Source organism: Actinomycetota bacterium, assembly GCA_019347675.1.
GTDB lineage: Bacteria > Actinomycetota > Nitriliruptoria > Nitriliruptorales > JAHWKO01 > JAHWKW01.
Map to the genome: position 1 here is coordinate 1 of JAHWKW010000010.1, position 57671 is coordinate 57671.

52 protein-coding genes and 1 tRNA gene are annotated in these 57671 nt (G+C 71.5%); 36 read left to right on the forward strand and 17 right to left on the reverse strand.

Translation table 11 applies throughout. The features are described 5' to 3' along the window. A partial coding sequence (locus KY462_07990) for an HNH endonuclease (protein MBW3577662.1) occupies positions 1-509 on the forward strand: 509 nt, incomplete at its 5' end. Between the two features lie 150 nt (positions 510-659). Here KY462_07990 and KY462_07995 read toward each other — a convergent pair. Next, positions 660-1823, reverse strand: a complete 1164-nt coding sequence (locus KY462_07995; GenBank protein MBW3577663.1) for an AI-2E family transporter — start codon at positions 1821-1823, stop codon at positions 660-662. 130 nt (positions 1824-1953) lie between these two features. On the opposite strand from KY462_07995, the gene KY462_08000 reads away from it, so the two are divergent. From KY462_08000 to KY462_08035, 8 genes are all read left to right on the forward strand, one after another. Beyond that, positions 1954-2883: an ABC transporter ATP-binding protein gene (locus tag KY462_08000; protein MBW3577664.1), complete on the forward strand. Its 930-nt coding sequence runs from the start codon at positions 1954-1956 to the stop codon at positions 2881-2883. 74 nt (positions 2884-2957) lie between these two features. Next, positions 2958-3662, forward strand: coding sequence for an ABC transporter permease (locus tag KY462_08005; protein ID MBW3577665.1), 705 nt, complete (start codon positions 2958-2960; stop codon positions 3660-3662). A gap of 144 nt (positions 3663-3806) precedes the next feature. Next, complete coding sequence (gene coxB, locus KY462_08010) at positions 3807-5051, forward strand: cytochrome c oxidase subunit II (protein MBW3577666.1); 1245 nt, start codon at positions 3807-3809, stop codon at positions 5049-5051. Positions 5052-5074: 23 nt separating this feature from the next. Then, a complete protein-coding gene (gene ctaD / locus KY462_08015) occupies positions 5075-7003 on the forward strand; it encodes a cytochrome c oxidase subunit I (protein ID MBW3577667.1) in 1929 nt (642 codons plus the stop codon). Between the two features lie 98 nt (positions 7004-7101). Further along, complete coding sequence (locus KY462_08020; GenBank protein MBW3577668.1) at positions 7102-7632, forward strand: cytochrome c oxidase subunit 3; 531 nt, start codon at positions 7102-7104, stop codon at positions 7630-7632. 30 nt (positions 7633-7662) lie between these two features. Next, entirely contained in the window at positions 7663-8001 is a 339-nt protein-coding gene (locus tag KY462_08025) for a cytochrome C oxidase subunit IV family protein (GenBank protein ID MBW3577669.1), read from the forward strand. Continuing rightward, complete coding sequence (locus tag KY462_08030) at positions 8001-8852, forward strand: cytochrome c oxidase assembly protein (protein ID MBW3577670.1); 852 nt, start codon at positions 8001-8003, stop codon at positions 8850-8852. The genes KY462_08025 and KY462_08030 overlap by 1 nt, the downstream gene beginning before the upstream one ends. A gap of 4 nt (positions 8853-8856) precedes the next feature. Continuing rightward, a complete protein-coding gene (locus tag KY462_08035) occupies positions 8857-9498 on the forward strand; it encodes a cupredoxin domain-containing protein (GenBank protein ID MBW3577671.1) in 642 nt (213 codons plus the stop codon). Positions 9499-9501: 3 nt separating this feature from the next. Here the strand turns inward: KY462_08035 and KY462_08040 are convergent, their stop codons facing one another. Continuing rightward, a complete protein-coding gene (locus tag KY462_08040; GenBank protein MBW3577672.1) occupies positions 9502-11160 on the reverse strand; it encodes a heme o synthase in 1659 nt (552 codons plus the stop codon). 187 nt (positions 11161-11347) lie between these two features. Further along, positions 11348-11605: a hypothetical protein gene (locus KY462_08045; protein ID MBW3577673.1), complete on the reverse strand. Its 258-nt coding sequence runs from the start codon at positions 11603-11605 to the stop codon at positions 11348-11350. A gap of 149 nt (positions 11606-11754) precedes the next feature. On the opposite strand from KY462_08045, the gene KY462_08050 reads away from it, so the two are divergent. Continuing rightward, on the forward strand, positions 11755-12519 hold the full coding sequence (locus tag KY462_08050) for an LLM class F420-dependent oxidoreductase (protein ID MBW3577674.1): 765 nt from the start codon (positions 11755-11757) through the stop codon (positions 12517-12519). Positions 12520-12553: 34 nt separating this feature from the next. Here the strand turns inward: KY462_08050 and KY462_08055 are convergent, their stop codons facing one another. Beyond that, on the reverse strand, positions 12554-13276 hold the full coding sequence (locus KY462_08055) for a lytic transglycosylase domain-containing protein (GenBank protein MBW3577675.1): 723 nt from the start codon (positions 13274-13276) through the stop codon (positions 12554-12556). A gap of 453 nt (positions 13277-13729) precedes the next feature. Between KY462_08055 and KY462_08060 the strand changes: the two genes are divergently transcribed. The 8 genes from KY462_08060 (at position 13730) to KY462_08095 (ending at position 21318) form a co-directional block, all read left to right on the forward strand. Next, complete coding sequence (locus KY462_08060; GenBank protein ID MBW3577676.1) at positions 13730-14038, forward strand: DUF4870 domain-containing protein; 309 nt, start codon at positions 13730-13732, stop codon at positions 14036-14038. A 64-nt stretch (positions 14039-14102) separates the two neighbouring features. Beyond that, the gene (locus KY462_08065) at positions 14103-14531 is read left to right on the forward strand and encodes a hypothetical protein (protein MBW3577677.1); all 429 of its coding nucleotides are present in this window, start codon (positions 14103-14105) and stop codon (positions 14529-14531) included. 63 nt (positions 14532-14594) lie between these two features. Then, positions 14595-15137, forward strand: coding sequence for a bacterial proteasome activator family protein (locus KY462_08070; protein MBW3577678.1), 543 nt, complete (start codon positions 14595-14597; stop codon positions 15135-15137). 53 nt (positions 15138-15190) lie between these two features. After that, on the forward strand, positions 15191-15643 hold the full coding sequence (locus tag KY462_08075) for a hypothetical protein (GenBank protein MBW3577679.1): 453 nt from the start codon (positions 15191-15193) through the stop codon (positions 15641-15643). Next, on the forward strand, positions 15610-16473 hold the full coding sequence (locus KY462_08080) for a DUF389 domain-containing protein (GenBank protein MBW3577680.1): 864 nt from the start codon (positions 15610-15612) through the stop codon (positions 16471-16473). The genes KY462_08075 and KY462_08080 overlap by 34 nt, the downstream gene beginning before the upstream one ends. A 789-nt stretch (positions 16474-17262) precedes the next feature. Then, the gene (locus tag KY462_08085; GenBank protein ID MBW3577681.1) at positions 17263-17589 is read left to right on the forward strand and encodes a hypothetical protein; all 327 of its coding nucleotides are present in this window, start codon (positions 17263-17265) and stop codon (positions 17587-17589) included. Further along, entirely contained in the window at positions 17589-19070 is a 1482-nt protein-coding gene (locus KY462_08090) for a hypothetical protein (protein MBW3577682.1), read from the forward strand. Before KY462_08085 ends, KY462_08090 begins: the two co-directional genes overlap by 1 nt. Positions 19071-19623: 553 nt before the next feature. Continuing rightward, a complete protein-coding gene (locus KY462_08095) occupies positions 19624-21318 on the forward strand; it encodes a hypothetical protein (protein ID MBW3577683.1) in 1695 nt (564 codons plus the stop codon). 806 nt (positions 21319-22124) lie between these two features. Here KY462_08095 and KY462_08100 read toward each other — a convergent pair. Continuing rightward, complete coding sequence (locus tag KY462_08100; GenBank protein ID MBW3577684.1) at positions 22125-24284, reverse strand: zinc carboxypeptidase; 2160 nt, start codon at positions 24282-24284, stop codon at positions 22125-22127. A gap of 292 nt (positions 24285-24576) precedes the next feature. On the opposite strand from KY462_08100, the gene KY462_08105 reads away from it, so the two are divergent. Beyond that, entirely contained in the window at positions 24577-24909 is a 333-nt protein-coding gene (locus KY462_08105) for a hypothetical protein (protein ID MBW3577685.1), read from the forward strand. A gap of 302 nt (positions 24910-25211) precedes the next feature. On the opposite strand, the gene KY462_08110 is transcribed toward KY462_08105, so the two are convergent. From KY462_08110 to KY462_08125, 4 genes are all read right to left on the reverse strand, one after another. Continuing rightward, positions 25212-27347 carry a hypothetical protein gene (locus tag KY462_08110; GenBank protein MBW3577686.1) on the reverse strand — a complete coding sequence of 712 codons (2136 nt, stop codon included), beginning with the start codon at positions 27345-27347 and terminating at the stop codon, positions 25212-25214. A gap of 897 nt (positions 27348-28244) precedes the next feature. Further along, positions 28245-28814: a nucleoside phosphorylase gene (locus tag KY462_08115; GenBank protein ID MBW3577687.1), complete on the reverse strand. Its 570-nt coding sequence runs from the start codon at positions 28812-28814 to the stop codon at positions 28245-28247. Between the two features lie 38 nt (positions 28815-28852). Further along, positions 28853-28946, reverse strand: a tRNA-Sec gene (locus KY462_08120). A gap of 97 nt (positions 28947-29043) precedes the next feature. Next, positions 29044-30438 carry a M20/M25/M40 family metallo-hydrolase gene (locus tag KY462_08125; GenBank protein ID MBW3577688.1) on the reverse strand — a complete coding sequence of 465 codons (1395 nt, stop codon included), beginning with the start codon at positions 30436-30438 and terminating at the stop codon, positions 29044-29046. 460 nt (positions 30439-30898) lie between these two features. Here KY462_08125 and KY462_08130 point away from each other — a divergent pair, with 460 nt between their 5' ends. Beyond that, on the forward strand, positions 30899-31249 hold the full coding sequence (locus tag KY462_08130; GenBank protein ID MBW3577689.1) for a nuclear transport factor 2 family protein: 351 nt from the start codon (positions 30899-30901) through the stop codon (positions 31247-31249). 27 nt (positions 31250-31276) lie between these two features. Beyond that, positions 31277-31870 carry a pyridoxamine 5'-phosphate oxidase gene (gene pdxH, locus KY462_08135; protein ID MBW3577690.1) on the forward strand — a complete coding sequence of 198 codons (594 nt, stop codon included), beginning with the start codon at positions 31277-31279 and terminating at the stop codon, positions 31868-31870. Between the two features lie 11 nt (positions 31871-31881). On the opposite strand, the gene KY462_08140 is transcribed toward pdxH, so the two are convergent. Next, positions 31882-32880, reverse strand: a complete 999-nt coding sequence (locus KY462_08140; protein ID MBW3577691.1) for an HAD-IB family hydrolase — start codon at positions 32878-32880, stop codon at positions 31882-31884. 338 nt (positions 32881-33218) lie between these two features. On the opposite strand from KY462_08140, the gene KY462_08145 reads away from it, so the two are divergent. The 13 genes from KY462_08145 (at position 33219) to KY462_08205 (ending at position 44022) form a co-directional block, all read left to right on the forward strand. Beyond that, the gene (locus KY462_08145) at positions 33219-34061 is read left to right on the forward strand and encodes a hypothetical protein (protein MBW3577692.1); all 843 of its coding nucleotides are present in this window, start codon (positions 33219-33221) and stop codon (positions 34059-34061) included. Further along, positions 34058-35203 (forward strand): Flp pilus assembly complex ATPase component TadA, encoded by a 1146-nt coding sequence (tadA, locus tag KY462_08150; GenBank protein ID MBW3577693.1) that lies wholly within the window; start codon positions 34058-34060, stop codon positions 35201-35203. The genes KY462_08145 and tadA overlap by 4 nt, the downstream gene beginning before the upstream one ends. Beyond that, the gene (locus KY462_08155) at positions 35200-36069 is read left to right on the forward strand and encodes a hypothetical protein (protein ID MBW3577694.1); all 870 of its coding nucleotides are present in this window, start codon (positions 35200-35202) and stop codon (positions 36067-36069) included. The genes tadA and KY462_08155 overlap by 4 nt, the downstream gene beginning before the upstream one ends. A 17-nt stretch (positions 36070-36086) precedes the next feature. After that, entirely contained in the window at positions 36087-36314 is a 228-nt protein-coding gene (locus KY462_08160) for a hypothetical protein (protein MBW3577695.1), read from the forward strand. Positions 36315-36340: 26 nt separating this feature from the next. Then, the gene (locus KY462_08165) at positions 36341-36673 is read left to right on the forward strand and encodes a hypothetical protein (GenBank protein MBW3577696.1); all 333 of its coding nucleotides are present in this window, start codon (positions 36341-36343) and stop codon (positions 36671-36673) included. Further along, complete coding sequence (locus KY462_08170) at positions 36670-37143, forward strand: hypothetical protein (GenBank protein ID MBW3577697.1); 474 nt, start codon at positions 36670-36672, stop codon at positions 37141-37143. The genes KY462_08165 and KY462_08170 overlap by 4 nt, the downstream gene beginning before the upstream one ends. Positions 37144-37215: 72 nt before the next feature. Further along, on the forward strand, positions 37216-37986 hold the full coding sequence (locus tag KY462_08175) for a class E sortase (protein MBW3577698.1): 771 nt from the start codon (positions 37216-37218) through the stop codon (positions 37984-37986). Between the two features lie 45 nt (positions 37987-38031). Then, complete coding sequence (locus tag KY462_08180; protein MBW3577699.1) at positions 38032-39360, forward strand: ABC transporter substrate-binding protein; 1329 nt, start codon at positions 38032-38034, stop codon at positions 39358-39360. Next, positions 39357-40235 carry a hypothetical protein gene (locus KY462_08185; protein ID MBW3577700.1) on the forward strand — a complete coding sequence of 293 codons (879 nt, stop codon included), beginning with the start codon at positions 39357-39359 and terminating at the stop codon, positions 40233-40235. The genes KY462_08180 and KY462_08185 overlap by 4 nt, the downstream gene beginning before the upstream one ends. Continuing rightward, entirely contained in the window at positions 40232-41725 is a 1494-nt protein-coding gene (locus KY462_08190) for an ATP-binding cassette domain-containing protein (protein ID MBW3577701.1), read from the forward strand. Before KY462_08185 ends, KY462_08190 begins: the two co-directional genes overlap by 4 nt. After that, positions 41722-42312: a hypothetical protein gene (locus tag KY462_08195; GenBank protein MBW3577702.1), complete on the forward strand. Its 591-nt coding sequence runs from the start codon at positions 41722-41724 to the stop codon at positions 42310-42312. Before KY462_08190 ends, KY462_08195 begins: the two co-directional genes overlap by 4 nt. Before the next feature lie 97 nt (positions 42313-42409). Further along, positions 42410-43657 (forward strand): fibronectin type III domain-containing protein, encoded by a 1248-nt coding sequence (locus KY462_08200; GenBank protein MBW3577703.1) that lies wholly within the window; start codon positions 42410-42412, stop codon positions 43655-43657. Positions 43658-43686: 29 nt separating this feature from the next. Then, on the forward strand, positions 43687-44022 hold the full coding sequence (locus KY462_08205) for a hypothetical protein (GenBank protein ID MBW3577704.1): 336 nt from the start codon (positions 43687-43689) through the stop codon (positions 44020-44022). 142 nt (positions 44023-44164) lie between these two features. On the opposite strand, the gene KY462_08210 is transcribed toward KY462_08205, so the two are convergent. The 6 genes from KY462_08210 to ppsA form a co-directional block, all read right to left on the reverse strand. Next, on the reverse strand, positions 44165-46426 hold the full coding sequence (locus KY462_08210; GenBank protein ID MBW3577705.1) for a DEAD/DEAH box helicase: 2262 nt from the start codon (positions 46424-46426) through the stop codon (positions 44165-44167). Positions 46427-46480: 54 nt separating this feature from the next. Continuing rightward, a complete protein-coding gene (locus KY462_08215) occupies positions 46481-47356 on the reverse strand; it encodes an LCP family protein (protein ID MBW3577706.1) in 876 nt (291 codons plus the stop codon). Beyond that, positions 47353-47949, reverse strand: coding sequence for a hypothetical protein (locus tag KY462_08220; protein MBW3577707.1), 597 nt, complete (start codon positions 47947-47949; stop codon positions 47353-47355). The genes KY462_08215 and KY462_08220 overlap by 4 nt, the downstream gene beginning before the upstream one ends. A 63-nt stretch (positions 47950-48012) precedes the next feature. Further along, on the reverse strand, positions 48013-48888 hold the full coding sequence (locus KY462_08225) for an LCP family protein (protein MBW3577708.1): 876 nt from the start codon (positions 48886-48888) through the stop codon (positions 48013-48015). Further along, positions 48885-49472, reverse strand: a complete 588-nt coding sequence (locus KY462_08230) for a hypothetical protein (protein ID MBW3577709.1) — start codon at positions 49470-49472, stop codon at positions 48885-48887. Before KY462_08230 ends, KY462_08225 begins: the two co-directional genes overlap by 4 nt. A 98-nt stretch (positions 49473-49570) precedes the next feature. Continuing rightward, on the reverse strand, positions 49571-51904 hold the full coding sequence (gene ppsA / locus KY462_08235; GenBank protein MBW3577710.1) for a phosphoenolpyruvate synthase: 2334 nt from the start codon (positions 51902-51904) through the stop codon (positions 49571-49573). Between the two features lie 136 nt (positions 51905-52040). Between ppsA and KY462_08240 the strand changes: the two genes are divergently transcribed. Continuing rightward, a complete protein-coding gene (locus KY462_08240) occupies positions 52041-52661 on the forward strand; it encodes a class I SAM-dependent methyltransferase (protein MBW3577711.1) in 621 nt (206 codons plus the stop codon). 25 nt (positions 52662-52686) lie between these two features. Here the strand turns inward: KY462_08240 and KY462_08245 are convergent, their stop codons facing one another. Further along, positions 52687-54783 carry a sodium-translocating pyrophosphatase gene (locus KY462_08245; protein MBW3577712.1) on the reverse strand — a complete coding sequence of 699 codons (2097 nt, stop codon included), beginning with the start codon at positions 54781-54783 and terminating at the stop codon, positions 52687-52689. Between the two features lie 311 nt (positions 54784-55094). Here KY462_08245 and topA point away from each other — a divergent pair, with 311 nt between their 5' ends. Next, on the forward strand, positions 55095-57650 hold the full coding sequence (topA, locus tag KY462_08250; GenBank protein MBW3577713.1) for a type I DNA topoisomerase: 2556 nt from the start codon (positions 55095-55097) through the stop codon (positions 57648-57650). Positions 57651-57671 lie beyond the last annotated feature (21 nt).

Consider the following 57671-nt stretch of genomic DNA (forward strand, 5'->3'; position numbering starts at 1 on the left):
TCGCCCGACGCGCCATCACCACCGACGTCGTGCCCGACACGGCGGGGCGCCCCGCACGCGTGATCGTCACCACCGACGTGGCCACCCTGCACAAGGCCGTCGACGCCGACGCCAGCGCCCGCCTGGGCCACACCGGCCCGATCTGCGCCGAGACCGCCCGCCGGCTGGCCTGCCACGCCAACATCGTCCCGGTCGTGGTCAACGGCGCGTCCGTCCCGATCGATGTTGGGCGCACCACCCGCGCCCCGAGCGTCGGCCAGCGCGACTGCCTGCTCGTGCGCGACAAGGCCTGCCGCGGCTGCGGGGCGCCAGCCCACATCTGTGTCCCCCACCACTGCGTGCACTGGACCGATCTGGGCCCCACCGACCTCAACAACCTCGTGCTGCTGTGCGACCACTGTCACCAGCTGGTCCACGAAGGCGGCTGGAACGTGCGGTGGAACCCCGACAACACCGTCACCTTCACCACCCCCGACCAGCGACACCTCGTCCGAGACCCACCCACCTGACCCCCGGGTCTGCCCACCGCCCAGCCCCCGCCCGGCGCGGACGGGCCGTCCCCAACGTGGCCGGCCCGCTGGCTGCCGGCCTCGCGGCTGTCGCGGTCGCGCGCTGGCTGGGAACGAGAAGCGGTCATCGCGTGCCACCGACGACGACCGTCAGCGGCGGGACACGCCATGCGCCTCGACGAGGTCGTGCTCCATCACCTCGTGGCGTGCCCCAGCCGCGCTCACCAGCGCCGCGATGATCGCCGCCGCTGGGAGCGCCAGGAGCGCCCCGGCCGCGCCCAGGAGGGCCGCACCGCCCAGCACGGCCAGGAACGCGACCGCTGGGTGAAGTGCCAGCGTGTGGGCGGTGACACGCGGCTGCACCAGGTAGTTCTCGAACTGCTGGTAGACCACCACGGCCAGCAGGACCCACAGGGCACCGATCGGGTCACGGGCCAGCGCCACCGCCAGCGGGAGTGATCCGGCGAGGTAGGTGCCCACGACGGGGATGAGGCTGCTGATCACCCCGACCCACGCGCCCAACGCCAACGCGTAGGGGACGTCGATCATGATGAAGGCGGTGGCGTGGAAAGCGGCCGACGCCACCGCGATCAGCAGGCGACTGTAGACGTACCCGCCGGTCTTCTCGATGGCCAAGTCCCAGATCGCCAGGAAGTTGGCCTGCCGGTCGGCTCGCAGCCGCGATGACAGCGTGCGGCGCAGGCGTGGCCCATCCGCGACCAGGTAGAAGGTCACCAGCAGGATGGTCAGCGTCTGGATCACTCCTCCCAGGACGGTGGTGCCGAAGCCCAGGATCCCGCCGCCGAGGCGCTGCATGGCCGGCGACGCTCGGGCACCGGCGAGCGGGGCGCCTTCGAGGTAGTCGGCGATGCTGTCGCCCAACCCCGCAGGCAGGCGTCGCGCCTGGTCGGCCAGGCCCGACAGCACCTCGGGGCCCTGCCCGATCAGCGTGCGCACCTGGCTCACCACCAGCGGGGCCATCGCCGCGATGAACCCGATCAGCGCCACCCCCGCAGCCAGGAACGTCAGCGCCGTCGCCAACCCCCGGCGCATGCCACGACGGGACAGCCACTGCACCGCCGGTTCCATCGCGAAACTCAGGAACAGGCTGACGACCACCGCGACCAGGAGATCCTGTAGCCGCGAGAAGACGAACTGCACCACTCCCGTCAGCAGCAGCCCACCGGCCACGCCCAGCGTGATGGTCGCCGCGAGACCGCCGTCTGCCCGCGCATGGTCACTCCAGCGTCGGCCCCGCGACCGGCGCCGCTCGGCCGGCGCCCCGTCGAGCCCGGATCCGTCGCGCACGTTCACGGGGCGAGCCTACGGGGCGGGAGGTGGGTGGACCGGAGCGTTGCACGCGACAAGTCACACGTACGGGGTGGTGCGACGGCGCCGGTAGCCTGACCAGGCGGCGCCCTGCGCCCCAACACCCGGAGACCGCGTGCCCGCCATCGACGTCCGCGGCCTCGTCAAGCGCTACGGCGAGACGGTGGCCGTCGCCGGGCTCGACCTGACGGTCGAGCGGGGCGAGACGTTCGCGATCCTCGGACCCAACGGCGCCGGCAAGACCACCACCATCGAGTGCTGCGAGGGCTACCGGCGCCCCGACGCCGGCACGGTGCGTGTGCTCGGCCTGGACCCGATCGCCGATCCCGACCGCCTCCGTCCCCGGCTGGGACTGATGTTGCAGGAGGGCGGGGTCTACCCGACCGCCCGGCCGCTCGAGGTCCTGCACCTGTTCGCAGCCTTCCACGCCGACGCGCTCGACCCCGACGCGCTCCTCGAACACGTCGGTCTGGCCGACACGCGCCGGATCGCCTTCCGTGACCTATCGGGGGGGCAGAAGCAGCGACTCAAGCTCGCGATCGCTCTGGTGGGCCGACCGGAGCTGGTCTTCCTCGACGAGCCGACCGCCGGCCTGGACCCGGCGGCGCGGCGGCTGACGTGGGACATCCTGCGCGACCTGCGGCGAACCGGCGTGACGGTGGCGCTCACGACCCACCTGCTCGACGAGGCCGAGGAGCTGGCCGACCGGGTCGCGATCATCGACCGGGGGGTGCTCGTCGCCCTCGGATCGCCCGACGAGCTGACCCGCGAAGCCGGCTTGCCCGAGGTGCGGTTCACCGCCCCGCCGGCTTTGGACAGCGCCGCGTTGTCCGTCGCGATCGACGCCAAGGTCGAGGAGGAACGCCCCGGCCGGTACGTCGTGCACGCCCCGGGCACCCCGGAGCTGATCGCGCGGCTGACCGCCTGGCTGCACGCCCACGATCTGCCGCTGGGTGATCTGCAGGCGGGACGCCGCACCTTGGAGGACGTCTTCCTCCGCCTCACCGCCGAACCGTTGCCCAGAGACGAGGACCCAGCGCCGTGAGCCTCCTCGCCGCCCCGCCCCCCTCCGGTGTCCGCCGGACGCCGGTGCTGCGGGCGGTCGTGGCGCAGGCACGGATGGAGCTGCGCCTGCTGCTGCGCTCCGGCGAGAGCCTGCTCGTGACCGTGGGGATCCCGCTGGGGCTGCTGGTGTTCTTCTCGATCGTCGAGGACGTCCTGCCCACCGGCGGCAGCGACGCGGTGGACTTCCTGGTCCCTGGGGTGCTGGCGATCTCGGTGATGTCCACCGGGCTTGTGTCGCTGGCGATCGCCACGGCCTTCGAACGCAAGTACGGGGTGCTCAAGCTCCTCGGTGGCTCGCCGCTGCCCCGAGGCGGGCTGTTGGCCGCCAAAGCTCTGGCTGTGCTCGCGGTGCTCGCTGCGCAGGCCACCCTGGTGCTGGTCGTGGCCGCCGCCGGACTCGGCTGGGAGCCCGGCGGCGGGGTGCTCGCCGTGATGGTCGCCCTGGTGGCCGGGACGGCGACGTTCAGCGCCATCGGGCTGCTGGTGGCCGGGACGCTCCGCGCGGAAGGGACCCTGGCCGTGGTCAACGCGCTGTTCCTCGTCCTGCTGCTGATCAGTGGGCTGGCGTTCGATGCCGACGCGCTCCCCGGCCCGCTCGCTGCGCTGGGCAGGGCGCTCCCGTCCGGGGCGCTGGGTGAGGCGCTGCGGGCCGCCCTCGACGACCCGGGCCGGTTGGTGGTCCGACCGTTGGCGGTCCTGCTGGCCTGGGGAGCGGTGGCGGCGGCGGTGGCCTCCCGCACGTTCCGGTGGGAGCCGTGACACCCGGCGCCCGGGAGGTGTCCGCCGGGAGGCCGGCGCCCGGTTTCGGACCACTCGGAGGCCACTGGTAATGTCCCGACCCGGCCCGCAGCGAACTGTTGGCGTCGGGCCGGTTCAGCGACACCCGTGTGAGGAGGCCAGACGGTGCGCAGCCGCCCGGGTGCGGGTCCGAACCAGCTGAGCAGGAGATCGACCTCACCGCGTGCCGCCGTCCACCAGCCCAGGGCCTGGCGTGTCGTGCGGCCCCGGGTCGCGGCGGGGATCGGGCTGCTGGCGCTGGCGCTGATCGGCTGCGCCGAGAACGCGGAGCAGACCGAGATAGAAGAACCGCTCCGTGTGATGGACTACCTGGAACCCGTCGGTCGGTACGCCATCGTCGCCGACCGGTTGTGGGACCTCACACTGTGGGTGGCGATCGCGATCTTCGTCTTCGTCCAGGGGATGATCGTCGTCGCGCTGCTGAGGTTCCGGGAACGCGACGACGGCGGCCCCTCACCCAAGCAGATCCACGGCAACCCGCGGCTGGAAGCACTGTGGACGGTGGTGCCGGCGCTGATCCTGGCTGGGGTGGCGTTCCCGACCGTGCGGACCATCTTCTATCTCGCTCGCCCCGTCGAGGGCGCGCTCGAGATCAACGTGACCGGCCACCAGTGGTGGTGGGAGTACGAGTACCTGCAGCACGAGGGGCTCACGACCGCCAACATCATGCACATCCCCACCGGTCAGGAGGTCGTCCTGCGGATGACCTCCGCGGACGTCATCCACTCGTTCTGGGTCCCCAAGCTCGCTGGGAAGCAGGACGTGATCCCCGGCCGGACCACCATGCTGAAGCTGTACACCGACGAGCCCGGCGAGTACTACGGGGCGTGCGGCGAGTTCTGCGGGCTGTCCCACGCCAACATGCGGCTGCACGTGATCGCCCACGACCCGGCCGAGTTCACCCGGTGGGCCCAGGCGCACGCCGAACCGGTCGACACCGCCGCGGTGACCGGCCAGGTCGCCGCCGGCAAGGCGCTGTTCGTCACCAAGGAGTGCGTCGGATGCCACACGATCCGTGGCTTCCAACTGTCCGGTGACGACCCCGAGGACGTCTCGGCGCTGCGTCGGCTGGGCGAGGATCAGGAGAGCATCGACCAGCTCCTCGAGGGTGGACCCATCGAGGCGACCGCGACGGTCGGCCCCGACCTGACCTACTTCTCGGACCGGGGATGGTTCGCCGGAGCGATCTTCGCCAACACCGACGAGAACCTGCGCGACTGGCTGGAGGACCCACCTGCCATGAAGCCGATGGATTGGGAACAGGGCCGCGGCATGCCGCCCCTGGGCCTCCAACCCGACGAGATCGACGCGCTGGTCGCGTTCCTTCGCACCTTGACCGTCCAGCGCTAGCGCGAACGGGAGGACGACGTCCGATGGCAACCACCTCGATCGAGCGCAGCGCCACGTTGCGACGGCCCAGCTCCAAGACCGGGCTGGTCGGGTGGCTGACGACGGTCGACCACAAGAAGATCGGGATCCTCTACGGCATGACGGCGTTCGCCTTCTTCATCGTCGGCGGGATCGAAGCGCTGCTGATCCGGATGCAGCTGGCCGGCCCCAACGGGGACGTGCTCACCGCCGAGGTGTACAACCAGCTGTTCACGATGCACGGCGTCACGATGATCTTCCTCGTGATCATGCCGATGACCGCGGCGTTCATGAACTACGTCATGCCGATCCAGATCGGCGCCCGGGACATGGCCTTCCCGCGGCTGAACGCGATGAGCTACTGGCTGTTCCTCCTCGGCGGGCTGTTCCTCAACTCCAGCTTCTTGTTCGGGCAGGCGCCCTCGGGCGGCTGGTTCGGGTACGCCCCCAACTCGCTGTTCGCGTACAACCCCGGGCCGGGGATGGACTTCTACGCGGTCGGGCTCCAGATCCTGGGGATCGCGTCGCTGGCGTCGGCGGTGAACTTCATCGTCACCATCCTCAACCTGCGCGCGCCCGGCATGACGCTGCTACGCATGCCGGTGTTCTCCTGGATGACGTTTGTGACCGCCTTCCTGCTGCTGTTCGCCCTCCCCGTCCTGGCGGTCGGCCTGTTCGAGCTCACCGCCGACCGGATCCTCGGCACGAACTTCTTCGACGTCGGCAAGGGCGCCGACCCGATCCTGTGGCAGCACCTGTTCTGGGTGTTCGGCCATCCCGAGGTCTACATCATGATCCTGCCCTCGTTCGGGATCGTGTCCGAGGTCCTGCCGGTCTTCAGTCGGAAACCCCTGTTCGGCTACGCCGCCGTGGTCTTCGCCGGTGCCGCGATCGCGTTCATCGGCTTCGGCGTGTGGGCCCACCACATGTTCGCCGCAGGGCTCGGACCGATCGCCAACACGGGGTTCGCGTTGTCGTCGATGGTCATCGCGGTGCCAACGGGGATCAAGATCTTCAACTGGGTTGCGACGATGTGGGGCGGCCGGATCCGACTGACCGCACCGATGCTGTTCGCGATCGGACTCGTGGCGCAGTTCACCATCGGTGGCCTGTCGGGGGTGACCCACGCGATCGCGCCACACGACTACCAGCAGACCGACACCTACTACATCGTCGCGCACTTCCACTACGTGCTGTTCGGCGGTGGCATGTTCGGCATCTTCGCCGGGCTGTACTACTGGTGGCCGAAGATCTTCGGCCGGATGCTCAACGAAACTCTCGGCAAGCTCAACTTCTGGACGATGTTCGTCGGGTTCAACCTGGCCTTCTTCCCGATGCACATGAGCGGGTTGTGGGGCATGCCGCGACGCACCTACATCTTCCCGCCCGGGATGGGATGGGACCTGATGAACCTGCTGTCGACCATCGGGGCGTTCACCATCGCGTTCGCGGTGCTGGTTTTCATCGTCAACGCCGTGAGGTCGCACCGGGTCGGTGAGGAAGCCACCGGAGACCCGTGGGACGGTCGGACGCTGGAGTGGTCGGTGGAGTCACCCACGCCCGAGCACAACTTCCACGAGACGCCGATCGTGCACTCCCGCGACGACTGGTGGAACACCAAGTACGAGGAGGACACCCAAGGCCGCCCCGTCCGCGTGCCCGCCGGCGCTGCCGACGACGGCGAGCAGCTGGATGTCGGCGCCCGCGAGCGTGGCATCCACCTGCCCGACCCGTCGTACTGGCCGCTGGTGGTGGCGATCGGGATCACCGTGATCGGCTACGGGATCGTGTTCCTCCGCCCACAGGGCCCGGCGTCGAACCAGTGGAGCGCCGGGGGGATCCTGTTCATCGTCCTCGGCGTGGTGACGCTCCTCAGCGGGTACTTCGGTTGGGTGCTCGAACCGCTGGAGGAACCCGGCGGCGACGATCACTGACCAACGGAGGCGAACGAGTGGCTGAGGCGCACGCCGAGGCGGCCCACGCGGCCGGGCATCCCGACACCACGCTCGGGCTCGATCACCGCAAGCTGGGGATCTGGGTGTTCCTGGCCTCCGAAGCGATGTTCTTCGGGTCGCTGATCACGACCTACATGCTCTACAAGGACCGCACCGCCAACGGGCCTGGCCCCACAGACATCTTCGACATCCCGTTTACGTCGGTGAGCTCGTTCGTGCTGTTGATGAGCTCGCTGACGATGGTGCTGGCCCACGACGGGGCGGTGAAGCGCGACGAGGGCCGCATGCGCTTGTGGCTGCTTGCCACCGCCATGCTCGGGACGGTGTTCATCGGCGGACAGGTCTTCGAGTTCACCAGCTTCGTGAGCGAGGGCATGACGATCACGACCAGCCCGTTCTCGTCCAGCTTCTACCTCCTGACCAGCTTCCACGGCATCCACGTGACGGTGGGGATCCTGTTCCTCCTCGGCCTGTACACCCTGAGCCGGCTGGGGCGACTACCCATGGAGGACGACATCCGCGTGGACATGATCGCCCTGTACTGGCACTTCGTGGACATCGTCTGGATCGTGATCTTCACGTTCGTGTACCTGATCCCCGTCGGCTGACTGCGCCGCAGCCACCGGAAGGACGCATCGATGGCGACCGAGGTCACCCACACGCCCGCCGAGCAACACGTCGCGGCGCACCCCACGCCGCGCGACTACGTCAACATCGCGATCGTCCTGGCGATCATCACCGCCGCGGAGGTGATGACCTACTTCTTCCGGTTGCCGGGCTGGGCGCTGTGGGGAGGACTGACCGGCATGGCGATCGCGAAGTTCACGTTGGTGGTCGGCTTCTACATGCACCTGAGGTACGACAGCCGGATGTTCCGCCGGGTGTTCCTGTTCGGGCTGATCCTCGCCACGACGGTGTTCCTCCTGGTGCTGGGTGTCTTCGCCGTCGGTCCGGAAGGTGGAGGTGCCGGGAACTGATGGTCGAGTCGCCGTGGACCTTCCATCTGCACCCCGAGGTGGTCGCGGTGGTGGTCGCCGCTCTGGTCGCCTACGGCTACGCCGTCCGCCGCTGGGGCCGGCTGTTCCACCCGTCGCCGGCCGAGCAGCCGGCCACACCCCGCCAGAAGGTCGCGTTCGTCCTCGGGGTCGTGTCGTTGTGGGTGGCGCTGGGTTGGCCCGTCCACGACCTCGGGGAGCGCTACCTGTACGCGGCGCACATGGTGCAGCACCTGATCCTCGGCTTCGTCGTCCCGCCGCTGATCCTGCTCGGGACGCCGCGGTGGCTGGGGGAGCTGGTCCTCGGCCGTGGTGCGGTGGGCCGCACCTACCGCAGCCTCACCCGGCCGCTGATCGCCGCGGTCGCGTTCAACGTCGCATTGGCGTTCATCCACTGGCCGGCGGTGGTGGACATCATGGTGGCGTCCGAGCCGGCGCACGCCGCGATCCACTGGGCGTTTCTGGCTGCGGCGTTCCTGATGTGGTCGGTGCTGTACAGCCCGCTCCCGGACGTCGCGGGGCGCCTGGGGCCCCCCGGCAAGATGCTGTTCCTGTTCGTCCAGACGATCCTGCCGACGGTCCCGGCGTCGTTCCTGACCTTCGGGGACCGGACCCTGTACCGCTTCTACGAGACGACGCCGCGGCTGTGGCAGCTGACACCACGTGACGACATGCAGCTCGCCGGGCTGATCATGAAGGTCGGCGGCGGCCTGCTGCTGTGGAGCATCCTGACCGTGATGTTCTTCCGGTGGGCCAACGCCGAGGAACGTGCCGACCGTGCACGCCTGCACGCCGGCGACGCCGACCCGCGCCCGTCCAACAGCTGGAGCTGACCAGATGAAGCCCGACGTCCGCGACCGGTTGGTGCTGCCGCTGCTGGTCCCCCTGGGGCTGTTGGCGCTGGTCGCGATCACCGCCGTGCTCTTCGGGATGATCCTGTTCTTCAACCCCGTCGAGGTGTCGCTGACCATCGCGACCGTGGTGGCTGCCGGGATCCTGGCTGCGTTCGGGATCGCCAACGCGCGACGTGAGGAGCTCACCCGCGCCAAGCGCATGGTGATCGTCTTCGCGGGCGTGCTCCCGCTGCTGGTCGGGGGGCTGGTCGCGGTCGGGGCCATCCCGCTCGCTGAGGGTGTGGTGCGGGTCGCTGACCGAGAGTGCCACTTCTGCATCCCCGAGGACGCCGTGGAGGTCGTGGCGGAGGGGATCGAGTTCGAGCAGGACGAGATCACCCTCCCGGCCGACGACGAGGAGGTGGCGATCCTCTTCATCAACAACGACCAGAACATCCCCCACAACGTCTACATCTACCCGATCCACCAGGAGGAGCCGCTGATCGACGAGCCGATATTCGAGGGGGAGACCTTCAACGGCGTCGACCAGCGCGTCTACGAGTTCCCACCGCCCGAGCCCGGCACCTACTACTTCAACTGCAGCGTGCACCCGCAGCAGATGACGGGGACCGTCGTCTTCGAGTAGCGCTCACACCAGCGCGTCGACGGCGGCGACCGTGAACACCAGCGCGAGGTACGCGGTCGAGTAGTGGAACAGGCGCATGGCGTTGGGGATCGATGGGTCACGCCGCAGCCGGTGGGCGAGCACCAGCCAGCCCGCGTCCAGCACCGCGATCCCGCCCAGGTACACCAGGCCGGCTTGCGCGATCGGGTAGTACGCCAGGGTCACCGCCAGCAGCAGGTAGGAGTACAGCAGCACGTGGCGGCTGGTCTCACGGTTGCCGTGGGTCACCGGGAGCATCGGGACGCCCGCAGCGGCGTAGTCATCGTGGTACTTCATCGCCAGCGTCCAGAAGTGGGGTGGCGTCCAGTAGAAGATGATGGCGAACAGCGCCCAGGCGGGGGCGTGCAGCGTCCCGGTCACCGCCGCCCAGCCGGTCAGGACCGGCACGCATCCCGCCGCTCCGCCGATCACGACCGCCTGGTTGGTCCGCCGCTTCATGCCGATCGTGTACACGAACACGTAGAAGACGATCGCGGCGGTCGCGAGCGCGGCCGCTAGCAGGTTCACGAGGACGGCCAGCCACACGGCCCCGACGATCCCGAGGGCCACGCCGTAGGTCAGTGCCGCCCGGGGGGTGATCGCCTGCTGCGACAGCGGCCGCGAGCGGGTGCGTGACATCAGCTGGTCGATGTCGCGGTCGAGGTAGTTGTTGATCGTGTTCGCGCTGGCCGCGCACAGGGTCCCGCCGACCAGCGTCGCGACCACCAGCCACGTCCCCGGCCATCCGCCGGCGGCCACGATCATCGACGGGACAGTGGTGACCAGCAACAGCTCGATGATCCGCGGCTTGGTCAGCGCCACGTACGCCGAGACGATGGTACGCCGCCTTCGTGGTGCCGTCCGGGGCAGCTGCAGGGGGTCCGCGCGGCTGGTCACGCCGGGGCCTCGACCGGCTCGACGGCCAGGCTGGTCGCAGCGACACGGGCGTTGGACCGGCGCGCCACCGTGGCCGCTGCCACCATGCTGCACCACGCGAGGCTGGCGACCAGCAGGTGGGCCACCACCAGCCCGGTCGAGCTGACCTGCGTGAACACGTGAGCGGCGCCGAGCGCCGTGTTGACCACGAACAACCCCAGCGCTGTGTGAACCAGACGGACCTCGGCCCGCGGCCGCCGACGCCGCAGCACCTCGACGGCGAGGACCGCGAGCAACGCCAGCACGATCACGACCGCGCCACGATGGGCGGTGTGCACGGCCACCACCGGGTCGGTGAGGTCGGGGACGAGCCGGCCGTCGACGAGCGGGTAGCCCCCGACGTACTCGTCGTGGACCAGGGAGCCCAGCATGATCACCGCGTACACCGACGCGGCCGCAACGGTCAGCATCCGCCGCCAGCCGGGATCGGGGACGCCGCTGCGCACGGGCTGCGTCCCGCCAGCGAAGGCGGCCTCCACGACGACGACGGCCAGGAGCCCCAGGAGGACCATCCCGACGGCCAGGTGCAGCGAGACGGTGTCGGCGTTGAGGTCGTTCATGACCACCACCGCACCCAAGCCGGCCTGGACCACGATCGCGGCGAGCGCCGCGGTGGCGGCCCAGCGAACGGCACGGTCGCGGCGGTGGTGGCGCCAGGCGTACACGGTCGTGGTGGCCACCAACACCACCGCGATCGACGCGAACCATCGGTGCGTCCACTCGACCACCATGTGGAACTCCGGGCGGGGCAGCAGTCCGCCGAGGAGTCCGTCGTGACACAACGGCCAACGGTCCTTGCAGCCGTAGCCGCTCCCGCTGCCACGAGTGAACCCGCCGATCGCGACGAGCAGGACGGTGACCGCGAACGTCGACGTGGCCAGCTTCTGCAGGCGGGTCACCGTCGGTCTCCTCGGGCCTCCTGGCGCATCCGCCAGCCGACCACCGCCAGCGCAGCCGCGAACCCCAACGACACCGCGATCAGGATGCCGTGGACGATCCTGAAGCGGCCGGTGTTCTGCCCGTCGAGGACCAGTCCCAGTCGCGTCAGCCACACGTAGGCGTTCCACCCGGCGGCAGCCAGCAGCAGCCAGGAGCGATGCCGGTGACGCTCGGTCGACGTGGCGACGGGGCGCTCGCCGAGGTCGGTGGACACGGTGACTCCGTGCGCGACGGGTGAGATGCCCCGAAGGCTACGCAACGCCCATCGGCCGGGCGAACCGAGCGACGCGGCCGCCCCCAGAGGGCGGCGTCGAGGTGGTCGTGCCTAGGCTCGCTCGAAGACGCGTCCAGGAGCAAGGCCACGTGGCGAGGTTCGCGGTCGGTGCGCAGCTGTGGCCCCAGCACACCACCATCGAGCAGCTGACGGACGCCTGGCGGCGCGCCGAGGAGGTCGGGGTGGACAGCCTGTGGACCTGGGACCACTTCTTCCCGATCACCGGCGACCCCGACGGCCCGAACTTCGAAGGGTGGTCGCTGCTGGCCGCCAAGGCGGTCGTGACCAGCCGCCCACGCATCGGCGTCCTGGTCACGTCCGCCGCGTACCGCAACCCCAACCTGCTGGCCGACATGGCCCGCACCATCGACCACCTGTCGGGGGGTCGCGTGGTGCTGGCACTGGGTGCCGGGTGGGCGCAGCGCGACTACGTCGAGTACGGCTACGGCTTCCCCGACGCACGCACCCGCCTCGACCACCTCGCCACGACACTCGAGACGGTCCGTGACCGCCTGCACCGGCTCAACCCCCCTTCCAAAGGCGATCTGCCGATCATGGTGGGCGGCGGCGGTGAACAGGTGACCCTGCGTCTGGTGGCCGCCCACGCCGACTGGTGGAACGCCTTCGGACCAGCCGAGCGGTACGCGCGGAAGAGCGGGATCCTCGACGAGCGTTGTCGTGAGATCGGCCGCGATCCCGCAGACGTCGTCCGCACCGCTCTCCTCCAGCCTCACGAGATCGACGACGTGGGGGCCTTTCTCGACGCCGGCGCACGGCACGTGATCGTCAGCCTCGCCCCGCCCTACGACCTCGAGCCGGTCGAGCGGTTGATCGCGCTCGCCGCGGCCGGCTGAGCGACACGCGCGGCGTCCAGCGGCGACCTCGACCTCAGCTGGGCACCCCGTAGCCCTCCTCGAGGATGAGGTCGCCGTTCACGGTGATGTAGTACACCCGCCAGTTGTAGTAGATGCGGTAGTAGTGCGGGTACTCGCGCATCACCCGGGCGTGGTCCTCGATCGCGTCGACGTACAGCTCGCTGCGGTTGTAGGCGTACAGCGCCCGGCGCATGTTCCCGGGCGCACCGTGCGCCACCAGGTACCGGGCTGCCGCGCGGATCGCGTCGCGAGGATCGTCGATGTCGCCCTCCCCGTACGCTTCCCAGGTCGCGGGCATGAACTGCATCGGACCGCGGGCTCCGGCGGTGCTGGTCCCACGGATACGGCCCATGCGCGACTCGACGAAATGGATCGCGGCCAGGTACGACCAGTCGACGCCGAACTCCGCCGCCGCCGCGTCGTAGTGAGCCCGCAGCTCGTCGACCGGCGGGGCGGGGACGATCCGCCAGTCAGGGAGCTCCTCGCGGGGCTTGGTGAGCTTGCGCAGCTGGGTGCCGGCGTGGACGTTCAGGTCGAACGCGGTGTGGAACTCGGGGGGAAGTGCCCCCTTCGCGGTCGGTCGCCACTCGGTGTTGACGACCAGGTCGCGGTACGCCTGCTGCTGGAGCCACGCCCACGCCCGGGTCGCCTCGTCGGACGCATCGGGCGACGCAAGAGCGGTCTCGGCCGTGGCCAGGGCCTCGGCGAGCTCGTCCGGGTGGGTGAACGGCGACACGTCCGATGGTGGTATCGGGCCGGTCGGGGTCGGGGTCGGCGACGGTTCCGGGGATCCGGTCGCCGCGGGGGAGGTCGTCTCGGCCGCGAGTGGCGAGGGCGGGCCGGCGCGGTCGCTTGGCCCCGGCGAGCACGCCACGACAGCGGCGCAGACCATGGCGAGGGCGGCGGGGCGGAACATGGCGGCGAGACTACGGGGGGCCGGGGCGCGCAGCGACCGACCGGCCGCGGTGTCGTCTGGGTGTGGTGTCGTGTGGTGTTGGCGGGCGGGGCGGCAACTACGCTGGTCGCCATGGACCGCACCTGCCCCGCCTGTGGCACGCTCGTGGCCGCGCCCGACGGGCAGCACTGTCACGCGTGCGGGGCGCAACTGCCGTCGGAAGGGTCGCCGTCTGCCGGCTCCAACCCGGCCGGGCGCCCGTCGGACCTGTCCAGCGAGGTTCGCAACTGGGCGATGGCCGCGCACCTCAGCGCCTTCCTCGGCGCTTGGGTGGCGCTGGCGTTGCTCGGCCCGCTGGTGGTGTGGCTGATCAAGCGCGACGACCATCCGTTCATCCGGGCGCACGCCACGGAGGCGCTCAACTTCAACATCTCCGTCCTGATCTACCTTGCGATCGGGGTGATCCTGGCGTTCGTCTTGATCGGGATTCCGCTCCTCGTCGCGCTGGGGATCGCCTGGCTGGTGTTGACGATCGTCGCGGCTGTCCGCGCCGCCAACGGCGAGGACTACCGCTACCCGTTGACCATCCGGTTCGTGTCGTGACGCCGCGACGTCGTGGGCTGGCGGCGCTCACAGCCCACCGGTGCGAACGACAGGACGGCGAGCGATGACCGCGCCCGCGCCGCACGAGACACCCAAGGCCGATCGCGACCTGGAGTGGGACTGGTCGTCCAAGGCCACCGACTACACCAACGAACTCCTCGACGAGGGCGGCTGGGACGCGATGGCTGCGGCGCATGCCTGGTACGACACGTCGTCGGACAACCAGGACCCACCACACAAGAAGCAGGCCTACAAGCTGCCTCACCACCGTGTCATCGATGGCCAGTTCCGGGTCGTGCTCGAAGGGGTCCGCAGCGCCATGAACATTCTGGCGGCGACCCGCTTCCAGCCGCAGGACTACCGCGTCGATCTTCCCGCCGATGACGTCGCCGGCGTCTACGAACATCTGGCCGCCCACCTCCGCCAGTTCGACGAGGAGCCCCCCGACATCCTCAAGGGCTGGTCGCCCGACGACGGGTGGCCTCCCGGCTGACTCGGAAGTTGACGGCATCGCCCGCGCGCCGTTGCCTGTACAGGCCGCAGGAGGTGACAGGTCGTGGGCGAAGGCAGCGAGCTGGAACGTGCCGCCCGGGCGGTCAACGAGGCGCGGCAAGAGGGTGACGACGACAGCGGCCTCGTGGTGGTCCCCTTCGACGACGAGGGCGACCAGCGCCACTCCGACGAGGAGATCGAGCATCCCGCCAAGCTGATCCGGATCGCCACGATGATCCAGCGGTTGCTCGTCGAACTGCGCGAGGTCGAGCTGGACGAGGCCAGCCGGCGTCGGCTCGTCGAGATCTACAACCGCTCGATCGAAGGTCTCCGCGATGTGCTGTCCGACGACCTCCGCAACGAGCTGTCCCAGATGGTGATCCACCGCCTGGCGGCCGAGGATCCACCGACGCCCTCGGAGCTGCGGATCATCCACGCCCAGCTCGTGGGTTGGCTCGATGGCCTGTTCGAGGCTGTCCAGGCGTCCATCGCGAGCCAGCAACTGGCGGCGGCGCAGCAGCAGCTCGCTCGCGTCCGGCAGCAGCCGGCGCTGCGACCAGGTCGGGCTGATGCGCCAGAGCAGGGAGCGTCCGGCCAGTACCTGTAACGGCGGCGCGCCCGAGCTCGCTCCATGAGGGCCGGACCCAACCGGAGGCCGACATGCGTGAGGTATCCCTGCACGTGCCGCCGGGTCGAGGTGCCGAGGTGGTCCGCGCCGCCGCCCAACGCGGCGGGGTGGCGATCAGCCGGGCGCTGGCGCACGACGCGGACGGCGACGAGGTCGAGGTGGTCACGGCCACCGTGCCCAACTTCGTCGTCGAGGAGCTGATCGGAGTCGCCGAGCGAACCGGGCCGCTCGAGGCGACGGTCCCGTCGACCTCGGTCTTCGCGGTCGAGCCGCCGGCGGACAAGCCATCGGAGGTGCTGCTCGACGTCACACCGCGGAGCGCGATCGAGATCGTGCTGGCCGGACAGGAGAGTGCCGGGTCGTGGCGCGGGTTCCTCAGCTTCGCGATCACCGCTGGGGTCGTGGTGTGGACCGGCCTCTACACCGAGGTCGTCTACCTGCTGACCGCACGATGTTGCTGGCGCCCTTCGCCGGGCCGGCCATGAACACCGCGCTGGCGCTCGCGAGCGGGCACCCGACCCTGCTCCGCCATGCGGTCACACGGTACGCAGCGGGCATCGCCGCGACCGCAATGGCGTCCGGCGTGCTGACGGCGGTCACGCAGCAACAGCGGATCACCGACCTCGCGACGGACGTGCTGACGGTGTCGAACGTGGCGGTGCTGCTTCCGCTCGCCGCCGGGGTGGCGGGCGCCACCTACCTGGTGCAGTCGGAGCACAGCTCGCTGGTTTCGGGCGCCGCCGTCGGCATGCTCGTCGCCGCGTCGCTGGCGCCCCCGGCGGGCGGCATCGGCATGGCAGCAGTTCTCGGCCGGACCGACCTGCTGGCCAGTGCGGTGTTCGTGGTCGCCCTGCAGCTGGTCGGGATCACGTTGACCGCGGCACTGGTGTTCCGGTGGTACGGGGTCACGCCAGCCAGCCGTCGCGCCGCAGACGTCCGTGAGGGGTACCTGACGCGGGGACTGCCGATTGTTGCCTTGGTCGTCGCCGCCCTGCTCGCCGTGCAGTTCGTCTCTGGACAGGCGTTCCAGCGCTTCTCGCTCACACGCGATGTATCGGTGACGGTGGAATCGCTGCTCGAGGGCCGTGGGGACGTCGACCTGGTCGGCGTCGACACCACCGTCCCCACGCAGCGGATCGCGGGTGGCCAACGGCTGCTGGTCGATGTCGACCTCGAGCGGGCCGCGACCGACCGGTCCACCGACCAGCTCGAGCAGGCCTACGCCGACCTGATCCGCACGCACGTCGCGGGGCGGTTCGCCGACACCGTGCCGCTGGTGGACGTGACCGTGCACGCGCCGCCTGGCGCTGGTTGAGCGCCGCTGATCCGCGTCTGCGGGCCGAACAGGTCGCCGCGATCGGGGCCGGGCTGGTGAGCGCCAGCCGAGGACCTGGCTGCCGACGCGGCCAGCACGCCGAGCCCGACGCCGACGAGCTTGGACCCTCCCGCGGCGATGGGTTCGCCGCCCACGCCGAGGATCCACACCCCAACCAGGACCGGAACCAGCGCGCCCCAGAAAGCGGCGTGCGGTCGTTCGCCGAAGGCGAAGATCGCGATGATGCTGACGAACACGACCTGGACGTTCGGCAGCATCGTGCCGAGGCCGGCCCCGATGATCGCGATGGACTCGTGCAGGCGATGAAGTCCATGCCGAGGAACACACCGGCGATGGCGGCGAACGGCACGATCCGGCTGATCAGCACCACGCCGGTCCAGGTGCGTCGGAGCGGATGGCGTGGCCAGCGCAGGCGGTGTGTGGCCTCGGGACGCCGGCTGCGCGAGATCCTCCTTCGCGGCGCCGCCCGTGGTGCGCCACCGCTGACGGACCTGGCGTCTCGGGGAGACGGTCACGGTGTCGCTGGGGCTGACCGACGCGTGGTTCCCGACACGGATCGCGTCGTTCCGGTCACCCGGTACTGGCGTGCCTGCACGGCGCGCATGCTCGGTGACCTCGGCCGTCGTTGGCTTCAGGAAGACGCATGGCGTCGCGGTCGGTGCTCTGTTGACCGCCCCACATCGGACAGGAGCATGGGCCGTTCCCGGTTGACGCCGAGCGCGGCCCGAGGATGTACTCGGGGCACGTCGTTGAGGCGAGGAGGAGGCCATGAACGCCGGTTCGCGAGAGACCGAAGCCCAACACGCCGCGCCGAATCTGCGCCTGGAGGCCACCGTCCATCCCGGGGACAACCAGCTTGCGCTCGAGGACGTGGCCGATTTCGACCTCGACCGCATCCCGGATCCTGAGGGCGGCGTCCGGGTACTCATTACCGCCGACGAGGCCGTCCGGTTGGTCGCGCGTGGCTACGAGGTCCACCTCGTGAGAGCGTTGACGGTGGCCCCGTTGGATCCCGCGCTCGTCATGGATGACGACAGCGTGAGGGCGTGGCTGGAGGATCAGGTCGAGGGCATCGAGCGGCGAGAGGGGTCTTGATGTACCGGACGATCGCCCAACTGGACTTCCTCACCGGGCTCTTGGCTGATTGGTTTCCCCAGTTCTTCACCAGGCTCCAGCTCCCGGAGCCGTCGGTCGAGGGGCGCCCCGTCCACGCCCTGCGGATGCGCGCCGGCGATGGGGAGGATCGCCGCGGCGTCCTCCTGGTCGGAGGTACCCATGCCCGAGAACTGATGAATCCCGATGCGATCGTCGAGCTCGCGGTCGATCTCCTGGTGAGCTACGCCCTCGGCACCGACATCGTCTACGGCGGACGGACCTGGACCGCGAACGACGTCCAGATCATCCTCGAAACGCTAGACCTCTGGTTGTTGCCCTGCTCCAACCCCGACGGCCGTCACCACGTCATGACCGTTGACGATCTCTGGCGCAAGAACCGGCGGGACAATCCGGGCACGCCTTGCGACGGTGTCGATCTAAACCGAAACCTCGACATGCTTTGGGGAGTCACTCAGGGTCAGACCTCCTGCTCGCCCTGTAGCGACGTCTACGTGGGACCTGCGGCCTTCAGCGAGCCCGAGACGCGCAACGTGAAGCACCTACTCGATACGCGTCGCATCGACTGCTTCGCCGACGTGCACTCATTCTCCGAGCTCATCCTGTACCCGTGGGGGCATGCGGTAACGCAGACCGTCGATTCGACCAAGCGGTTCACTGGCCTGCCCAGCAGTACGTGCGCGCCGATCGGCCAGGTCGGGTACCAGGAGTACATGACCCCGCGGGACCTCCTGAGGTTCCAGACGGTCGGACAGCGGATCGTCGACGCCATCGCCGCGGTGCGGGGGCGGGTCTACACCAACCAGCCGAGCGTCGCTCTTTACCCCACGACCGGAACGCACAGCGATTACGCCTACAGCCGCCACATCGCCGACCCCAGCCTCCGCAAGACCTACTCCTACACGTTCGAGACCGGGCCTTGGGCGAGGGACGTGCGGGGCTCGTTGGACGTGCGGGAATCGTTCCATCCGGCCGACCCCACGCTGATCAAAAGGGACGCCAAGTCGGGAATGCTGGCTCTGATGCAGCAATGCATCTGTGCCATCGAGCTGATCGGAACGCGGTTTCTCGGGGGTGAGGCGGAGGTCTCCGCGCTGAGGCATGTGCGGGACGACCTCCTCGCAACGACCGCCGCGGGACGCCGGTGGATCGCCCTGTTCGAACGCGTGCAGCTTCCGCTGGTTGGCGTTGTGCTCGGCGATGAACGACTCTCCGAGGAAGCAGCTGTCCTCATCGAGCGCGCCGGCCGGCTGGTTCGAGAAGAGAAGGCCACTGTCACCGATGAGGACGTCGAGCGCGGCCTGTCCCTGATCCGGATCCTGGCCGAGCTGTCGGAGTCCGAGGACGTCAGAGCAGACCTCGAAGCAATCGGCGCCGAAATCTCGGGCCTCGCGGGGCTCACCACGGGCGACGTGATGGAGCGGCTCATGCGGTCGGGGCCGGCCAACCGACCCCAGAAGTGACCCGGCGTGCCCGCAGAAGGTAACGGAAGCGCTTGCGGCGAGCAGCTCAGGGCCGACTGGCGGCACGCTCGGACGAAGGCGGTCGCATCGAGGCACAGCTGCACGGCGCGGGGAAGCGTCGCGTCGGCGCGCGGAGCTGGTGGAGTCCGGCGGCGTCGGAGCCCAACGCGGGCGCCCGGGTGGGCCACGCGTCTGTCAGCGACTCGGGCGCACCCCGTAGACCTTGGCCGGGTGGGTCGCCAGCGTCGCAATCTGCGCGGCCTCTGCCGACGACTCGCCCCGCTCGGTCCGTCCCGGGGTGAGCGCTCTACCCGACGCCAACTCAAGAATCGCGGCGATGCGCGCAAAGGAATACAGAGGTCGAGCGACGTTCGTCGCAGCATCATGCGACGAGACGCCGCCCACCGCTGGAGACGCTTCCCCAGACCGGCGTCGGCTGAGGGCGCAACACCCCCCAGGCCGCGTGGCTAGCATCATTCTCCGTGATTGCCAGGATCCTTACCATTTTCGCAACCACCGCAGGGACCAGCCGAGGGCTATCCGGGTTGGCTGGATGTCGCTGCGCGGGCGGGTCAGCCAGCGTCAGCCGCCTGGGTCATCTCGCGTAGGAGATCGTGCAGTGATTGTTGGATCGGAACCGCGCATCCCGGCAGAGACCGATGTCGTTGCGTTGCTCGATGAGGCCAAGGCCGCCTTCTACCACGATCCTAACGTCATCGGCGTCGGCATTGGGAGCAAGCGAAAGGGGGGCGTCCCCCACACTGACGAGCCGGCCCTCATCGTATACGTGAAGCAAAAGCTGCCAAAGAACGAGGTGTCACAGAAGAACCTCATCCCGCCGACGTTCAAGAGCGTGACCACTGACATCTGGCAACCCTTTGGACCGGATGCCCCACGCGAGCCCCAAGGATTCGTCGAGGGACATCGCCACGCCGACGACATGATGTTCGTCGACTGGGCTCGGCTTCACGAACAATGGACGGCAGAAGCAGAGGCACAGCCAGACGTTCAGTTACACGGCGGCGGCGTCCAGGAGTTCGGTGATGTCGCCGTGATTCAGGACGATGGAACCCTGATCAGAACGATCAATGGGCAGCAGCAGGTCGACTGGGTCCGCGCCTACAAGCTATTACGGACCGTTCAGCCGGACATCTACGACTTCGTCACCTTCTTCACCGACTCCGCGCACGGCATGCCTCCTCAGGGTGGCTCCTCGTGGTACTCGTTCGTCTTCAACGACACGCAGGGGATCGGCCTAGGGGCGTTCAACAACCGCGCCGCTTACGGGTCGAACGTACTCCAGGGAATCATGTTCTTGAATCAGGGACACTTTTCACTGTGGCGATATGTGATGCTGCAAGAGCAAGGACACCGCTGGAGTGCCTTTGCGCGCTATCGCGACGCTGCAAGCGGGCCGCTTATGAACGACCACATGCTTGGAGGATGGGCTCACTGGGACTACGCCTTCGATGACGACCGATCCCCGATGGACTACGATATCTACGACTGGGTTGCCCAAAACGGCAACTTCGACCGCGTCACGCTAACGAGCGCCGAACGTAGCTACTGCAACCTTGACCTTTACCTCATGGGTCTGCTGGGGCCGGAAGACGTCGGTGACTTCAGTCTGCTTTCGAACATCTCCCAAGTCTCGGGAAATACGTATTCGGCGACGACGAAGCGCCTGACGGCGCAGAACATCGTATGGGCCGAGGGCACGCGCGTGCCGGAGGTCGCGACCTCACCTAAGTTGTTCAAGAACGCTTTTGTCGTTCTCACGGGCGACATGAGCAGAGTCCATGACCTGGTCGACCGAGTGGACTTCCTACGCCTCGCTTTCGAGCGAGATTTCCATGAAGCGACGAAGGCACTCGGGCGTGTCGACACCACCTTGGGGCCGCTGCGTGTCGACCTCACCCCGTCGCAGGTCCGCGCGCTGACAGGTGGCGGCTATGCGAACCTCCACCGGCATTTCATCCGAACCAGCGACCTGAGGATCTCGGGAACCCAATTCTCCGGTACCCTTAGCCCAGGCCAGACGCAGCTCTGGTTCACCCACAGTTGGCCGGTCGACTTGAACGTGGACTGGACGGTGCGTCCAACGACCGTGAGTGGCGGGGGACCGAAGATCACGTGGACGGTCGAGACCGAACGCCCCAGCGCTGGGTTCATCACCTATTGGATCAGGATTAGGAACATGAGCTCGGAAACTCTCAGCTTCGAGGCCCGGTACTCGACATTTCGCTAGCCCAGAGGAGTGGAGAGGTGGACGAACGCTTTCTGAACGTGGATCCGGAGGGCAGGCCGCTGCAAGACGTCTATGGTGGCCTCTCTGCGACGGCTCGCTCGCCCGAGCGCGAGCCGCCCCCGGGAATGCCGGCGGCGGCTTCCAGTGGGGAGGTGCACAACGGAGGGCCGAGCCCGGTCGTCGGTGAGGCGCGCGAGCAGGGGATGGAGCAGCCGGCGCGGTCGATCGATCAACCTGCGTACGACGGAGGGGCTGCACCGACCGATTTACTCTAGCGTGGATGGACGCACGTGGTTCGTGTGCTGAGTGCGCCGTCGCGTAAATCCTTCACGTTTCGGCTGACGAGTAGCGACGTCTCCGCCGCGCCGTGGTCGGTCAAGCACGTCAAACGCTCGGAGAAAGCCGTCCTGGCCCACGACGTGCGTCGTTCCTGTCACCTACCCGCGCCGTTTTGCCACTGTCCACCGACAGCGTCGATCAGGTGGAACCGCTTGCGAGCTGCTCCACCTGGGCAGGTGGTAGCAGAGGCGTGACGGTGCAGGGTTCGCAGCGCTCGTTGGCCGCCATCGCGACATGGCGGCTGAAAAGGCGATCTCGCCGGTTCGATCTCGGCGATCCGCACCCAGACGGCGCTGAAGCTTGTGAGCACCACGCCGGTCCAGGTACGTCGGAGCGGATGGCGTGGCCAGCGCAGGCGGTGGCGGCCGCGGGACGCCGGCTGCGCGACATCCTCCTCCACGGCGCCGCACCCTGTGGTGCGCCACCGCTGACGGACCTGGCGTCTCCCTGACGGTCGGGACCCGCAGCTACCTCCTGTTGCCTCGGTGTTTGCCGTTGCCCGTCTTCCCGCAGGGATCGACCTTGGCCTGCTCGCTGCGGTCGATGACGACCGTGGTGCGGTGCACGACCTCGCCATCGATCTCACACGAGAGGGTGTACGCCTCGATCAGGCTGGGCGTGCTCTTGGTGTGGGTCTCGAAGTGGGAGACGGTCACGGTGTAGCTGGGGCTGACCGACGCGTAGTTCACGACACGGATGACGTAGTCCCCGCCCTCCGCGTCGGAGACCAGCACTCGCTCCTTGTCCAAGAAGCTCGTGCTGCTGCCGACCTGCTCAAGGCCATCGGTGGTGCCGCGGAAGACGTACAGGTCCATGTCGTCCGGCGTCGGCCAGTCGAGCTTCACCTCGAGCAGGTCCACGTCCTGGTCCAGGATGTAGTCGTAGTCGTTGTGGTGGATGTCGTCGTCGCGGCCACCGCCTGGTGGGGGGGACGTCGCCGTGGACGACTCCGTGGAGGTCGGTTCCTCGGAGGTCACCCGGTACTGGCGTGCCTGCACGATCGGGCGCGTCGAGGGGTTCACGTGCCACTCGAACCGTCCGCTCGAGCCGACGACCATCGACGTGTCGATGGTGTCCATGATCGCCCCTGTCCAGGTGGGGGTGGCGGAGGTGCGCTGCAGCCGCAAGGTCGCGCCGGCGGGCGCCGTACCGGCGAGCACCGAGTGGTGGGCGGTGTCGATGGTGTTGTCCAGCGCGACGAGGTACGCCTCGCGGTTGCCGCCCTTGTCCTCGTATTCGGCGTACGGGTTGTCCTCGCCCTCGAACTTCACCCCCGTGCCGGTGTACTCGCTGACGACGTACTCGAAGGGCGGGTGGAACTCGTCGGGACCGATCTCGAACGTGTAGCCGTACCCGCCCGTGGTGTTGTACGACCAGTCCTCGGTCGTGCCGGTCGTGTCGTACAGCTCCCACCCGTGGATGTTCGCGTAGCCGTTGTGCGCGGCCATGCGGGCGCCGAGCTCACGCAGCGCGTCCTCGTCAGGTGCGTAACCGACGGGATAGCCGTCGGGACCGACCGTGTCCGGCGCGACGCCGTTTGGTCGCAGGATCAGGTCCGAGTACGTGTGGTTGGTCACCAGCGTCGTGACGTGGCGCTCGCTCAGCAGCTCACGCACCGCCTGCGTCTCCGGCTCCGAGAACGGACCGGCGCCCCGGTAGGCGGGGTGAGCCAACACGTCCGACGCACCCGGCCCGCCCCACAGGCCGCCGTAGTTGCGGTTGAGGTCCACGCCAGTGCCGAACCCGCCCGGGCTCGCCGACGCGTCGCACGCACCCGGCGGTGTGGGCTCGACCCCGTCCGCGACACGGCAGTTCTTGCGCTTGTAGGCGTTGCCCGGCGTGGCCAGGATCGAAACCAGGCCGCCCTCGTCGACCTCGCGCAGGTCCACGACCAGCCCCTGCTCGACCGACTGGCGGAACCCGTCAGGGTTGACGACGGGCACGACGATCACCCGCGCCGAGTCGAGGATCTCCGTGATGCGCTCGTCGGTGCCGTAATTCTGGAGCAGGTCGTAGGCGAACTCGATGGTGTGCTCGCCCGACGGCCACTCGCGGGCGTGGTGCAGCCCGAACATCGCGAACACCGGACGGCCGCTCTCCTCCTCGTGGACGTCCGAGCCGATCTCGAGCACGTCGATGTCACGGCCCTCCAGGCTCCGCCGGTCCAACGTGTCGTGCTTGGCCAGCTGCGGGTACTCGGCCGCGAGCTGCTGCAGCTCGGACTCGTAGTCTTCGAGCCTGCGGTACGTCGTGCGCCCGGACGGCAGCTCCGAACGCTCGGTCTGTGCGGCGTACGCGGAGTTGGCGGCCACGATCTCCGCCTCGCGCCTGACCAGGTCGGTGATGCGCACGTCCCAGGCGAAGCCCGCCGCTGCCAGGACCTGGGCGTCCGCTGCAGTGTGCAGCACCGCCTCGACGTAGTCGTGGCCGGCGTGCTCGGTGAGGTCCAGACCGAGTTGCGTCAGCCGGCCCTTGTCGGCACGGGTCGGCGTGTGGACGGTGATCAACTGCGGCGCGAAGGCGTCCGCCGGCGTCTTCTCGGTGGACGTCGGCGCGAAGCCGAACGTCGACGCGGCGAGCGCAACGAGAGCCAGCGCACGGAAGCGCCAGTCGAGCGATGTCCGCACAGGTCTTCCTTGTCGCTCGTGTCGGGCACGCCACGCCAGCGAGGATCTGCTGCCTCCTGATCTTCGATGTGCACCGCGCCGAGTCCTGCCTATCGGCAGATTTGCCCTCGCCCAGTCAACGCGGTGACGTGGCGTGGCTTTGATGGCCCAGGACGAACTCGCCACCAGCGTGAAACGTCAGGTGAACCTGACGCGATCCTACTCGGCCCGTGGAACCGAACGCCGACGGGTGCCGTCGAACACCAGGTCCGTGGTCGACTGGCGCCGGCGCGGCGCCGATGGAAAGCGGGTCATGGTCCAAGTGCGTAGAGCCGTTTTGGCCGCGGTGATGACGCTGATCGGTGCGGCCCTCCTGGTGGTCGTGGCCCCGGCTCCGGCTTTCGCAGACTGCGCAGGCGAACCCGCAGACCTGATCGCCGACATGGAAACCGTGTTCGTGGCCACCGCTGTCGAGCAGGGCCCGCGCTTCGCTCGCCTGGACGTGGACGAGGTCTGGCGCGGTCCCGATCCGGCACCGTCGGTGTCCGTCCAGACGGCATCCGGCGACGCCGCATGGTGGCCGCTGCGCCTGGTCGTGCGGAAGCGCACGTCCGTCGATGCCCAACGCGTGCCGGGGACGCGCTAGGTGATCGCCACGGACCACGGCGGGTTCCGGACCAACACCTGCCTGGTGGCGCGAGCGTCGGAGCCCTTCGTGGATCGGCTGGCTCCCCAGGACACGCGAGAACCTGTCGAGACCGGACGGGGGGCGTGGGGCCAAGCGTCCTCGACGGGCCCGTCGGAGTTGCGCTCGCACTCGCGATCCTCGTCCTCCTGCCAATGGGTGGCTTACTGGCGTCCCGGCGGCGGCGCGCGGCCGCGAGCACAAGTGCGGAGTGACGCCAATCCGGCCTCCAGCAGCGCCGCCAGAGGGCCGCCCGACGGCGGCTAGGGGCAGATCTCCTCGGCGAAATTGGCGATGCCCCACCGCCAATGGTGCGTGTTGATGTCGAAGGCCGTCCCGGGTGGGCAGTGCATGCTGCCCGTGTTCGTCCCTGAGCAGTAGATAGCGCCACACGACACGATCGAGTCCCGGTCCTGTGCCCACATCGCCGGGCTCACGTTCGGGAAGCGGAGGTCGTACTCGACGGTGCCGCCCACCAGCTTGCGGATGCGCCCGTGCGTGGCGTTGCCGTCGGTGTCGAGGAACATGCGGAACCCGTCGTCGCGCTGGTCGACACCCACGACGAACTTCCGGAACGTCAGGTCGACGGAGCTGAAGTCCACCCAGCAGGAACCGTTCACCAGCCGGTCGCAGTCGTGCACCTGGAGCCGCGTCGTCTCGCTCGCCACCAGCGACGTCGTCCCCTTGTCCGCCGGTGACAGCCTTCGCTCGCAGGCGTTGCCCGCCGAGTCGGTGCAGACGTCGAGCGTGCGGGGCACGGGGGTCAGGCTGAGCGTGAGGAGATGGCGGCTGCCGCTGTCCGTGTCGAACTTGAGCTGGCCGGCGGTGCTCGAGGCCTTGTAGCCCAGCCGGTTGATCCCGCTGTCCCACTCCGCGCCGGTGTCCTCGTGCTTGTAGATTCGCCGCGTCGAGCGGGGCGTCACCTCCGACGGCATCGACGACATGGTGAGGAGGGCGAACTCCGAGCCGTCAGGCTCGTTGGGTGCGGTCTTCACGACGTCCACCCGCAGTGGCCGGCCTCCGGTCGTGCGGAGCGTCGCCTCCTTCACGTGATCGATCACCAGGAACGACCCCAACAACGGGATGGTGGTGCGACCGACGGTCGTGCGCGTGTCGCTGTAGGCGAAGCGCTTCAGGCCGGTGACCCGGGCGAACACCACGTACCGGTCGGCGAGGTCGCGGACGAGGACGCCGTCGGTCGAGGATGCCAGACGCTCGTCGGGCCCGCTGGTGAACAGCGCCTCGACGAGGCCGATCGTGGCGCCGTTGGCGTCGAGAACAAGCGAGCTGCCCGAGGGACCGAGCGTGAGGTTGACCGACGTCGGGAGCTGGCGGACGAGCAGCTTGGCCGCCGTGACCCGCTCGAACAGCGGCGCCGCCCGATGCAGCGACGCCCGAAGCTCCGCGATCGGGGCGGAGCCCGAGTACGCCACCGAGCGTCCGGTGGGCGAGAAGCTGAGGTTGGCCGTGGCCGGGAGGTCGGCGACGGTGGCGTCGATGGTGAGCCCGTCGACGATCCCAGCCACCACGAACGTCCCCGGGTCGCGCGTCACGCTGACGCGGACGGGGTCACCCCAGCCGACGTCGGCCTTGGTCACACCGCGCAGGCGGACCCGTGCCGCTGTCTTGGCGCCTTCCTTGCGGACGGCGAGGTGGTCGGCCGTGAGCACGGACGGCGGGGCCGCGATCGGCCCTCCCGCCGTGAACACGGCGTCGACCTCGCCGATGCGGCCTGCATCGAGCATTGCGCCGGTGGGCCCCGTCCTCCGCAGCGTCACGCGGGTAGGCAGACCGGTCAGGTTCACAACGAGCCTGTCGCGGTCTCGGGCGAGATCGACGCGCGCCTTCTGAACAGGTGCCGAGGCCGTGTAGTTCAGGCGGGAGGCACTCGCCTCGATGGTGGCCGCCCCGGGGAACCGGTCGAGGGTGATGTCTGCCTGCGACGCCCCGTCGGTGTAGCGCAAGCCCAGCTTGGTCGGTACGGCGGTGGCCAACGTGGCGGTGACGCCCGTCTGGGTGGTAGAGGCGTTCACGGTGACGGTTGCGGGGACGGGCGTCACCGAGGCCCGCAGGTCCTTCGACCCGGCCCGTCCCACGTACACGAGGCTCGAGCCGGCTCCGGCGGTCTCCACCTTCAGCGACACGTTCGTGTCCGAGGCGCTCGCGGTGGCCTTGAACGACTGGGGGGCCGTCGAGTCCGGGGCGCACCCGTCGTAGCCGAAGTCCACCCCGCTGGCCGAGACGGTGACGGCCAGGCGAAGGGGCTCCAGGGTCAGCCGCGTGATATCGAGTGTCACCACGCCGCTCCCGACGGGCGGTGGCACCGCGCTGAGATGGACGAGCAGCTCAGGGGCCGGGGTGCCGCCGGCGTCGACCGGGACGGGGACGCCAGCAGGCACCGTTGTCGTGCGCGTGACGGTGCAGGGCCCAGAGCCGCCATAGCGAGTCGTGACCTGGTACGTGGGCGCCGGTGCCGTTTGCGCTGACGCCGTGCCCATGGGCAACAACAAGACCGTGAGGACCGCAGCGGCCGCCCACCCGACGAGGACCATCGCCGGCCGCAGATCGCTCCATCCATCGGCGCGTCCCCTGGCCCGCGCCCCGCCGCTGCACAACCCGCGAAGGCGGATACGTGAGAACATGATGCTCCTCCAAGGTCTGGTTGCCCGCGCCTGCTGCGCCAGGTCGTCCCGGGCATTTCGTCTGTACCGCCCAGGCTGGGATCATGGGGTGCGCGGCCACGCTCCGTCGATGCAGCAGGCACGTGTACGGGCGGGGGGCTAGCACCACCGCCCGACCGGTGACCCTGGACCACCTTGCCGACACCCACGTCGCGCAACCGAGCCGAAGAAGCGGCGTTGCCGACAACGACTGCACGAAGAGTCCCACCACCCGAACCCGCACTCGACGATCGATGGCAACGCCGACACAACACGTTCGGCATGGACTGAGGGCTCGTGCAGGTGCACATGCCTTGGGCTTTGTGGCCGGTGATCGCATACCCGTGGGTGACGTCGCCGCCCTGCGGGCCGGCCAGGAGCCCGTCGCGGTCAGCGCCGGCCGCTGCGCGAGCGTGGCCGCCACCGCCGACGGTCGGGCCACGGCCAGGCCGCCGTCGCGGCGGGCCACGCCGCATCGATGACCTCACGCTCGAACGCCAGCAACTCAACTCGGGGGTGGAGTAGCGCGGCTCGTCGCGGTCGCAGGCACCAACCGCGCGTCCGTCCGCTCACCGGATCAGCGCCGCCCCGTCCAGCCGCCGGCCGTCGATCGAGCACCGCGGGCCCGAACAGCGCTCAGGCGAGGAAGCCGCGCTGCGCCGCCCACTGTGCGAGCTTGTGAGACGCGACGTCGAGGGCCTCGCGCCAACTGATGTCCGCGTCGAGATCCGCGGTGTCCGAGACGCACTTCACGATCCGTGCGGGAACGCCGAAGCGTATGCACGTTGCGGCGACGGCGTAACCCTCCATGTCGACGAGATCGGCGCGTCTGGCCAAGCGTGCGCGCTCCACAGGGTCGGTGATGAACCGGTCGCCGGTGGCCAGCCAGGCGTCCGCTCCGGGAGCACCAGAGAGTTCGATCGGGCCACCCGGCAGAGGCCGACCGACCAGGGCGGACAGGGCCTCGTGGTCGAAGTCGTGCTGAACGACGGTGGCGACCTCGACCAGGTCACCCACGCGGTGTTCGCGCAACGTCCCCGCAGTGCCCGCGTTCACCACGAGGCTGACCGGTTCGCGGGTCGTGGCGAGGTGGTGAGCGAGCGTCACGGCAGCCTGCAGCTTCCCCACGCCCACGTGCAGGACGCGTGCACGGCCCCCGATCGCTGCGAGCTCCTCGGGAAGGGCGCTGACGAAGAGGACCGACATCCCTTCCCCGAACAGCTGTCGCGAGCAGGTCACACTCAGCGGAGGCGGACGGGAATCGAACCCGCCAGGGGGCTCAGCACCCCCTCAACGGTTTTGAAGACCGCGGGGCCCACCAGGAACCCAGACGCCTCCCCGTGCCGGTGGGCACCGGCCTAGCGTACCGGCAGGACGGTCGACCCTCGCGCCGACGCCACGTGGCGAGCCGTCCGCCAGCGACGGCCGTGTCGCGTCACCTGCGGACGAGGTCGTCGGCGCGTTCGGCGAGCTCATGGAACAGGAACGCTTCCGCCAGGCACGCCTGGGTGAAGTCTCCCAGGTGCAGGGACTCGTCCTCCCCGTGGGCGTTGCTGGCCGGGTCCTCCACCCCTGTCAGCAGGCACGGCGCCCCGTCGAACGCGTCGCTGAACGGCACAACGAACGGGATCGTCCCCCCGCAGCCCAGCAACGCCGGCTCGGTCCCGAACCCTGCCCGCAGCGCCGCCTGCGCCGCCTGGAACGCTGGCCCGCTCGGGTCGGTCATCCAGGGCTCGCCGCCGTGACCCGGGCGCGTCTCGACCTGCAGCCCCCATGGGACGTGGTCACGCAGGTGCTGTTCGACCAGGCGGACCGCTCGCGCAGGGTCCTGGCCCGGCGCCAGCCGGATCGAGACCTTGGCGCGTGCCTCTGCCGCCAGCGTGTTCGAGGCCTGCTGGACGCTGGGGACGTCGATCCCGATCACGGTGATCGTCGGCTGCATCCAGATCCGCTCCAGCAGCGGCACGTCCGGCTCGCCGATCAACGTCACGCCCGGCAGCAGGCGAGCCTCGTGCCGCAGCTGGTCGGGATCGGCGTCGAGCGCGGCGAAGCGTGCGCGCTCCTCGGCGGTGGGCCGACGCACGTCGTCGTGCAGGCCGGCGACCGCCGGTCGACCGCGGTCGTCGGTGAGCGACGCCAGAGCCTTGAGCAACCCGCTGACAGCGTCGGGGACCGGTCCTCCCCACATCCCCGAGTGGATCGGCTGTTCCAGCCCTCTGACGGTGACGTAGACCTCGCCGAGGCCACGCAGGCTGTAGGTCAGGCCGGGGACGCCGACCTGCCAGTTGACGAGATCCGCCAGGACGATCACGTCGGCGCGGAGCGTGTCCGCATGTCGATCGAGGAACTGCGCCAGGTGCGGTGAACCGATCTCCTCCTCACCCTCCACGATCACCTTGACGTTGACCGGGAGCCCACCGCGGACCTCCAGCCAGGACCGCACCGCGGCGACGTGAACCATGATCCCGGCCTTGTCGTCGGCGGCGCCCCGGCCGTACAACCGTCCGTCGCGGACGGTTGGTTCGAACGGCGGCGAGTGCCAGCGATCTCCAGTGGCGACCGGCTGCACGTCATGGTGGGCGTACAGCAGCACGGTCGGGGCGTGGTGGCCGGCGCCCAGCCACCCGCCGTACACGGACGGGTGGGTGTCTTCCACCTCGAGCAGGCGCACGCCGTCCAGGCCCGCACCGCGCAGCAGCTGAGCGGTGGCCTGCGCCGACCGACGGACCGGTTCGGGGTCGTGGCCTTCGGCGGAGATGGACGGGATCCGGACGAGGTCACACAGCGCCTCCCGCGTCTGGTCCTCGCGCGTCAGCACCGCCCGGGCCACGTCGTCGAGGAGGTGGGGCCAGGTCCGGTCGGTCACGTTCGCTCCTGCCGTGGGCCGTCCCGACAGTGTGCCGGAGGTGGACGGCTCCCCATGGCGCCGCCACGAGGCGGGCGAGCCGCCGGCCAGGTCGTGTGGCGGCCTGCGGTTGTCCACAGTCGACCACCGGGTTCGCGAGCATTGTGCACGGTTTGTCCCCAGGGCCCTGTGGAAGTTGGGGAAAGCTGGGAGGTCCTGGCTGCCTGCTCGGGGACGAACGGCGACGGTCCGCACACGCTCGAAAGACGCAGCGTCAACGGGCGTTCGCTGGAGGTCCGGTGTCCCGCCCCGTCACGTACCCCACCGGTGGCCCAGCCCTGGCAGCGGCGAGACCGTCACCGTCCTAGGGGCGGCTGCGGACACTGGCCGCTAGTCTCTGCGTCACACCGTCGCCAGCGAGTGGGCGTCGCGCAGCGGAGGCAGCATGGGTCTCGCGTTGGACCGTTGGAACCAGCTGATGAAGGCGTGGCAGGCCCAGGACTTCGACGCGATCAGCGACATGTACGGCCCCGACTCGGTGTACTCCGAGCCCTACAACCCGCCCCACCACGGCAACCTGTTGACGGTGTCGTACCTCAAGGACTTCCTGGGAAGTAAGTCGCAGCTCGAGATCAAGACGAAGCGCGTCCTCGAGGACGAGGCGGAGGCCCGGGTCGCCGCCGAGTGGAGCATCTCCTACACCGCTGCGGGTCGGCGCTGGAATGACCTTCCTCGTGCGTCGTTCATCGACGTCGACGACGACGGCCGGATCACCTACCACCGCGATTACACCTAGGACACCGGCCGTGGCGCCCACCGGTCGCTGCTAGACACCGTGGCGCTGGAGCAGGGCGACCTCCACCCCGATCCGGTGCGCCAGTTCGCCGCCTGGTACGCCACCGCGTCCGTCGCACATCCCGAGGAGGTCGCGGTCGCCACCGCCACGCCAGACGGGCGTCCTTCGGTGAGGATGGCGTTGCTGCGCGGGTACGGCCAGCGCGGGTTCGTCTTCTACACCGACCGCAGCAGCCGCAAGGGCCGAGAGCTGCAGATCAACCCGCGTGCCGCGTTGGCGTTCCACTGGGACGAACGTCAGGTCCGTGTGGAGGGGATCGCCGCGCCGGTGTCCGACGAGGAGTCCGACGCCTACTGGCGCGGCCGCCCGCTCGAGAGCCGCTACAGCGCGCTGGCTTCGCACCAGAGCCAGCCGGTGACCGACCGGACCGAACTCGAGGACGCCGTCGCCCGGCTGCGTGCCAAGTACGGCGACGACCCGCCCCGGCCGCAGCGCTGGGGAGGGGTCCGCATCACCGCCGACGCGTACGAGTTCTGGCAACGCGGACCCAACCGCCTGCACGACCGGTTCCGTTACGAGCAGGCCGTCGGCGGTTGGCGGCTGCAGCGCCTGGCGCCGTGAACCCGGCGACGTCAGGTCGTCTCGCGGTGGGCCAGGTACCAGGCGGTTGCGCCGGCGGCGGCGGCCACGCCGATGCCCACGAGCACGGTCGACGTCGACGGCGGATCCGGCAGGTGGCTGCGCAGCGTCACGGGCGAGTGGAAGTCACGGATCGGCCAGCCCATCGCCCGGGCCGCGGCGCGTAGTTCCCGGTCCGGGTTGACCGCGACCGGGTTGCCGACGGCGGACAGCATCGCCAGATCCGTGATCGAGTCGCTGTAGGCGTGGCAGCGGTCCAGGTCGTAGCCGCGCGCCTCCGCGATCTGGCGCAGCGCCGTCGCCTTGTGCTGCCCGTAGGCGTAGAACTGCAGTGTCCCGTCGAAGCGGCCCTGTTCGTCGACGCGGGATCGGGTCGCGATGATCTCGGGGATGCCGAGGTGGTCGGCGATCGGGCGCACGACCTCCTCACCGGACGACGACACCAGCCACAGGTCGCGTGCGGCCGCGCCGTGCTCGTCGATCAGCTGGAGCGCCTCGCCGTAGACGACGGGGACGATCACCTCCTCCAGCGTCTCACGCACGATCCGCGCGACCCGCTCGGCCTCCCACCCCTTGGTGACCTGCAGGAGCGCGACGCGCATGGACTCCATCTTCTCGTGGTCGGCGCCCTGGAGGGTGTACATGAACTGGGCGTACATGCCCTTCAGCAGGGTGGTGGTGCCCACCAGCCCGTCGCGGTACATCTCGCGTCCGAACGCCAGCGCCGACGAACGCGCCAGGATGGTCTTGTCCAGGTCGAAGAAGGCGGCCTGGGTCGCTCCCGTCGACCGGCGCGCGATCGCCTCGACGACCTCGTCGCTGAGCTGGTCGGGCGTCTCACGGGCCAGTCGCTCGGCGGTCTCCGAGCGGTTCGCGGGTGACTGCGCCAACACCGGTGAGGGTTCCGCGGACCCGTCGGGCCGATCCTGCGTCGGTGGTCGGCCACCAGCGGCGTCCGCAGCGGCGTCAGCAGCGGCGCTGTCGTGGTCCATCCTGCGAGAGTACTCCCCGACACGGTCGGCGCGGGCCGGCGGGCTCCCTGCCGGTGTCGCAGCCTTCCAAGGTGCGGCGGCGCTGACGGTCCGGCGGCGAGCGCCCGCCGCTGTCCACAGTCGCGCGCCGACGGTCGCCCAAACCGTCGGTGCGGTGGCGTAGTGTCCGCGGCGGGCAGGGGGACGCGAGGAGCGACCCTTTGCCCCGCGCACCTTTGCCCAGTGCACCTTTGCCCAGTGCACCTCTGCCCAGTGCACCTCTGTCCGCCCCACTCCCCGTCCGGTTGGAGCTCGCCGGCGTCCACGCCGACGGGATCCGCCGATGGGTCGAGAGCGTGGTGGGGTGGCAGCCGGTCGACACAGCCGGCGGCCCTCTCGCTCCGGCGGTGGTCGTCCTCACCGACGTCGCCGCCGCCTGGCAGGACGGCAGCCTCGACGCGTCGGTGGCCACCGACGGACCCCCGCGGATCCTGCTGGTCGCCGCCGAGGATCCGGCCGTCCGCGCTGCGGCGGCCGGGACCCACGCCGCCGTCGCGGTCACCTGGCCCGACGACCGCGAACGGATCGTGGAGGTGGCGGCCGCGCTCGCCGGGCATCGCACCACCCGCTCCACCCGCGACCTCAGCATCGGCGGGGCGTGCGGCGGTGTGGGAACAACGACCGTCACCGTGGCGCTGGCGGCTCTGGCGGCCTGGAGTGGGCGCCCCGCTCTGGTCTTGACGCACGGCGCCGTCCCCGTTCCGCTTCCGCCGCCGAGTCCGGGCGTCGGAGACCTCCAGGATCTCCCGGTGTGGCAGGCCGCGACCGCGGTGCCCGGCGTGGCGGGCCTGAAGGCCCTGCGGCTGCCAGCACCTGCCCCCGGCGTCGACCTGGACGCGGGTCCCGCCGCGCTCGTCGTTCGCGACCGCGGCGCGGACGAGGACGTCGATGTGCTGGTGGCCCGCCGCGACCGTCCGGGGCTGGCGGCGCTCGCCCGTGCCTCCGCCGCCGTGGCGGTGGTGGCCGACACCGGCCCCGCCGGCGAGCGTGCTCTGCGTGCTGCGGCGGCGGGCCGTCGTGTCGTGCGGGTCGCGTGGGATCCGCGGGTGGCCCGCGCGGCGCTGGGCGGTCGCGTCCCGGCGGGGCTGCCGGGGGCGTGGCTGCGGGCGCTGGCGCCGGTGCTGTCGGGCGGTGCCCGGTGAACCCGACCGCGACGGTGGTGTCCCGCTCCGGTGTGGACGCGGCGCTCCGCGCCGCGGTGGCCGCCCGGATCCTCGACGATCCCGAGGCCGTCGCCGGCGCCACCGACCGCGGTCGGCTGAGGCTGGCGGTGGCGCGCGCTCTGGCCGCCGAGGGCGTCGTGGTCACCCCGATGCGTTGGGCGCAGCTGGTCCGCGACCTCGTCGACGAGCTCGGCGGGTTGGGTCCGCTCGAGGCGCTGCTACGCGATCCCGACGTGACCGACGTGATGGTCAACGCCCCCGACGAGGTCTACGTCGACAGGGCCGGCCGCCTCGAGCGGGTCGAGACCGGGTTCTCCGACGACGCCCACGTCACCGCCGTCCTGGGTCGGGTCCTGGGCCCGCTCGGTGTGCGCCTCGACCGTGCCCACCCCTGGGCCGACGCGGTGCTGCCCGGCGGCGTCCGGCTGCACGCGCTGCTCCCGCCGCTCGCCGCCCATCCCACCATCACGCTGCGACGGGTCCCTCCGGTCGTGCCGGCCTGGGACGAGTTCGTCGCGACCGGGGCGGTCCCGGCCCCGGCCGCGGCGCTGCTGCGCGAGGCCGTCGCCAACCACCGCAACCTGGTCGTGTGCGGTAAAGCCGGCGTGGGCAAGACCACGCTGCTCAGTCGGCTCCTCGGCGAGGTCGGCGACGACCGCGTCGTGGTGATCGAGGATGCGCCCGAGCTGGCCGCTCCGGTTGCGCACCTGCTCGCGCTGCGGGTCCACCCGCCGACCCCCGACGGGGCGGGCGGTGTCGACGTCGCGACGCTGGTCCGCAACGCCCTGCGCATGCGGCCCGACCGGATCGTGGTCGGTGAGGTGCGCGGTGCCGAGGTCGCCGACGTCCTGCAGGCGATGAACACCGGCCACGCCGGGAGCATGACGACCGTGCACGCCAACGGGGCGGTTGATGCGCTGGTGCGGCTCGAAGGCATGGCTCTGCTGGCGGGCGTGCCGCTGGCTGCGGCCCGCGCACAGCTGGCGACCGCCATCGACCTGGTCGCGTGGCTGGGTCGGGCGCCCGACCGCACCCGCCGCCTGGCGGAGCTGGTCGCGGTCGATGCACACGACGGGGGGCCCAGGCCCCGCACCGTGTGGCGGCGGGAGACCATGCCGTGACCGCCACGCGACCGACGCAGCCGACAACCGTCGAGGCGGCCCCGCAGGCCGGCCGCCTTGACGAGCTGCGCGCGCGGCTGGCGGTCGGCGCTCCCGCGGGCCCGCTGGCGGGCCTGCCCGACCGCGTCGTCCGCGCGGTCACGCTTGCCGCCGCGGTCGGCGCCCCGGCCGTCCCCGCGCTCGATGCGGCACTCGCGGCCGAGGATGACCGCCGCCGCCTCGAGCGGAGCGTGACCGTCGCCACGGCCCAGGCACGCACGGTCGCGGCCGGCCTGGCGCTGCTGCCTCCGCTGGCCATCGCCGGGACCGGCCACCTGCTCGGCGAGCCCCTGTGGCGCTTCTACCTCACCGGTGCCGGCCGGATCGTGGGGCTCGTCGGCGCGACGCTGGCCGCCATCGGGGTCGTCACGGTCCGGGCGCTGGCCCGCCACGCGTCCGGCGCGTGGCGTCAAGACCCCGCCCCGCCGGATGAGGCGGCCGATCTGACCGCCACCGCCCTGACCGGTGGCCTGGCGCCGACGGCGGCGTTGCGCGCAGCCGCTGGGCTGCTCCCCGCGCGGTCCGCCGGGCTTCGTCAGCTCGCGCTCGCGGTGGAGCTCGGGTTGCCCGCCCGCCCCGACACCGACCTCGAACCGATCGCGCGGGCCCTGACCGCCGCGACCGGCTGGGGCGCCCCGGCCGGACCGGCACTGCGCCGCGCCGCCGCTGACCTGCGGGCCGAGGAGCTGACCCGCGCCTTGGCCCGCGCCGAGCGGCTCCCCGCCCTGTTGGCCTTCCCCACCGCCCTGTGCCTGCTCCCGTCTTGCCTGCTGCTGGTCGGCGCCCCGCTGATCGGCGCGGGGCTCGCCGCGGCAGCCGGCACGTGACAAGACAAGGAGAAACCATGCACCACACCGCACACACCGCGACACACCCGGCCTCGCCAGGCACGCACGGGCGGACCGATGTCCGGTTGCTCGCCGAGGACGGCTCGCTGGTCACCGAGTACGGCCTGATCGCCATCGTCGGGGCCACCGTGGCGTCGCTCGTCATCAAGTGGGCGAGCAACGGCGCGATCTGGCAGCTGTTCGACGCGGTGACCAAGAAGGTCCGCGTCCTGCTGGGTGCGTGATACGCCCGGCCGGCCAGGGCGGGTCGGTGAGCCTCGAGCTCGCGCTCACCGTCCCCGCCCTGGCCCTGCTCGTCCTGGTCGTCCTGCACGCCGCCGTCTACGCCCGTGACGCCCTGCTGGTGCAGGCAGCGGCGCAGCGGGGCGCCCGGGTGGCAGCCACCACGAGCGACGACACGGCCGTGGTCGCCGCCGTGCGCGACGCCCTCGACGGGCGCGACGCCGCTGTGACCGTCACCGCGCGGGGCCGCGTCGGCCAACCCATCCGGGTGCGGGTGACGATGCGCTCCCGAGCCGGCCAGGGCCGGCTGGACCTGACCGCCGTCGGCGTCACGGCGGTCGAACCCGGTGCGCTGCCGTGATCGGCGACCGCCGCATGGTCGGGCGCCGACGACGCCGCACCCTCGACGGCGCGCCCGATCACCCACGCCGCGAGGACGGCAGCGCCGCGATGCTCGGGTGGAGCGCCATCGCGGTCACCGTGGTGGCGCTCGTCATCGCCGTGGATCTCGCCGCCTACCTCGTCGCGGCCCAGCGCGCCCAAGGCGCTGCCGACGCCGCGGCCCTGGCCGCGGTCGCTGCCAGCCACCCCCGGGGAGGCGCCCCGGGACCGCCCGAGCACGCCGCCCGGTCTGTGACACACGCTGCGGGCGCCGTGTTGCAAAACTGCCGCTGCCCGCCCGGCGCCCGCCAGGTCACCGTCACGGTCGAGGTCCGCGTCCGGGCCGTGGCCGTGACGCGCCTGGCGGGTCGGAAGGTCCGGGCGACCGCTCAGGCTAGGCTGGTCCGCGACCGAAACCCTTCTCGAGGTCGCTCGTTGGTACGGCCGTGACCGGCCCGCAACACTCCCGGGGTCCCGCGTCGCGGCAAGCGACCGGCCGGTGGATCGTGAGGAGCGACCGACATGGATGAGCGACGCGACGAGCCCGAGCAGTGGGGTTCGGGGTGGGGCGGCTTCACGATGCCCGACCCGGTGCAGGAGCAACCCACCAAGACGACGTCCTCGGGGTTCCTGCTCGACTCGCTGCGCACCCGGCCGGCCGGTCGCCGCATCCTGTCGGGGCTGATCGCGTTGCTGTTCCTCTCCGGCGCGGGGATGTTCACGTACCCGTTCTTCACCGACGTCTACACCAGCCAGGTCATCCAGCAGCGTCTCGAGGACGACTACGTCAACGTCAAGGTCAAGACCTTCGACGAGTGGCAGGCGACCGTCCAGGACGGGCGGGCGCTGACCAAGATCGTCATGCCCGCGCTGGGCGTGGAGACGCTCGTGGTCGAGGGGATCTCGCCGACGGCGCTGCGTGCGGGGGCCGGCCACTACCCCAAGACGCCGCTGCCCGGCCAGGACGGCAACGTCGCGATCGCCGGTCACCGCACCACGTACGGCAAGCCGTTCAACGCCGTCGACAAGCTGAAGGAGGGCGACAAGATCCTCCTGCTCACGCCGGTCGGTGAGTTCACGTACGCGGTGTCGCCCCCGCCTCCCGGATGGAACGCCAACCCCTACATCACCGGCCCGAGCGACTGGTCGGTGATCGAGCCCACCGCCGAACCCACCCTCACGCTCACGACCTGCCACCCCAAGGGATCGGCGGCCAAGCGGCTGGTGGTGCGCGCAACCCTCGTCTCGTCCGACCCGCCCGGAACCTACGCCGCATCGAAGCAGAAGGCCTGACGCAGGCGTCAGCGGTCGTCACCCACCCTGCCTAATCTGCGGCGGGTGCGCACGGTCGCCGTCCTGTTGCTCGCTTCGGCTTTGGTGGCGTGCACCGGCGGGCCGCCCGAGCACGTCCGTATCGGTGTGGTGGCCCCGTTGGGTGGGCCCCGCGCGTACCTGGGGCACGAGGTCCGCGCCGGCGCGGAACAGGCGATCGGCGACCTCAACGACAGCGGTGGACTCCTGGGGGCCCCGGTCGAGCTGATCACCGTCGACGACAGCGACCTGGTCGCCCTCCCCGGGCAGCTGGCCGCCCTCGCCGAGCGCGAGCGGGTGTCGGCCGTGATCGGGCCGGAGGTCCCCGGCGTCCTCCTCGGCCCGCGTAACCCCCTGGCCCGCCGCTCGGTCCCGGCGCTGCTGGTCACCGCGTTCGGCGGGGACCTTGCGCAGGCCGACACCACCGTCGTCCGCACGGTGCCCAGCGCCCACGCCCAGACCGCCGCGCTCGGTCGGTGGCTGACCGACGTGCGCCGCGTGCACGACGTCGCGATCCTGATCGCCGACCCGGTGGAGGGCACCCTGGTCCGCGAGGCGGTCGTCGCAGGTCTGGACGGCGTCGGCGCCCGGGTGGCGGCGGTCGATGAGGTCGCTGCGGACAGCCCGGACCTGGGACCCGCCGTGGCGAGGTTGCGCCGTCGCGCCCCGGATGCCAGGGCGGTCCTGCTGTGGGCACCGCCGCCCGCAGCTGCCCGGGCGACTCGGGCGATCCGCGATCAGGGCTGGGACGTCCAGCTGGCGGTCCCGATCAGTGCCTTCGTCGGCGAGTACCGCACGCTCGCGGGGGAGGCGAGCGAGGGCGTGGTTCTCCCACTGCCCTTCCGCGAGGACTGGTTCGGGCCGCGCCTGCAGGAGTGGTTGCTGCGCTGGCACCGCGACCGCGGGATCAGCGCGCTGCCGCAGCTGCAGACGCTCGTGCTCGACCTCCCGGTCGCTGCAATGGCTGCCTACGACGCGGTCGGCCTGGTCGCCGCCGCCGTCCGCGACGCGGGAAGCCGCGAACCGGCCGCCGTCGCCGACGCTCTTGGACAGGTCCGGCACGACGGGCTGCTGCACGACTACCGCATCGGCGGAGGCCGCGAGGCGTGGGACGCGTCGCAGCTGTACGTCGCCCGGTTCCACCACCTGGCGGTCGTCTACGACGTCGATCCCCGTTTCGACGCTGCCCAGCAGCGACGCTTCTACGAGCTGCAGGTCCGTCTGGGTTTCCTCCCGGACGAGGCGCGCGATGGTCCGACCGCCGGGTTGATCGAGGAGCTGCTGGCCGAGCGCCGTGCCACGGCGCCCGCCTACCAACCGCCCCTGCCACCGCCGGGGCCGGTCGGACGTCCGTGACCGTCGCCCTGCTGGCTGCACTGGCGCTCGGAGCCGCCTACGGGCTGGTGGGCGTGGCCGTCGCAGCGGTGGCCCTGGCGTCCCGGACCCTGCACCTGGCCGTGGGGGCGGTCCTGGTGGCCGGCGTGCTGATCTACGTCCACCTCACCGCGGTCGGCGCTGCCCCGCTGCTGGCCGCCGGGATCGCGGTGGCGGCCGGCGCGACGGTCTCCGCGCTCCTCGAGCCGCTCGTCCTGCGTCCTCTGGGGCAGTCGCGTCGCGACGAGGCCCGCGGCGACGATGTCGCGCTGCGCTGGCTGGTGGCCTTGGCGGTCGTGGCGGCCGTGCTCGACGCGGTCACGGCCCGCACGCTGGGCACCCGCCATTTCCGGCCACGTCCCTTGGTCGGCGCGCTCGGTGATGCGGCGGCCGGGCCCGGCGCGTTGCTCGTTCCCGCCGCCGCCGGTCTCGTGCTCGCCGTCGGCCTGGCGGCGGTTCTGCGCGGCACCCGCTTCGGGCGGCGCGTGCCGCTGGTGGGGGCGGCGCCACTCGCGGCCGCGCTCGGCGGGATCTCGCCCCGCCGGGTCCGCGCCGGCGCGCTGGCGTTGACCGGCGCCGCCGCGGTCGTCGCCGGGCTGCTGCTCGCGCCGGTCACCGCGGTGGGGACCGCCCAGACCGGCGGGCTGACGGTGCGGGGCGTCGCGGCGGCTGCCGTCCTGGGCATCGCCGGGCCGGCCCGAGCCGTGGCCGGCGGGCTGCTGCTGGGCGCCGCCGAATCGGCCGGCCAGTCGTTGTGGCCGGCAGCCGGCGGCACGGTCGCGGTTGCGGCGGTGATCGTCGCGGTCCTGGTCGGACCGGCCCGGAGGGTGACGCGGCGAGGGGACCGACCGTGGTGAGGATCGGTGCTGGCGTGCTCGGGGCGGCGCTCGCCGCCGTGGTTGTGGCGGTGGCCGCACCGGTGGGGCTGGTCAGTGCCAGCCTGCGGGTGGCGGTGGCGGCGGTGCTGGCCAGCGGAGCGTGGCTGAGCCTGCGGCGCACCGGCCTTGTGGACCTGGGTACGGCCGGAGCGGCCGCGGCCGGTGCGTACGCGACGGTCGCCACGGCGCTGGCCGGCCTGCCAACCGCGCTGGGTCTGCCCGCGGGGGCGGTGGCCGGTGCCGCGGTCGGGGCGGCCGTGGGCGCGACCGGCGGCCGGGTGGGACGGACGCTGACGGCGCTGACGTCCCTGGCGGTCGGCCTGGCGGTGGTTGCGGTGCTCGGTGCGGTCCCTGTGTGGGGTGGCGCCGCCGGATTCCACGCCGTCCCGTTGCTGACACCGTCCGAACGCGGCGACCTGGTGGTGCTGCTGCTCATCGCCGTGGCTGCGGTGATGGCGGTCACCCGGGTCGCGCGGTCTCACGTGGGCGCTGCCGGGTCGGTCGCGGCCCGGGCGCCACACGTGGCCGCCACCCTGGGCCGCTGGCCTGTCGTCGACGCCGCCGTGGCGGGTGCAGCAGCCGGGGCCGTGCTGGGCGTGGGGGGAGCGGCGGGCGCAGCGGCCACCGGCTCGGTGGTGCCGGGCGGGTACGGGCTGTCGCTCGCCGCCGCGCTGGCTCTCGCGGCGCTCGTCGGCGGGGAACGGCCGCTGGCGGGGACGGTGGGTGCGGCGGTGGTCTTCGCTCCCGCCGTGCTGTGGCCGACCGTCGCGGTCGTGTCTGAGGCGCCGCTGCTGGTCACGGGCGTGGCCGGGATGGCCCTGCTCGCCTGGCGCCCTGGTGGGCTGCTGACCGGCGGCACCGGTGACGAGCCCGTGCCGGAGGGACCGTCGGACGTTCCGCCGCGACCACGGTCGTCGCCGCTGCCGCTCACCGTTTGCGACGCCCCCGTGCCCGGCGGTCGGGTCGTCTCCTTCGAGGTTCAGGCGGGGCAGATCGTCGCTCTCGCCGGCCGCAACGGGTCCGGCAAGTCCACGCTGCTGGCCCGGATCGGGGGACAACTTCCCCACCACGGCAGCGTCCGCCTGGCCGGGGTCGCCCCGGCGCGCAGCGTCACCGGCCGTGCCCGCCGTGGCGTGGCGCGGACCTGGCAACACCCGCCCCGACTGCCACAACACGACGCGCTCACGGTCGTCGGCGGGGCCGACGCCGCGGCTGCGCGGTGGGCCCGCGCCGTCCTCGGCGACAGTGCCGACACGCCCGCCGGCGCCGACCTCGTCCGCCTCGCCGCCGCCCGCCCCAGCCTCGCGCTGGTCGACGAGCCCGCCGCCCACGTGCCCTCCCAGCGGGTCGCGACGCTGCTGCGTGGGCTCGCCGACGGCGGGGCGGCGGTCGTCGTCGCCGAACACCGCCCGGAGGTCCTGGCCGCCGCCGACCGCACCGTCCATCTCGGCGAGGACCCGATCCGGTGATCCTGTCGGCGACCCTGACCCTGGCAACGGGACCGATCCACCTGGAGGTGGCAGCCGGCGACGCTGCCGTCCTCGACGGCCCGTCGGCCGGGGCGGCGGTCGCTGCGCTGGCAGGCACCGACGGTCGCCGCGACCACCGCATCCACCTGGGAGGCCGCGACCTGGGTCGGCTGCCGACGCACGTGCGGGTCCGCCGCGGCCTGGGTCTGGTCATCGACGCGGCCGTGGCTGGCGATGTCAGCGTCCGCGACCACCTGGCAGCGGTCGTGGGCGGTCGGAGGGCCGACGCCCTCCTGGACTCGGCACCGCTCCTGGCCGGGCGAGGCAGCGACCCGGCGGGGGTCTTGTCCGGCGGCGAGCGCCGGATCCTCGCGTGGCTGCGGTGCCTGGCGACCGACCCCGAGGCGGTCGTCCTCGACCGCGCCGGCGCCGGGCTCGACCTGCCCACCAGCGACTGGGCCGCGGGTACCGTTCGTCGCTGGCGGCAGGCCGGCGTGGCGGTCGTCGTCCATCCGGCGACGCCCGGGGAGCGCCGGTGGGTCGAGTCAGCTGGCGCAGACCAGACACGGACGGTCGAGGAACCGTAGGCTTGTGCCGACAACAGTGTGGGCGCGCCGCGCGCGCCCGTGTCACCGTGGCAGGCCAGCGCCGTTGATACGGAACACATCGGGAGGACCGGCTGAAGTGAGACGACTGGCCGCCACCGTCGCGACGGCCCTGATCGTGGTGCTCGCGACCGCGGGGACCGCTGCTGCCACCGTCACCGCCAGCGTCACCTCGCCGGGTGCGAAGATCGAAGGCCCGGCGGCAGTGTCCGTGCGCGTCGACCGCGAACTCACCGACAGCGTCAACCGCGTCGACGTCCGGCTGCGCCGCGGCGGCGATGCGGTGTGGGACGCGTCCCTGACCTGTGGGAACTGCGGCACCGCATGGACGACGTCCGACTGGGGCGGGAAGACGCTCAACCCGGGCGGTCTCCCCAACGGGACCTACCAACTCCACCCGGTCATCGATGGCAAAGAGTTCGGCGGCCGCGACGTGTGGATCTCGGTGGCGCCGTCGCGGGTGAGCAACCTCAAGACCTCCGTGTCCGGCCAGGATGTCACCGTCACGTGGACCCGCGCCCCCGAACCGGACATCTCCGGGTACCGCGTTCAGCGCCGCATCAAGGATGGGGCGTGGCAGCAGATCGCCAGCATCGGTCCGGGAGCGGACCGGTACGCCGAGAGGCTGAGCCCCGGCAAGTACGAGTACCGGATCGTGACGGTCCGCCCCGACGGCAAGGGAGGCCACATCACGGTCACGAGCTCGGCCGTGGCCGCCGCGGTCTCGCCGCCACCCGCGCCAACGCAGCCCAGCGAGACGTCCGGGTCCGGCGGCGGCTCGACCGAGTCGACCGGCGGGTCGACCGGCGGGTCGACCGGCGGGAGCGACGACGGGTCCACAACCGCGACCGGCGGGACGACCGTGCAGCCGGGAGGCGGGGCCGCGACCGGGGACCCTGCCTCCGCCGAGGGTGAGGGCACCGGCGGCGACGGTCCGCAACAAGCCCCCTCCGAGGCGTCCACCACCCAGACCAGCGCCCGGACCGCCGGTGCCGGACGGCGGGTCGCGCCACCCCCCGGTGTCCGCCGCAGCCTGATGCTCGGCGGCGGCGAGCTGTCCCTACCCGACCCGCAGGTCGCCGGCCCCCGCGAGCGCTTCTACGGGCAGGACCAGCCGTTCTCGGAGGAGCTCGACTACGGCGACATCGATCCGATCACCGGCGAGCCGAGGGTCCGCGACGGCACGGCGACGCGGCGGGTTCCCGGCGCCGTCCAGGAGTTCGTCGTCGCCCAGCTCAACACCCCGCTGGTCGCGATCCCCATCGCCGCCGGTTTGCTCTGCATCGCCCTGGGACTACACGGCATGCGCTGGCTGCGCCAAGGATGATCACCTGCGACGCATGCGGCGAGCCACTCGTGGACGACCTCGACGGGGCGGGGTTGCGGATCGACGGCGAGCACGTCCCGTTCCGCCGTGGCAGCGACTGGGTCGCCTGTTCGGTGTGCGGAGCGCTGGGCAACGTCCGCGACCTGCGTGCCGCGGCCGGTGCCGACGCGCCGGTGGCGGCCGGTGCCGACTCCGACGCGCCGGCTGACCCGGCCGCAGGCGATCTGCGGTCCGCGGTCCAGGCAGCTCTCGCTGATCTGCACGACGCACTGGCACGGCGCGGGGGGAGCGACCAGCTCGACGTCGACCCTCTGCTGTCGGCGTTGAGCGATGTGGCCCGTGGTGAGGACGACGACTCGCCCTAGGTCACTCAAGTAGCGAAGCGGTAGTGACCCGGCTCCCAGGTCACTCAAGTAGCGAAGCGGTCGTGACCCGCCTCCTGAAGCTCCGTCGCTGTCCGGGGCGCCGGAACCACGTCGATGCCCCACGGCCTCCAGCCGCACGCTGTCACGGCCCGTGGGCGAGCACCAGGTCGAGGACGGTGACCGCCCCGGCCTTGTCCAGCGGTTCGTTGCCGTTGCCGCACTTGGGTGAGTGCACGCACGACGGGCAGCCCGCCCGGCAGGCGCACTCCGAGACCGCGGCGCGCGTGGCGGCCAGGTGCTCGCCGAGGCGCCGGAAGGACCGCTCCGCCAGCCCGGCACCGCCCGCGTAGCCGTCGTAGACGAACACGGTGGGACGGCCGGTATCGGGGTGACGGGCTGTCGACAGCCCGCCGAGGTCCCACCGGTCACACAGCGCGATCAACGGCAACAGCCCGATCGCGGCGTGCTCCGCGGCGTGCAGCGACCCTGGCAGCTGCGCCGGCGCGAGCCCGGCGGCGGTGAGCAGGTGCACGGGGATCGCGTACCAGACCGCGACCGTGATCAGCTCGGTGGGCGGCAGGTCAAGGTCGTGGCGGCCGATCACGCGGCGGGTGGCGTGATCGAGCGTGTCGTACCCGGTGACCTGCTCGGTCACCCGGACACGGCCGAGCCGGACCGCGACCTCGCCCCGGTCGGCGGCCTCGAGCTCGTCGATCACCGTCACGTCGGCGGTGGACCGCGGGCGGGTGGTGTGGCGCACCTGCGGGGCGCGTCGCACCGCGGCGACCCGGCGACGCAAGCTCAGGTCGGTCACCTCGTGGATGTGGCCCTGATGCAGGTAGATCGCTCCCGGATGCACCTGACGTGGTGCGCGTGCGGCGTCCACATCCCCGATCAGCTCGCCGGATGCGGCATCCACGATCCGCACCGGCGGGCCGCCCGCCGACCGCAGATCGACCTCGGCCGCTGCCCGGCCCCGCCCGACCCAGAAGTACCGGCCGGCCCGCTCCCGCAGCACGCCGGCGTCCGCGTCGGCGCCCAGTAGGTCCGGTGCCGAGGGGCCGAACCACCGCCGCGCGTCCTCGGCGTCGAGCGGGTGCTCCTGGCAGGCGCACCGCAGGTGCGGGCCGAGCACGTGCGCGTTGGCCGGATCGGCGATCGCGTCCTCGGGCGGTCGCCCCAGCAGCTGGTCGGGGTGGGCGACGAGGTACTGGTCGAGGGGGTCGTCGTCGGCGACCAGCACCCCGATCGCCTCCCGTCCCGACCGCCCGGCCCGCCCCAGGCGCTGCCAGAACGCCGCAGCGGTCCCCGGGTAGCCCGCCAGCACCACGGCGTCCAGCCCGCCGACGTCGATGCCGAGCTCGAGCGCCTCGGTGGCCGCCACGCCGAGCAGCTCCCCAGCGGTCAGGGCGTCCTCCAGCTCCCGTCGTTCCTGCGGCAGGTACCCCGCGCGGTAGGCGGCCACCGTGTCGGCCAGCGGGGAGTCGCCCAGACGTTCACGGGCCACCACGGCGGTGACCTCCGCTGCGCGACGGCTGCGGACGAACACCAGCGTCTGCACCCCGGCGGCCACCAGCGACGCCAGGACCTCCCCGGCCTCACCGACGGTCGACCGCCGGATCCCGGCGTCCTCGTCGATCATGGCTGGCTGCCAGAAGCCGATGTCAATCGCCCCGCGCGGCGAGGTGTCGTCGGCCACCGCCTCCACGGCCAGGCCGGTCAGCACGGCGGCGTGCTCGGCCGGGTTGCCGATCGTTGCGGACGCCAGCACGAACGTCGGAGCGGCGCCGTACCGATCGCACAGGCGGCGTAGCCGGCGCAGGATCACCGCGACGTGGGCGCCGAAAACGCCTCGGGCGACGTGACACTCGTCGACCACCACGTACGCCAGCCGGTGCAGGACGTCACCCCAACGGCGGTGGTCGGGGAGCACACCGTGGTGCAGCAGGTCCGGGTTGGTCAGGATCCAGTTCGCCGTGCGCCGGATCGCGTCGCGCTCCGGGCGGGGCGTGTCGCCGTCGAGCGCGGCGGCACGCAGCTGCGGCAGCCGCCACGCCCGCAACGAGCGGAGCTGGTCGCGGGCCAGCGCCTTGGTCGGCGCCAGGTACAGGGCCGTGGCGGTGGGGTCGGCGACCAGCGCCTCGACGACCGGCAGCTGGTAGCAGAGGGTCTTCCCGCTGGCGGTGCCGGTGGCCACGATCACGTGGCGATCGGCGCGGACGAGCTCCCGGGCCTGCGCCTGGTGGCGGTACAGGCGGGCGACGCCCATCAGCTCCAGTCGGCTGCGCAGTGTCGGGTCGAGGTCTGCCGGGATCTCCACGGTGGTCCCGCGGCGGGACGGGAGCCGTTCGCGGTGGACCAGCGGGCACCCACCCTGGCTGGCGCTGCGGGCCGCAGCGACCAGCTCGAGGACGTCCCGAGGGTCGTGCAGCGCGGCGTGCTCGACCACGGGGCGACGTTACCGGCCGGCCACCACCCCGTCGTCGGCTGCGTCGCGGATCAGCGCGTACGCCCGGTCGGGCAGGAACACGACGCTGGCCCCGCCGGCGCTCCCGACGTTGCCCGGCAGGGTCACGATCGCGACGTTGTCCGGCGGAAGCGTCATCGCCGCGAACCCGTACCGCAGCAGCGTCGCGGTGGGTGCGTCGGTCACGGTGGTCTGCGCCACGAGACCGGCCAGCTCCGCGGCGCGAGCCACCCCGACACCGCCGGCGACGACCTGGCGGTGGGCGGCGGTGAGCAGCCGCGCCTGCGCCCCGGCCCGGCCGAAGTCGCCGTTGGGCCGGCTCTTGCGGGCCCGGCTGAACGCCAAGGCCTGGCGCCCGTCGAGGATCTGGCGGCCCGGCTGCAGGTTGGCTTCCGCCTGAGCGTCGACCAGGCGACGCTCGACCTCGATCTCGACCCCGCCGATCCCCTCCACCCCGTATGCCAGACCCCGGAAGTCGGTCAGCAGGTAGTGGTCGACGTCCACACCGAAGTTCTGCTCGACCGCGCGGACGCAGTTGTCGGGACCCGACGCCAGGCAGGCGTTGATCTTAGTGCGCCCCTGTCCGGGCAGCGGCACGTACGCGTCGCGGGGGAAGTCGACGAACGTGGCATGCTGGCGGTCGGGCGAGACGAACAGCAGGTGGAACGCGTCAGCGCGGGCGCTCAAGGGGGTGCCGCCACGGTAGGGACCCTCGTCGGCGCCCAGCAGCAGCAGGGTGATCACGCCATCGTCGACCGGGGCGCGCAGCAACCGCTCGGCGGCCACAGCGGCGGTGGCCAGGACCAGGCCGGCGAGCGTGGCGACCACGGCCGCGGCGCGGGCGGTCGATCGCGACGGTCGTCTCACGGCGCACCTCCCGACTGGGCCGGGCCGGCCCCCACCAGCACGGGGCGCGGATCGCCAGGCGTGAAGACGAACTCGGCGGCGGTGACGCTGCCGTCCGGTCCCGCGACGTCGACCGTGACGCGGCCCCACTGTGGTCCGCCGCTCTCGGCGACCAGGAAACGGTACGTGGCGCTGCTCACCGGCCGGTCCTGGCCGGTCAGGGCGGTCGTGACCGCCACCACCGCCTCAGGTGCGGCGCCGTCGAGCAGCCCCGGCGCGGCGACCTCCGCCAGGAGCCCCTCCCCGCCGGCGCGGAGATCGGTCAGGTGACGGTTCAGCCAGTCCTGGACCGCCTGCACGAACGCCTGGATCGCCGCCTCGTCGGGGCTGGGCACCCGTGCGTTGGGGTCGCCGGCGTTGAAGACGGCTGCACCGTTGTGCACCGATCTGACGTCCAGCTCGACCGCCCCCGACACCGGCTCGACGTCGGGCGTGGTGGGGGTCTCGGTCGGTGTTGGTGACGGCGACGGGTCAGGAGCCCGACCCCCGTCACAGGCGACCGCCAGGAGCGTGGCTGCTGCCGCCAGCACGACCACCTTGGGGACGCGGGTCACCGGCGCCACCTCCTCCACAACGGGCCGACGGTATCAGCGGCGCCCCGTCGTCCGGCCGAGCGGTCACGGCGGGCCGAGGATCCCGTCGTCGCGCAGGTCGGCGATCTGGGCTTGGGCGGTGGGCGTGAGGAACACCACGCTGGCGTTCCCCGCGCGGCCGATCCGGGCGTCAGCGACCTGGCTGCGCACGTTCTGCGGGGGGATCCGCATCCCCAGCAGCGCCAGCCGCAGGCTGTCGGCGGTGTCGGCGCTGCTCACCGTGGTGGCGCGCAGGTAGCCGACCAGCTCCGCGATCCGCGTCACGGACGGACCCTCCCCGACCAGCTGGGCGTGCAGCGACTGCAGCACCTTGGCGTGCGCAGCGGCGCGACCCTTGTCGCCGCTGGCGCGCGACTTGCGGTCGCGGGTGTACGCCAGCGTCTGGCCGCCGTCGACGACCTGCGCTCCGGGGTGCAGGTCGGTCCCCGAGAACGGGTCCTTGAGGCGCTCCTCCACGTCGAGGTGCAGCCCGCCGATCGCGTCGATGGCGGCAGCCAGCCCCCGGAAGTCGGTCAGGTACCAGTAGTCGACGTCGATCCCGGTCAGCGACTCGATCGTGGCGACGCAGGTGTCGGGGCCGGCGTTGAGGCAGGCGTTGATCTTGGTCCGTCCGCGGCCGGGGACCGGCACGTACGAGTCGCGCTGGAAGTCCAGGATCGAGGCGTGCTGACGGTCGGCGGAGACCACCAGCAGGTGCAGCCCGTCGGCGCGGGCCGACAGCGGGCTACCCGCGCGCGGCGGGCCGCCGTCCGAGCCGATCACCAGCAGCACGATCAAGCCGTCGTCGCGGACGGGCGCGGCCAGGTACGCCACCGCAGCGGCAGCGGCGACCGCGGCGGCGACGAGCACGGCGACCGCGGCGGTGGCGACGGTGGTCATGCAAGCGGTGGGCCGACTCACCGCAGCGTCTCGGGGAGCGGGTCGGGCCCGGCGGCCAGCAACACCGCCGGGTCCGCGCCGGCGAACACGTACCCGGTCCGGGTGATGCGGCCGTCGGTGGTCTCCACCAGCGCCGTCATCCGCAGGAACGCCGGGGCGCCCTCCTCGGCCACCACCACGTGGTACAGGGCCGTGCGCACGGGGCGGTCGGGACCGGTCAGGTCACTTGTGACCGACGCCAGGAGTGCCGGGTCAGCGCCGTCGAGGAGCCCGTCGGCGGCGACCTCGGCCAGCAGGCCCCCGCCTCCGGCTTGCAGGTCGGTGAGGTGGCGGTCGAGCCAGTCGGTGGCCTGCTGCACCATCGCGCCTGCCGCGGCCTCGTCCGCGGGCGGCCTGGGGCGGTCGTGGAAGACGATCGGCCCGTTGGACGTGCTCTGCACCAGCACCGTGGGTTCTCCCCGCACCGGTGCGGGGGAAGCAGCCGCGTCGGTGGCCTCGGTCGCGTCGGCGGTCGGAGCCGGGCGGGCCTCCGAGCCGCCGCCACCGTCGCAGGCGCCCAGCAATGCACCGCCGACCAGCAGGCCCGCCACGGCACGGCGGATCACGTTCGAGCCACGGGGGGTCCGTCCACCACGGTCGGACGAGTCGAGTCGGCACGCGAACGCTAGCAGCCGTGACCCCGCCGCCGCCGACCGGCAGCCCGTTAGCGGACCGCTGCGCCGTCGTCGCGGGCGGACTCCACCAGCAGGCGTCGTTCCGCCGCGGCGATGATCCGGCGCGCATCCAGCGCCGCATCGGCGTTGACCGAGATCGACGTGATCCCGAACCGGACCAGCTGTTCGGCGAACTCGGGGCGGTCGGAGGGAGCCTGGCCACACAGCGACGACGTCAGGCCCGACTCGCGGCACGCCACGATGATGCGCCGCACCGCGTCGAGGACGGCCGCGTCCATCTCGTCGAACAGCTCCGCGAGCACCGGGTTGTCACGGTCGACGCCCAGCATCAGCTGGGTCAGGTCGTTCGACCCGATCGAGACCCCGTCGATGCCCAGCTCGGCGTACTCGGGGATCCGGTACACCACCGACGGGACCTCCGCCATGACCCATCGCTTCAAGCTGCGGTCGTCGCCGAGCGGGCTCGCGTCGATCGCCTCCAGGCACTCCTCCAGCTCCCAACGGGTGCGCACGAACGAGATCATCAGGTGCAGGTTGTCCGTCTCTTCCCGGACGCGCGCCAGGACCTCCAGCTCGAAGGAGAACACCTCGGGGTCGCGGACGTAGCGGAAGCAGCCGCGGTAGCCGAGCATGGGGTTCTCCTCCTGCGGCTCGTACTCCTCACCGCCTTTGAGGCCCCGGAACTCGTTGGTCTTGAAGTCGGTCGCGCGGTAGATGACCGGGCGCGGGTGGAACGGTCGGGCGATCTGCAGGATCTTCTCGGCCATCGCGGCGGCTGCCTCCTCGCGGCGGCCCTGCGCCAGGACGTACCGCGGGTGCTCACCCTGCAGCGCCTCGGTGATCAGGAACTCGGCACGCAGCAGCCCGACGCCATCCACCGGGAGCTCGGCCGCCTCCTCGGCACGGCGCGGGATCGCCAGGTTGACGTACAGCTGCGTCGCCAGGGGGATCATCGCCTCCTGCGGTCGCTCACGCTCGCCGGAGGCGGCCGCAGTCCCGCCGCGCCGCGGCTCCTGCAGTTGGTCGGTGACGTCCCCGGCGTACACCACGCCGGCCTTGCCGTCGACGGTGACCGTGGCGCCGCCGGAGAGCTTGCTCGTGGCGTCGCCGGTCCCCACGACGCACGGCACCTGCATCTCTCGGCCCACGATCGCCGCATGGCTGGTCATCCCGCCGCTGTCGGTCACGAACGCCGCAGCCCGGCTCATGATCGGGACCCAGTCGGGCGCGGTCATGTCGGTGACGAGGATGTCGCCGTCCTCGAAGCGGTCGCCCTGGTCCGGGGACTCCAGGACCCGCACCGTTCCCGCTGCGATCCCGGTGGACGCGCCCAGCCCTTCGACCAGGACCTCGGCGGCGGCGATGGGTTCCTCGTCGCCGGCTTCGTCGTCGCCGGCTTCGTCTTCCTCCAGGGTGGTGATCGGGCGCGTCTGGACCAGGAAGACCTCATCGTCTTCCGCCGCCCACTCGATGTCCTGCGGGGCGCCGTAGTGCTCCTCGACCCGCAGTGCCAGCTCCGCCAACTCGAGCAGCTGATCGTCGTCGAGGACCCGGCGCGACGCCTCGTCCTCGTCGAGTTCCACCTCGCGGTTGCCTCCCCCGTCGCCGCGGACGATCTTCTTCTGCTTCTGGCCGATCCGCACGTCAGCGACCTCGACGCCATCGTCGCCGCGGTGCAGCACGTACGTGTCGGGTTCGACCTCGCCGGCCACCACCGCGTCGCCGAGCCCGAACGCGGCCTCGATGATCATCTCGTCGCGGTCCCCGCTCGGATCCACCGTGAACACCACGCCGGCCCGGTCCGCATCGACCATGCGCTGGATCACGACCGCGATGGCGGGTTCGTCCTCGATGCCGCGCCTTGCGCGGTAGGTGAGTACCCGCTCGCTGAAGATCGACGCCCAGCAGTCCACGAGCCGCTCGAGCAGGGCGTCCTCACCGCTGACGTTCGTGAACGTCTCGTTCATCCCGGCGAAGGACGCCTCCTCGGTGTCCTCCGTGGTGGCCGACGACCGCACCGCCACCAGCACGGTGCCGTCGTCGCTGAGGTCGCGGTAGGCGGCCAGCACCGCCTCGCGGAGGTCGTCGGGGATGCCCGCGTCCCGTACCACCTCACGGGCCCGCTCGGCGAGCCGCTGGACCTGGTCGGGGTCGTCCACGTCGGCCTCGCCCGTGAGCTCGCGAAGCTCCTCGCGCGTCCCGGCTTGCTCCATCGCCGCCCGGTACGCCGCAGCGGTGACCACGAACCCCGGTGGGACGGGCAGACCCGCGGTGACCAGCTCCCCGAGGTTGGCGCCCTTGCCGCCCGCCAGGTCGGTGTCGTCCTTGGACAGCTCGGCGAACTCGGCCACCAGCTCGCTCATCGACCCTCCCGGCGCCGTTGAGTTGCGGCACGTCGAGCCTACGAGGATGGGTGTGTCCTCCTCGCCCCGTTCGGCCAGTGAGAACGCCTGCGCTTCCGGCGCCCTACCATCTGTGCGCGGCCGGACGGGGGACCACGTGCAGCTGGACGAGCGGACCGCGACCAGCATCGCGGCGTACGACCAGCACGCCCGTGCCTACCAGGAGGCGCTGCGCCGCCGGCGCCCCCTGCAGGACGTCCGTCGGTTCGCGGGGCTGGCCGCAGCCGGGGCGCTGATCCTCGACGTGGGATGTGGACCCGCCAGCGACCTGCGCAACCTCACCGACATGGGTCTGCGGCCGGTCGGTGTGGACCTGTCGCTGGGTGCGCTGCGTGAGGCGCGGCTGCTGCTGCCCAAGCACCCGCTGGTGTGCGGCCCCTACGACCGGCTGCCGTTCGGTCCGCGCACCTTCCAGGGCCTGTGGCTGTCGGGGGCGCTGGTCCACCTGCCGCGCTCGGCGTGGCGTGACATCTTCGCCCGGCTGCTGTACCACCTCGACACCGGACCGGTGTACTTCTCGTGCGCCCGGGGTAGCGCAGACCTCGCCCCGGTCGACGACCACGTCCTGGGGCGGGTCTACCGTTCCGAGGCGACCGAGGACGAGGTCGAGGTCCTGCTGGCGTCACACGGGCTGCGCGACGTGCAGGTCGAGCTCCGTCCCGACCCGCTGGTGGACCGCGACCGCGCCTGGGTGGCCGGCTTCGGCCGGAAGGTGTGAGCCGGCAGGTGTGAGCCAGGGCCCGTCACGGCAGGAACGCCGGGGCGAACACCAGCGCGACGATCGTCATGACCTTGATCAGGATGTTCATGGCGGGCCCGGAGGTGTCCTTGAACGGGTCGCCCACCGTGTCACCGACGACCGCGGCCTTGTGCGCGTGGGATCCCTTCCCGCCGAGGTTGCCGGCCTCGATGTACTTCTTGGCGTTGTCCCACGCCCCGCCGGCGTTGGCCATGAAGATCGCCAGGAGGAACCCGGTCACGAGCGCGCCGGCCAGGAACCCACCCAGCGCCGGCGTGCTGATCAGCCCGACCACCAGTGGGAGCGCCACCGCCAGCGTCCCCGGCACCACCATCTCGCGGAGCGCCGCGGCGGTGGAGATGTCCACGCAGCGGGTGTAGTCGGGTCGTGCCCCGACCCGCCCTTCACGCAGGCCGGGGATCTCGGCGAACTGGCGGCGGACCTCCACGATCATCTTGTTGGCGGCCCGGCCCACCGACTTCATGGTCAACGCGGCGAACGCGAACGTGACCATCGACCCGAGGAACAGCCCGATCACCACCGACACGTCCTGGATGTCGATGCGCTCGAGGCCGACCGCCGCGGTGAACGCGCGGAACAGGGCCAGGGCCGTCAGCGCCGCGGACCCGATCGCGAAGCCCTTGGCGACCGCGGCGGTGGTGTTGCCCAACGCGTCGAGCGAGTCGGTGACCTCGCGGACCTCGGGCGGCAGCTCCGACATCTCGGCGATGCCACCGGCGTTGTCCGAGATCGGACCGTACGCGTCGACCGAGACCACCGCGCCGGTCGTGGCCAGCATCCCGATCGCGGCGAGGGCCGCGCCGTACAGGCCGGACTCGCCGATGCCGGGCATGGCGGCCTGCCCGGCGGCGTAGGCCAGCCCGATCGCGCCGACCACCAGCGCCACCGATGCGACCGTCGACAGCATCCCCTCGGCGATCCCGCCGATGATCACCGTCGCCGAGCCGGTCTCGGACTGACCGGCGAGCCGCTTCACCGGCGTGTAGTGGGCCGAGGTGTAGTACTCGGACGTGAACCCGATCGCGTACCCGGCGACCAGGCCGACCACGATCGCGGTGGCCATGTACAGCGGGTTGGTGACCTGCGGCACCCCCGTACCGAACACCCAGTAGGCACCGGCCACGGCCGCGATCGCGGTCAGCAACAGCGCGACGTTGGTGCCGCGGTGCAGTTGGCGCGACAGGCTCGTGCCCTTCCGGCCGCGGACGAGCAGGGCCCCCAGGATCGAGGCGAGCATCCCCAGCGCCGCAACCAGCAGCGGGTACAGGAAGGTGGCGCGCTGCAGGTTCGTGAAGTCCGGGGCGAGCTCACCGCGGGCACCGACCCCCCCAAACAGCAGGGCCGCCAGCACCATCGGGGCGACGATCGCGCCGGCGTACGACTCGAACAGGTCGGCGCCCATTCCGGCGACGTCGCCGACGTTGTCACCGACGTTGTCGGCGATCGTGGCGGGGTTGCGCGGGTCGTCCTCGGGGATCCCGGCCTCGACCTTCCCGACCAGGTCCGCGCCCACGTCGGCCGCCTTGGTGTAGATCCCGCCACCGATGCGGGCGAACAGAGCGATCGACGAGCCGCCGAGCCCGAACGCCGCCACGACCTGGAAGGCGTCGTTCACCCGCAACAGCTGCACGAACACGATGTAGGCCACCGCGATGCCCAGCAGCCCGAACCCGGCGACCGTGAAGCCCATCACCGCGCCGCCCCGGAACGCCAGGGGCAGCGCGCGGTGAGCGCCGTGACGGGCCGCGTTGGCGGTGCGGACGTTCGCAGCGGTGGCGATGCGCATCCCGACCAACCCGGCGGCCCCCGACAGTCCTGCGCCCAGGAGGTAGGCGAGCGCCCCCCATGGGCGGCCGTAGGGCAGCACCACGAAGATCAGGACGGACATGGCTGCCACGAACACCGCGACCCAGCGGTACTCGCGCCGCAGGAACGCCATCGCGCCCTCGCGGATCGCGGCGGCGATCTCCTGCATCCGCTCCGTGCCTTCGTCGGCGCGGTGCACCACGCTCGAGAAGTAGGCGGCGAGGGCCAGCCCGGCGAGGGCAGCGGCGACGGCGAGGTAGGGGATCACTTGCACGGTGACGTCTCCAGCCCGGCCAGGCGCATGCGGCGCTCACCTGCCCGGTCGTCGGGGTTGGGGTGGATTGCGGTGGCGGCGCGCTCGAGGACGCCGGAACGGGCGGGGAGCGTAGCGCACGCCGCCGCGCGGCCACGTCGGGGTGGCTGGTGTCCCGGCCGCCGGTCGGTGCGACGCTCGGCGCGAACGGACGGGTCCGCAGGGGCCGCTCGCAACCGGCAGGCGGTAGTCCGTGTGGTTGACAGGGCAGCAGACTTGCTCCACCGTGCGCGGCCCCCGGAGCAGGGCGCTCCAGCGACGGGATGAGTTGGATGACCGAGACGCAACGCGACCGGCCCCAGCTGGTGGTCGTCGAGTCGCCGACCAAGGCCAAGACCATCGAGCGGTACCTCGGCGAGGGGTACCGGGTCGTGGCGTCCTACGGACACATCCGCGACCTGCCCAAGTCGGACTTCGCGGTCGAGGTCGACGACGGCGGGGCGCGACTGCACTACGAGGTCCCGTCGGGCTCCAAGAAGCACGTGACCAAGCTCCGCCAGGCGGCCAAGGACGCCGAACGGGTGTGGCTGGCGCTGGACCTGGACCGCGAAGGCGAGGCGATCGCCTGGCACGTCGCGGAGATCCTGGGGCTCGATGCGCGCCAAGCCAACCGGGTGATCTTCGACGAGATCACCCGCGACGCGATCCGCGCGGCGTTCGCCGACCCGCGCCCGATCAACCTCGACCTGGTCGACGCCCAACAGGCCCGGCGGGCGGTCGACCGCATCGTCGGGTACCGCCTGTCGCCGGTGCTGTGGCGCACCGTGTCGGCCGGGATCTCGGCGGGGCGGGTCCAGTCGGTGGCGCTGCGGCTGATCGTCGACCGGGAGAACGAGATCCGGGCCTTCGTCGAGCAGGAGTACTGGAGCTTCGAGGGGACGTTCCGCTCCCGAGACGATCTTCAGGCGCGCTCCCCGGTCCAGGCGTCGCTGCACGCGGTCGGCGACCGGCGGCTGGCCACGCCCCGCGACCTGGAGCGGGCGGAGACCTCCGAGCGTCGCGACGTCGACGACTACCTGCTGATCGCCGACGCCGACGCCGCGCAGACGCTGCGCGCCCGGATCGACGGCGTCGACCGGTTCGAGGTCCGTGCGGTCCGCCGCAGCGAGACCCGTCGCAACCCCTCCCCGCCGTTCACCACCTCGACCCTGCAGCAGGAGGCCGCACGCAAGCTCGGCTTCTCGGCCAAGCGCACCATGACGGTGGCGCAGAAGCTGTACGAGGGCGTCAACCTGCGCGGCGAGGGGCAGGTCGGGCTGATCACCTACATGCGGACCGACTCGGTGAACCTCTCCGACGTGGCGCTGCGCGAGCTGAACGCCCTGGTCGGTGAGCGGTACGGGGAGCGGTACGCCCTCGACCAGCCACGCCGCTACCGGACCAAGCAGAAGCGCGCCCAGGAGGCGCACGAGGCGGTCCGGCCGACCTCGGCCCGGCGCGTCCCCGAGTCGCTCCGCGGGCAGCTCGACCGCGACCAGCAGCGCCTGTACGAGCTGATCTGGAAGCGGACCGTCGCCACACAGATGGCGCCGGCGGTGATGGACCGTCTGTCGGCGGACATCGCCGGCGTGGAGGCCGGGGGCGAGGAGTTCACCTTCCGCGCGACCGGCCAGGTGATCAAGTTCGACGGGTTCATCGCCGTCTACCTCGAAGGACGCGACGAGGACGACGAAGGCGACGGCGAGGTCAGCGACCGGTTGCCCGACCTCGAGGAGGGTCAGGTCCTCAGGCTCGACGACCTCACCGCCAACCAGCACTTCACCCAGCCGCCGCCGCGCTACACCGAGGCGTCGCTGGTCAAGATCCTCGAAGCGGAGGGGATCGGGCGTCCGTCGACGTACGCGTCGATCATCTCCACGATCGTGGCGCGCGAGTACGTCCGGTTGGAGGGCCGTCGGTTCGTGGCCACCCCGCTGGGCGAGGTCGTGACGGCGTTCCTGAAGGCGCACTTCGGCGAGGTCGTCGACGTCAAGTTCACCGCCCGCATGGAGGAGGAGCTGGACGAGATCGCCGGCGGCGAGGAGGACTGGGCCGCCATGGTCCAGCAGTTCCTGGACGAGGTCGACCACTGGGTCCGCGAGCGCAAGCCCGAGCGACCGCGGCTGCCGCTGATCCCTCCGGCCGCGTGTCCCGTGTGCGGCACGCCGATGGAGAAGGTGTTCTCCGGCAAGTCCAAGCAGTGGTTCGCGTCGTGCAGCCGCTGGCCCGACTGCGAGGGGACGCTCCCCCTCGACGAGCACGGCCGGGTGACCGAACCCGAGCCCGAACCCGAGCCCGACGAGCGCGTCGCCTGCCCCAACTGCGGGAAACCGATGGTGCGTCGCAGCGGCCGGTTCGGGGAGTTCTATGGCTGCGTCGACTACCCGTCGTGCAAGGGCATCGTCAACGTCGCGGCCCGCACCCGGTTCACCTGCCCCAAGTGCGGCGAGGGCAAGGTCGATCAGCGCAAGAGCCGGTACGGCAAACCGTTCGTCGGCTGCAGCCGGTACCCCGACTGCGACTTCGCGGTGTGGAGCGTGCCGCTGCGCGAACCGTGCCCCCACTGCGGGGCGCCGCTCAAGCCGCCCCCGCGGAACCGCAAACGGCCGATCGCGACCTGCGCCAACCCCGAGGACCCGCACAAGATCGAGCTGGACGACTTCGACCCGCCGCGGGTCGTGACCGTCCCGGCGGTCGACGGCGTCGAGGGGCTCGACCCGGACCTGCCCGGCTACGAGGGGCCGACCTGGGAAGAGATCGCCGAAGCCGAGGCTGGCCAGGCCGACGAACCCGGCGCGGACGACCGGGCCGGCGACACCGTCGGTGGGCGCGAGGCCGCCACCGCCTGACCTGCGGGGCTCCAGCACTAC

What these genes read in the sequence shown, in the direction of transcription:
- KY462_08005 (MBW3577665.1), top strand. Translation starts at nt 2,958, where the DNA reads ATGGAGCTGCGCCTGCTGCTGCGCTCCGGCGAGAGCCTGCTCGTGACC.
- ctaD (MBW3577667.1), top strand. Translation starts at nt 5,075, where the DNA reads ATGGCAACCACCTCGATCGAGCGCAGCGCCACGTTGCGACGGCCCAGC.
- KY462_08025 (MBW3577669.1), top strand. Translation starts at nt 7,663, where the DNA reads ATGGCGACCGAGGTCACCCACACGCCCGCCGAGCAACACGTCGCGGCG.
- KY462_08030 (MBW3577670.1), top strand. Translation starts at nt 8,001, where the DNA reads ATGGTCGAGTCGCCGTGGACCTTCCATCTGCACCCCGAGGTGGTCGCG.
- KY462_08035 (MBW3577671.1), top strand. Translation starts at nt 8,857, where the DNA reads ATGAAGCCCGACGTCCGCGACCGGTTGGTGCTGCCGCTGCTGGTCCCC.
- KY462_08040 (MBW3577672.1), bottom strand. Translation starts at nt 11,160, where the DNA reads ATGGTTCGCGTCGATCGCGGTGGTGTTGGTGGCCACCACGACCGTGTA.
- KY462_08060 (MBW3577676.1), top strand. Translation starts at nt 13,730, where the DNA reads ATGGCCGCGCACCTCAGCGCCTTCCTCGGCGCTTGGGTGGCGCTGGCG.
- KY462_08065 (MBW3577677.1), top strand. Translation starts at nt 14,103, where the DNA reads ATGACCGCGCCCGCGCCGCACGAGACACCCAAGGCCGATCGCGACCTG.
- KY462_08075 (MBW3577679.1), top strand. Translation starts at nt 15,191, where the DNA reads ATGCGTGAGGTATCCCTGCACGTGCCGCCGGGTCGAGGTGCCGAGGTG.
- KY462_08080 (MBW3577680.1), top strand. Translation starts at nt 15,610, where the DNA reads ATGTTGCTGGCGCCCTTCGCCGGGCCGGCCATGAACACCGCGCTGGCG.
- KY462_08085 (MBW3577681.1), top strand. Translation starts at nt 17,263, where the DNA reads ATGAACGCCGGTTCGCGAGAGACCGAAGCCCAACACGCCGCGCCGAAT.
- KY462_08090 (MBW3577682.1), top strand. Translation starts at nt 17,589, where the DNA reads ATGTACCGGACGATCGCCCAACTGGACTTCCTCACCGGGCTCTTGGCT.
- KY462_08095 (MBW3577683.1), top strand. Translation starts at nt 19,624, where the DNA reads ATGTCGCTGCGCGGGCGGGTCAGCCAGCGTCAGCCGCCTGGGTCATCT.
- KY462_08105 (MBW3577685.1), top strand. Translation starts at nt 24,577, where the DNA reads ATGGTCCAAGTGCGTAGAGCCGTTTTGGCCGCGGTGATGACGCTGATC.
- KY462_08115 (MBW3577687.1), bottom strand. Translation starts at nt 28,814, where the DNA reads ATGTCGGTCCTCTTCGTCAGCGCCCTTCCCGAGGAGCTCGCAGCGATC.
- KY462_08130 (MBW3577689.1), top strand. Translation starts at nt 30,899, where the DNA reads ATGGGTCTCGCGTTGGACCGTTGGAACCAGCTGATGAAGGCGTGGCAG.
- KY462_08140 (MBW3577691.1), bottom strand. Translation starts at nt 32,880, where the DNA reads ATGGACCACGACAGCGCCGCTGCTGACGCCGCTGCGGACGCCGCTGGT.
- KY462_08160 (MBW3577695.1), top strand. Translation starts at nt 36,087, where the DNA reads ATGCACCACACCGCACACACCGCGACACACCCGGCCTCGCCAGGCACG.
- KY462_08175 (MBW3577698.1), top strand. Translation starts at nt 37,216, where the DNA reads ATGGATGAGCGACGCGACGAGCCCGAGCAGTGGGGTTCGGGGTGGGGC.
- ppsA (MBW3577710.1), bottom strand. Translation starts at nt 51,904, where the DNA reads ATGAGCGAGCTGGTGGCCGAGTTCGCCGAGCTGTCCAAGGACGACACC.
- topA (MBW3577713.1), top strand. Translation starts at nt 55,095, where the DNA reads ATGACCGAGACGCAACGCGACCGGCCCCAGCTGGTGGTCGTCGAGTCG.